Consider the following 56,874-nt stretch of genomic DNA (forward strand, 5'->3'; position numbering starts at 1 on the left):
CATTCTTGTTGACGAACACGATGCCGCTCAGCACCCGCTGGTCATCCACGCGCGGCTTACCATGGCTCTTGGGAAAGAACGGTCGCAGCCGCTCCATCTGCTCATCCGTCAGCCAAAACAGGTCGCTCATTCCAGTCTCCTTGCGGAGCCTGAATCAGATCGCGATGCTCACATCAATAGGTCCTGACCCTAGAACCCTTCCGGCAGATCGATGTCGCCCACCACCTGCTGATAGCAGCGCACCGCATAGCGATCGGTCATCCCCGCGATAAAATCCGCGACATGCCGACTCCGCGCCGGTTCTTCATTCGGCAATCGTTCGCGCCATTCCTCGGGCAGCTGCGCCGGGTCGGCGCGATAGGCGGCGAACAGGCCTTGCACGATGCCGTGCGCCGCATCCGCCGCCGCCAGCTGGCGTGGGTGGTGGTAGAGATTGGCGTACATGAACCGCTTCAGGTCGCGCTCCTCGACCCGCATCGCGTCGGAGAAGCCGACCAGCGCACGGCCCGCCGCACGAACATCGGCGACATCCCCCACCCCGCTATCCGCGATTCGGCGGCGGGTTTCGGCGACCAGGTCGTTGACCATCACCCCGATCTGCGACCGGATGAGTTCACTCGCCAGCCTTTTGGGTGCGACGTCGGGGAATTGCGCCCGCGCCGCGTCCCATCCGCGCGCCACCAACGGCACGCCGAGCAGCTGGTCGAGCGTCAGCAGCCCGGCGCGCAAGCCGTCATCGATATCGTGATTGTCATAGGCGATATCGTCCGCCAGCGCGGCGACCTGCGCCTCCAGCGAGGCATGGCTTTCCAGATCGAGCGGAAATCCCGCATCGGCCTCTCGCAACGCCCAGCCGGGATGGCGGACCGGTCCGTTATGTTTGGCCAGCCCCTCCAGCGTTTCCCAGGTCAGGTTCAGCCCATCCCATCGCGGATAGGGGCGTTCGATCTCGGTCAGGGTGCGCAGCGTATGGCCGTTATGATCGAACCCGCCATGATCGGCCAGCGCCGCCTTCAGCGCATCCTCACCCGCATGGCCGAACGGCGGATGGCCGATGTCGTGCGCCAGGCATAACGCCTCGGTCAGGTCCTCGTTCAGCCCCAATGTCCGCGCGATCGTTCGCCCGATCTGCGCCACCTCCAGGCTGTGGGTCAGGCGGACACGGAAATGATCGCCATCGGGCGCCATGAAAACCTGGGTCTTGTGCCGCAGGCGCCGAAAGCTGATCGAATGGATGATCCGATCGCGGTCACGCTGGAACGCGTCGCGCGGACCCCGTTCCAGCCCTTGCGCCTCGCCATGGCGACGCCCCCGGCTCTGGTCGGGATAGGATGCCCAGGGGGCGAAAAGGCTCATCGACACAAGCTTATTTCGAATCGAGCCGCGTCACCGCCTGCCCTGCCTCGCTGGTGACCGGGAAAGCCGATACGCCCTTTTTCGCCAATTGATTGACGAAGGCGCGCGCTTCCTCATCGGTCTTGAACGGGCCGGTCAGCACGCGGTGGGTGGCGCGCAGCGGGGTCTTGTAACCTTGTCGTCCCGCAAAAACGGCGGGTGCCTTCGCCCTGGTCGCGGCCCAAGCCTTTGGCAGATCATCCTCGTTTGCACCGCCCGCAACCTGTACCCAGATGCGTTCGGGGTTGGACCGGGCGCGGCGCTTCTCCTCCGCCTCGGCCTTGTCGGCGAGCGCCTTCTTGGCCGCTTCGGCCTTTTTGGCGGCAAGTGCTTTCCTGTCCGCGGCCGCCTTGGCCGCAGCAGCCTTCCGCTCGGCAGCGGTCGGCGTATGCGGGGCCGAGTCGATGGTCTCGGCGGCTTTTTTGCGCGCATCCTCGTCACGCTCGGCCTTGGCACGCGCTTCGGCCAGGACGCGCTGGGTGCCGCTGTTCGCGGGCGTATTGGCGGCGAGCGCGACCGGGCGTTCGGGTCCATCAACGCCCAGTTCGGACGCCGGAATGGAGAGATTGGCGACGATCCGCGCCAGCACCGAATCCTCACGCACGGCGCGCGCGGCGGCCAGCGAGGGGCGGCGCGTGGCGGTTCGCGTAGGACGCGGAGCCGGCGTAACGCTTCTTTCCGGCGGGGCGGACGCGAGGGCAACCGGTGCCGGCGTGGCGGGGGCCGTGTCCGCCGTGCGAACCGGAGCAGGAGCCAGTGCAGGAGCTGGGGCCGGGGTCGCAGGAAGCGGCTGAACCATGGCGGTGGCGCTGCTCGGTGCCGGGACCGGCGTCGGCTGCACGGCCGGTAGCGGCTCGATGGGCTGACGCGGCGGCGTATTCGCGGCGATGGCAACCGGCGCACGGCTTTCGGCGGGGCTCACCGCGCCGAAATTGCCGGACGAGGTCGGGCTGGCGCCTGGCAGAGGCTGGACCGTTGGAATCGGCGTGGCCGCCGCGACGACGCGTTGCTCGGGCGGGGTCGCCGGGATCGCTTGCGCCGGGACGGGCACCGCAGTCGGAACGGGCGTCATCGGCTGCGGAACCGCCGCCGCAAGGGCAGCGCCACGATTGTCGCGCGACGATCGTCCACCGCGCCGCCGTTCTTCGCGCCTCGTCACCGGGGCCGCCGCGACCGGCGTCGTCACCCTTGCCGACGCCAGCGCGACCGGGGCCTCGGGGGCCAGCGCGGGCAGATTGGGCGCCAGTCGCGCATCGGCCAGACGCTCGGGCGTGGCGCGCGTCTCGCCGAAATGGACCGCAAAGGCGCGGTCCACCGCAGGCAGGGTCGGCAGGCGCTGGAAAAAGGGTTGCAGCCCCTGCGCCAGTTGCGGGGGCATCATCGTGCTCGCGATCCGTGTCGCTTCTGGCAGGTCGCCAGCCATGGCGAGGATGAACGCCCGCGCGCGCCATGCCGCACGGTCCGTCTTGCGCAGCAGCGGATCGAGCTGTTCCAGCGCCTGCTCGCGCTGTCCCGAGATACCCAGCGACAAGGCGTAGCGGCGGATCACCTCGTCGCTCGCGCCATTGGCCAGTGCCAGCCGATAATCGCGCTGCGCCCGCGCCTGATCGCCGATCAGGTCATAGGCCAAACCACGATCGGCGGCAAAACGGGCCGCGGGCAGGCCTGCCGCCTCGGCCTGCGTGAAATAGCGAAGCGCCTCGCCCGGGCGTTCGGATCGCACCAGGATCGACGCCATGCCCGCCTTGATCCGCGGATCGCGCGCGTCGACCTTTTCCGCTCGAGCCAGAAGCGACGCCGCACCGGACAGGTCGTCCAGCTTGATCGACAGATCGGCCGCCTCGACCAGCGCATCGACGTTCCGGGGATTTTGCGCCACGCGGCGCATCACGTCCCCCAGGCGATCGGCATCGGTGGTGCCGGGAAGCGGCTGTACCACTTCCTGTGCGGACAATGGCACCGGCGAAACCGCGAGCGCCAGGACGAGCGCCAACGAGGCGCGGGGAAGAAATGCGAACGTCATGAGACCATGTTCCATAAAGCGCGTTTCGGCGCGCGCGGCAATGCCCATCGCACAGCTTGCGCGCCCGAGTGCACCGGGCGGTCGACCAACAGGCGGAGCGAAGCTTGGCGGTTGGCGGACCTGGCATTGGGGCCAAGCCGATGGCGGTGTGGGGACCGTGCGGCTGGGGACATGCCTCCGCCAGGATTTTACCCTACGACCTCCCCTTGCGAGGATCGTTGCAAAACGCGCTACGCAATCGCCGGATGGGCCAGCATCGGGTTGGAGAAGCGCTGCCAGCTTGTGTCGATCGGTGCGTGACGGGCCTTCGGCCTATGCCGGGGTAATGCAGGACGAACCGATGCCCGCAACGCTCTCCTGCGAGGGAGGGAACGGGAGGCCGCTCCGCCGGAATGTCGATACGGCGCAGGGATACCATCCCCCCCAAAAGCACGAAGGGCCCGCGCAACCCTATGGCGCAGGCCCTTCGCTGTTATGCCCGGTCCGCCCTTCCGAACGGATCGGGCGACACCTTACTGGTTGTTCTGGCGATGCAGGAAGCGCGGAATGTCGAGCGACGAGTCCGATCCGCCCTGGCCATTCTCATCGCGTTGCGCGCCACGGGCGGCGTTCGACATACGCTCGAACAAGGTGCCGCCCAGCTTCACGCGAGGCGCGGGCTGCGCCGGAACCTCGCCCGCTTCGCTGCCCGGAGCCAGCCAGCGACGACGCGCCTCTTCGCTGCCGGGGGCGGGCTCGACTGCCGCCTGGGTCGGTGCGGGCTGTGCCGGGGCAGCGGCGCTGGGGACGATCGTGTCGGTCCCCAGAACCAGTTCGTCGTCCTGGGACGGAGCGACGGGCGCAGGCTTGGGAGCGGAACTGCCGAGCGTCGACGCCGCCGGGGCGACGGGCGGCACCGGAGCCGGGGCGGGCGTCGGCGCGGCAGCCGCCGGCTGCGCGACCGGAGCAGGTGCCGGCGTCGGGGCGGAAGACGTCGTGGCCGCCGGCTCGCTCGGACGATAGCTGGGGGTTTCGTCGGCCTTGCGCGCCATGCCGCCCATGCTGAAGCTGCTGCGCTGCGCCTCGGTCGGCGCCGCCGCACCCGGCTTCACATCGGCGTCGATGCCGGTGGCGACTACCGACACGCGGATGCGGCCTTCCAGTTCGGGATTGAAGGCCGAACCCCAGATGATGTTCGCATCCGGATCGACCAGCTCGCGAATGTGGTTCGCCGCCTCGTCCACCTCCAGCAGGCGCATGTCGTCGCCGCCGGTGATCGAGATGATGACGCCCTTGGCCCCCTGCATCGACACGCCGTCGAGCAACGGGTTGGCGATCGCCTTCTGCGCCGCCTCGATCGCGCGATTGTCGCCGGTGGCTTCACCGGTGCCCATCATCGCCTTGCCCATCTCCTGCATCACCGAGCGGACGTCGGCGAAGTCGAGGTTGATGAGGCCCGGCATGACCATCAGGTCGGTGATGCCGCGCACGCCCTGCTGCAGCACCTCGTCCGCCATCGAGAACGCTTCCTTGAAGGTCGTGTTCGCATTGGCGATCAGGAAGAGATTCTGGTTGGGGATGACGATCAGCGTATCGACGTACTTCTGCAGCTCCTCGATGCCGCCGTCCGCCGACTTGGCGCGACGATTGCCCTCGAAGGCGAAGGGCTTGGTCACCACGCCCACGGTCAGGATGCCCATGTCGCGCGCCGCCTTGGCGATGACCGGGGCCGCGCCGGTGCCGGTGCCGCCGCCCATGCCCGCCGCGATGAAGCACATATGGCTTCCCTCAAGCAGCTTCGACAGATCCTCGATCGTCTCCTCGGCGGCCGCACGACCGATTTCGGGGCGGCTGCCCGCGCCCAGGCCCTGGGTGATCTTGGCACCCAGCTGGATACGCTGCGGCGCGATCGACTGCTTCAACGCCTGCGCGTCGGTGTTGGCGACGAGGAAATCCACGCCCTGCACCTCGGCGCGCATCATGTTCGCGATCGCGTTGCCGCCGGCACCGCCGACACCGATCACCGCGATGCGCGGCGTCAGTTCGTCGACCTCGGGTGCGATGAATTCGATGCTCATCCCAATATTACTCCGCCGTTCCTGGTCGATACGCTAAGACCAGGCCCCTGAATGATCGTTAGTGCACCAGAGGACTGCCCGGTGCCAACATAAAACCGTCCAACTTGGAAGGCTTTTCCTTAATAATTTGCCTTAGCCGCCTGAATCAGCCGCCGAAACAGCCCCATACCACTCGGCCGGTGAACGGTCTGGTTGGTGGGAGCGATGCTGCGCAGGTCGATCGGGTCGGTCGCGGCGTAGAATGCCAGTCCAGCGAGCGTCGCGAAAGCCGGTCCGCCATGCGCATCGGGCAGGCCGGACAATCCGCGCGGTCGCCCGATCCGAACCGAACGGCCCAGCGCCTGTTGCGCATAATCGGCAATGCCCTTCAACTCCGCGCCGCCCCCGGTCAGCACCACCTGGCGGCCCACCGGCCCTTCGAACTTCAGATGCTGGAGCGCCTTGCGAATCTCGCCCATCTGATGCTCCAGCCGCTGGCGGATCACGCCGATCAGCTGCGCCTTGGTGATCTGCATCGTATCGCCGCCGTCCTCGGCGGAGATCGGCGTCACCTGGATCATATCGTGATTGTCGCGCGGGGAGGCGTTGGCCGAGCCGTGGAAGCACTTCATCCGCTCGGCCATCTGGCGCCGCGTGCCGAAGGCGGAAGCGACATCGTCGGTAATATCCGCCGCCCCCATGGGCAGCGAACACAGCCCGACCAGCATTCCCCCGGCGAACAGCGAGACGTTGGTGATCCCCGCCCCCATCTCGACCAGCGCGACGCCCAATTCACGCTCTTCATCGGACAGACAGGCCAGACCCGTCGCGACCGGCGCTGCGATGATCGACTTCACCTCCAGATGCGCCGAGCGGACGCACAGATCGAGGTTGCGCACCGGCGATCCGTCGGCGGCAACGACATGGATATGCACGCCCAGCCGGTCGGCGTGGAGGCCCAGCGGCTTCTTCACGCCGGTCAGCCCGTCGAGCGTATAGAGCGCGGGCTGCGCGTGCAGCACCATCCGCCCCTGCGGATCGATCGAGTTGCGCCCGGCAGCCAGCAGCGCGTCGATATCGCCCTGTTCGACCTGATGGCCGCCCAGCTCGAACTCGACCTCCGCGACGTCGGACACCAGGCCCCCGGCCGAGAAGCCGACCCAGACATTCTCGATGTTCAGCCCGGCGATCCGTTCGGCCTGTTCGACCGCTTCGCGCACCGCGGCTTCGGTCGCGCCCATATCGGCGATATAGCCACGCTTGACGCCCCGGCTCTCGCGCTGACCGGTGCCCAGCACGATCAGTTCGCCGCCATCCCCCTTGCGGGCGATCAGCGCGGATACCTTGGACGATCCGATGTCCAGGGCGGTGATCAGCCCTTCGGGCGCAATTTTCGCCATGGTCCCGTTACCCCTGTGATTCCCCCGTGCCGGACGCACCTTCGGCGTCGCCCTCCGGCACGGTGCCTCCCTTGGCCGATCCCCCGGCCTGCGCCGGTTCGGCCAGTGCATGGTTCTGATTCAAACCGGGCTTTCGCGCAACCAGCTTCGTGGGGTCGCGCATGTCGAACCGCAGCCAGCCCCGGCCGAGCAGCGGCCGCGATCCGTCCATCGCCGCGAAGCGCATGAGCGCCGCCCCCGCCCCGTCCTCAGGAAGCGCCAGCGTCTCGCCGCTGTCGAAGGTAAGGTCCCAACGGCGGTTGCCGATCCAGGTCGCGGCCTTCACGCGCGGCTTCAGAGCAGGTGCGGCGGACAGCAATGCCTGATAGGCCGGTTCCTGCAAATTGGCGCCCGGCCCGATGACCAGCGGCAGGTCGGGCATCGCTTCTGGCTGGACCGGCTCCAGCAGCACACCGCCTGCGTCGATCAGCGTCAGCTGGCCGTTATCCTGCCACACCGCCGCCGGGCTGCGCTCCTCGATGTCGACGAGCAGCGTGTCGGGCAAGCGGCGCGAGACATGCGCGTCCTTGATCCAGCCATAGCGAAGCAGCTTGGCGCGGACATCTTCCAAGTTGACCAGCGGCATCGCCCGGCTCTGCTGGTCGAGCGCGACGGCATAGACGGTCATCCGGTCCATGCGTTTCAGGCCGGTGACCTCGATCTGCTGGACGCGGAACCCGGCATGGCCCGCCTGCTCGGCGATCGCGGTGCCGATCATGCCCGGCACGCCGATATAGGTCGCCACCGCCAGAGCCGCCGCGCCCGCACCGCCCAGGATCGACCAGGTGACCGCCTTCTTGATCGTCTCCTCGCTGACCGGCAGGCGACCGAGCAGCCGCTGCGCCAGCGTCTCGCGACGCACCGGCTGACGCCGACGCGGCACGGGACGGCGGGGCGATGGCCCGCGCTTGATCGTACGGCTCATCCCGCCTGGTCCTTGTACCAGGCCACCGCCTCATCGACGATCGCCTGGACCAGCGTGTCGTAATCCATGCCGACATGGCGGCCCTGCTCGGGCACCAGGCTGAGCTGCGTCATGCCCGGCTGGGTGTTCACTTCCAGCAGGAACAGCCCGTCGACCCCGCGTTCATCGTCCCAGCGGAAATCGGAACGCGACGCACCCCGGCAACCCAGGATACGGTGCGCCTCCAGCGCCAGCGACTTGCACGCCTCGGCGATCTCGTCCGGAATCTGCGCGGGGCAGACATGCTCGGTCAGGCCATCGGTATATTTGGCGTCGAAATCATACCAGCCATTCTTGGGCTTCAGCTCGGTCACGCCCAGAGCACGGCCGCCCAGAACGGCGGTCGTCAGTTCACGGCCGCGGATATAGGGCTCGGCCAGCAATTCCTCGAACTCGCCCCACGGACCTGCCGCATCGCGCGCGATCGGGCTGCCATGGTTGCTGGTGTCGGTGACGATCGCGACGCCGACCGACGAGCCTTCATTGACCGGCTTTAGCACATAGGGCCGCGGCAGCGGATCACCGGCGAACAAATCCTCCGACTTCACGATCCGGCCGCCGGGCATGGGAATGCCGTGCGGGACCAGCGCCTGCTTGGTCAGTACCTTGTCGATCGCGATGACCGAGGTGGCGAGACCTGAATGGGTGTATGGAATGCCCATCAGGTCGAGCATCCCCTGCACCGTGCCGTCCTCGCCGGGCGAGCCGTGGAGCGCGTTGAAGACGATGTCAGGCTGAGCCTCGACCAGTTTCGCCGCGACGTCGCGGTCCATGTCGATCCGGGTGACGCGGTGGCCGTTCCGCTCCAGCGCATCGGCGACGCCCGCGCCCGACATCAGCGACACCGGCCGCTCCGCCGACCAGCCGCCCATCAGAACCGCGATATGGAGATGATCGGTCACTTCGCGATTCCCACTCTTTGAATTTCCCATTCGAGCGTCACGCCCGACTGCGCCTTGACCTTGGCTCGGACGTCCTCGCCCAGCGCCTCGATCTCCGCCGCCGTGGCATTGCCGAGGTTGAGCAGGAAGTTGCAGTGTTTCTCCGACACCTGCGCATCGCCCAGCGTCAGCCCGCGACACCCCGCCGCATCGACCAGCGCCCAGGCCTTGTGCCCCTCCGGATTCTTGAAGGTCGATCCGCCGGTCTTCGACCGCAGAGGCTGCGACGCTTCGCGCGCAGCGGCGATGCGGTCCATCTCGGCCTGAATGGCTTGCGGTTCGGCCGCGTGCCCCCGGAACGTCGCCTCGACCACCACCGTGCCGTCGGTCAGGTTGGAGTGGCGATAGGTATAGCCCAGGTCGGCGGCGCCCAGCGTCTCGACCGTGCCGTCCCGGCGGACGACGGTGGCGGAGACCAGCACATCGGCCACCTCGCGCCCATAGGCCCCGCCGTTCATCCGCACGAAGCCGCCGACCGTGCCGGGGATCGAACGCAGGAATTCCAGCCCGCCAATGCCCGCATCGCGGGCGTTGGACGAGACGAGGATGCCCGATGTGCCTCCGCCGCAGGTGACGAGGTGCCCCTCCTCCGCCCGCGCATAGGAAAAGGGCTTGCCCAGCCGCACCACCACGCCCGGCACGCCGCCGTCACGCACGATCAAGTTGGAGCCGAGGCCCAGGGCCATCACCGGCACATCCGATGCCAGCTCGCGCAGAAAGGCCGACACGTCTTCGACGCTCTTCGGCTCCAGTAGATATTCGGCCGGTCCGCCCGCCTTGAACCACACCAGCGGCGCCAAGGGTGCGCTGGGGGTCAATCGGCCGGCGGTGTCGGGCAGGGTCATCGACGCGCCTCGACCGCTGCCGCGAGGCCCGCCGCCCATTTGGTGATGTCGCCTGCCCCCAGGCAGACGATCATATCGTCCGCACGGATCGAACCTGCCAGTTCTTCGGCCAGTGCATCGGCATCAGCGACGGTCGCGGTCGAGCGATGCCCGCGCCGCTTCAGCCCCTCGACCAGCGCCTGCGCATCGACGCCCTCGATCGGCTGCTCGCCCGCCGCATAGACTGGGGTTACCAGCACGCGGTCGGCGTCGTTGAAGGCGGTCTGGAACTCCTCCATCAAATTGCCGAGCCGGGTGAAGCGGTGCGGCTGCACCACCGCGATCACGCGACCCCGCGCGCCTTCCCGCGCGGCGGCCAGCACCGCACGAATCTCGACCGGGTGATGGCCGTAATCGTCGATCACGATCGCCGTGCCGCCGTCCACCGCGATCTCGCCGACCTTGGTGAAGCGGCGCTTCACGCCACCGAACTGGCCGAAGCCCTGCTGAATGGTCGCGTCCTCGATGCCCAGTTCCAGCGCGACGCCGATCGCCGCCAGCGCATTCTGGACATTGTGCCGGCCGGGCATGGGCAGCTCGATCCCCTCGATCGAGCGGCTGGAGCCATCGCGGTTGCGGATGATCGCCTCGAACCGGTTACCGCCGGGGATGGGCGTGACGTTGACGCCACGCACGTCCGCCTGGGCTGAGAAACCATAGGTCACGACACGCCGGTCGCGGACGCGCGGCAGGATGTTCTGGACCTCCGGGTGGTCGAGGCACAGCAGGGCCGCGCCGTAGAAGGGCACATTCTCGACGAACTCGACGAACGCGTCCTTCACCCGGTCGAACGAGCCATAATGGTCGAGATGCTCGGGATCAATATTGGTCACCACCGCGATCGTGCCGTCCAGCCGCAGGAAGCTGCCGTCGCTCTCGTCGGCCTCGACCACCATCCAGTCGCTGGCGCCCAGACGCGCGTTCGAGCCATAGCTGTTGATGATGCCGCCATTGATGACGGTCGGGTCCACCCCACCCGCATCCAGCAGCGCGGCGACCATCGAGGTCGTCGTCGTCTTGCCATGCGTCCCCGCCACCGCGACGGTGGACTTCAGCCGCATCAGCTCGGCCAGCATCTCGGCGCGGCGCACCACGGGGATGCGGCGTTCCAGCGCGGCTTCGACTTCGGGGTTGGAGCGGGTGATCGCGGTCGAGGTGACGACGACGGCCGCATCGCCCAAATTATCGGCCGCGTGCCCGATCGCGACCGCAATGCCCTTATCGCGCAGCCCCTGCACGACATAGCCCTCGGCCACGTCGGAGCCCTGCACGCGGTAGCCGAGATTCTTCATCACTTCGGCAATGCCCGACATGCCGATGCCGCCGATACCGACGAAATGGATCGTGCCGATGTCCGTCGCGACGCCCTTCATGCGCCCATCCCCGCCAAATTCCCTGTCCTTTGCGATTTGCCCACCGGCAAGACCATGCGCGGTGCGTCGAGGCTTTCGACCAGATCGGCGAGATCGCTCGCCGCTTGCGGTCGGCCACAGCCGCGCGCGCGACCCGCCGCATTCTCCAGCGCCGCCGGGTCGAGGCCCAGCTTCTGCATCTGCTTGGCCAGTTCGACCGGCGTGAAATCTTTCTGCGCGATGGTGCGCGCACCGCCCGCCTTGGTCATCTCGCGTGCGTTCACCGTCTGGTGATCGTCGGTCGCACTCGGCAGGGGCACTAGGATCGCTGGCCGCCCCGCCACGGTCAGCTCGGCCAGCGTCGAGGCCCCTGCCCGCGCGATGACCAGATGCGCCCAGGCCAGTTGCTCGGGCAGGTCGGGCAGATAGGTAGCGAGTTCGGCCGGAATCTCATGCTCGGCATATTTCGCGCGGACTTCGTCGATATCCTCGATCCGCGCCTGATGCGTCACCTGCAACCGCCGCCGGAATGTGACGGGAAGCATGGCGAGGCCATCGGGCACCACCTTGGACAGGATGCTCGCCCCCTGGCTGCCGCCGGTGACGAGGACGCGGAAGATGCCGTCCTCCTCCAGCAGCGGATAGGGCCGCGACCGCAGTGCGAGCACTTGATCGCGCACCGGATTGCCGACCAGCCGGGTCTTGTCCGAATGCTTGGCGCTCAGCCGCTGCGTATCCTCATAGGACAGCGCGATCGCATCGACCTTGCCCGCGACCAGCCGGTTGACCCGCCCCAGCACCGCATTCTGCTCATGGATCGCGGTCGGGATCCCCTCAGCGAACGCCGCGAGAAGGGCCGGCATTGCGGGGTAGCCGCCAAAGCCGATCACCGCCGCCGGGCGGAAAGTCTTGTACAGCTCGCGCGCCATCGCGCGGCCGCGCCACATCTCGCGCAGCGCTTTGCCCCAGCCGACGGGACCGCCGGCGAAGCGCCCGGCGGGCAGGACATGGGTTTGAATATCCTCGAACAGCCCCGGGAAGCGCACGCCGCGCGCGTCCGACACCAGCGCCACTCGGTGGCCGCGCCGGGTCAGTTCGGCCGCCAGCGCGGCGGCGGGCACCATATGGCCGCCGGTACCCCCGGCGGCGAGGACGAAGTGACGGCTCATTGCCCGCTCCACCTGACAACATAGGGGCTGCGCGTCAGGAACGGGTTGCGCCGGGTGAATGCCAGCAACAACCCCATCCCGATCGACAGCGCGATCATCGACGAGCCGCCATAGCTGATGAACGGCAGGGTCATCCCCTTGGACGGGGCCAGCCCCGTGTTCACCGCCATCGAAATCAGCGCCTGCGCACCGAACTGCACCGCCAGCCCGGAGGCGGCGTAGAGCTTGAACTCGTCCTGTTCGTCAAGCAGCTTCACGAACACCCGCACCACGATCGCCAGGAAGACGAGCGCGATGATCGAACAGGCGATCAGGCCGAACTCCTCGCCGATCACCGAAAAGATATAGTCGGTATGCGCCTCCGGCAGGCCGAACTTGGCCGAGCCCCCGCCCGGCCCCGTGCCGGTCCAGCCGCCCGCCGTCAGCGTGTTGTGCGCGGCATTGACCTGAAAATGGTCGGCCGCCCCCTCGCCATCGACATCGGGAAACAGGAAGGCGTTGATGCGGCTGCGCGCGACGCCATAGAACATATAGGCGGTGACCAGCCCGATCGGTGCCAGCGATCCGATCGCCAGCATTACCTTGAGCGGCGTGCCCGCGATCATCAACAGCGCGACCCAGACCAGGCAGAAGACGATCGTCTGGCCGAAATCGGGTTGCAGCATCAACAGCCCGGCGACCATCCCGGTCATCCCCATGGTGATGAGGGTCGCAGGCAGATCGCGCTCCTTGGCCTTGAGCGACAGGATCCATGCCGTCGTGACGATGAACATCGGCTTCAGGAATTCGGAAGGCTGGAACTGTGCGATGCCGAAGCCGATCCAGCGCCGCGCGCCGTTGATCTCGACGCCGATAAAGGGCGTGACCGCCAAGATCGCAATCAGGATGCCCGTCCCCAGCACCGCCATTCGTCGCGCGGTAACGACGGGCAGCATCGAGACGCCGAACAGCACGGGCAGCGAAACGCCGACCCACATCACCTGTCGCCAGAAATAGTAAAGCGGCGCGAATTTCCGGTGCTCGCCCGAATAGCGCATCGCGGTCGCGGGACTGGCGGCAGCGACCGCGATCAGGCCGATCGCGATCAGGAACAGGGTGAGCAGCAGGAGCACCCGGTCGATGTCCCAGAACCAGGTGCCCAGCGGCGACCGGTCGCCGCGGCCGCCGCGGCCCTTGATCGATCCGATCAAGCCGGGGCGCGGGGCGGTCTTGGCAACACGGTCCTTCACGCCAAAGCCTCCACCGCCGCGCGGAACGCGTCCCCGCGCGCTTCATAATCGCGGAACTGGTCGAAACTGGCGCAGGCAGGCGACAACAGCACCGTCTCGCCCGGCAGCGCCGCCGCCGCCGCATGGGCGACCGCCGCTTCCAGCGTACCGGACTGCTCGACCACCGGCACCTTGTCCTTCAACAGGTCGAAGAACAACGGCGCCGCCTCGCCGATGGTATAGGCCGCGACGACATGATCCAGATGGGCGGCGCAGGCGTCGAGATCATCGCCCTTGCGCTTGCCGCCGACGATCCAGTGAACGCGCGGAAAGGCCGCCAGCGCGGGCGCGGTGGATTCGGGATTGGTCGCCTTGGAGTCGTTGACGAAGGCCACGCCGTTGCGCGTCGCAACATGCTGCATCCGGTGCGGCAGGCTGGCATAGGTGCGCAGCCCCGCCTCGATCACATCCTCGGCGATGCCCAGGGCACGCGCGACCGCGATGGCGGCTCGCGCATTCTGGGCATTGTGCGGACCTTGCAGCGCGGGCCAGCGGCTCTGGTCGATGACGCCCGGCGCGATGGTGACGAGATCGTCGGTCCGTCCGGCAAGCCCTTGCGCGATGCTGGCCGAAGCCTCGTCGCCCGTGCCGACCACCGCGACATGCCCCGCCGACTGCATCGTGAACAGCCGCGCCTTGGACGCTGCGTAACCCGCAAAACTGTCATAGCGGTCGAGATGATCGGGCGTGATGTTGAGCAGCACCGCCACGTCGCAATCCAGGCTCCGGGTCAGGTCGATCTGATAGCTGGACAGCTCCAGCACATAGACGCTGCCTTGCGGCAGAGGCTCCTGCCCCAGGATCGGCAGGCCGATATTGCCGCCCATCAGGGTCGGTACGCCCGCCGTCTTCAGGATGTGATGGACCAGCGCGGTGGTGGTCGATTTACCGTTGGTGCCGGTGATGCCGACGACCTTGTGTGGCGGCAGATCGTGCCGAGCCTGGGCGAAGAGTTCGATGTCGCCGATTATCCGCACCCCCGCCGCACGCGCCGCAGCGGCCAGCGGATGGGTGTTGAGCGGCACGCCCGGGGATACGACCAGCGCATCGAAGCCTGACAGGTCGTCCAGCGGAGCAATGCTCAGCCGGTCATGGGCGGTAAAGGCCTCGCGCTTGGCGGGATCGCTGTCCCAGGCCACGACGCTCGCCCCGCCTTCCAGCAATGCCGAAACGGTCGCGGCGCCGGAGCGCGCCAGCCCCAGCACCGCGAAAGTCTTGCCCGCCCAGTCGTGCGAAACGATCATCGCAGCTTCAACGTCGACAGGCCCGCCAGCGCCAGCACGAAGGCGATGATCCAGAAACGGATCACGACCGTCGGCTCCGACCAGCCAAGCTGTTCGAAGTGATGGTGGATCGGTGCCATGCGGAACACGCGCTTGCCGGTCCGCTTATAGAAGAAGACCTGGATGATGACCGACATCGCCTCGACCACGAACAGGCCGCCGATGATGCCCAGCACGATTTCGTGATGCGCGACCACCGCGATGGTGCCGAGCGCGCCGCCCAGCGCCAGGCTGCCCGTGTCGCCCATGAACACCGCCGCCGGGGGCGCATTGAACCACAGGAAGGCGAGGCCTGCGCCGACCACCGCACCGCAAAAGATCGCCAGCTCGCCCGCGCCCGGCACATGCGGGATGCCCAGATAATCGGCGAACTTCACGTTACCCGCCAGATAGACGATGACCATGAAGGCGACGCTGGCGATGATGACCGGCATGGTCGCAAGCCCGTCCAGCCCGTCGGTCAGGTTCACCGCATTGCCGAACGCCACGATCGTGAAGGCGGCGAACAGCGGATAGACATAGCCGAGGTCGATATACATGCGCGAGGTGAAGGGCAGATAGAGGTGCGGCCCGTTCTGCCCCATGATGATCCATGCGGCGATCCCGGCGATGGCGAATTCCAGCAGCAGCCGCGTCCGCCCGGACACGCCCGCAGTCGAGGCTTTGCGCACCTTGTCATAATCGTCGAGGAACCCGATCGCCCCGAACCCCAGCGTCACGAACAGGCACGCCCAGACGAAGGGATTGAAGACGTTCATCCAGATCAGGATGGACAGCGTCATGCTGGTCAGGATCATCAGCCCGCCCATGGTGGGCGTGCCACGCTTGGCGAGGTGCGTCTGGGGCCCGTCCGCGCGGATCGGCTGCCCCTTGCCCTGGCGGACGCGCAGCCAGCCGATGAAGCGCGGCCCGATGATCAGGCCGATGAACAGCGCGGTCGCGACCGTCGCGCCGGTCCGGAACGACTGGTAACGGATGAGGTTGAGAAGCCCCGGAAACCCGAGATGCTCCGCGATCCAGTACAGCATCTAACTCACGCCCCGCCCGTTCGGATTTCGTCGCGCAGGGCGGCTACGACACGCGCCAACCCCACCCCGTTCGATCCCTTGATCAGCACCACGTCATCGGGTGCGACAATCGTGGCCAGCGCCTCGCGCGCGGCCTTCGCATCGGCCACATGGACGAAATCGACCCGCCCCTCAAGCGCAGCCGCCAGCGGCGTCATCGATTCACCGACCAGCAGCGCCTTTTCGACGCGCGCGGCCAGGATCGGCTCGGCCAAGCCCGCATGATAGTCGGCGGAATCCTCACCCAGCTCGCGCATTTCGCCCAGCACCGCGACATGGCGGCCTGGCTCCTCGGCCAGCACCGCCAGCGTTGCGCGCATGGAGGCGGGATTGGCATTGTAGCTTTCGTCGATGATGAGCGCGCCATTGCCCGCACGGAACCGCGCGCCGCGTCCGGGCAGGCCGCCCAGTTCGGCCAGCGCCAGCCCGGCAAGCCCCAGATCGCCGCCCGCCGCATCCACCGCCGCCAACACGGCCAGCGCGTTGGACACCCAATGGCGTCCCGGCTGCGACAGGGTGAAGTTCAACTCCCGTTCGCCCAGCCGCGCGGTGACGAAGCTGCCACCGGTCGGCCCGCGCATCGCCTCGACCGCGCGGACATCAGCCTCCGGCGTGAAGCCGAAGGTCACGATCCGCTCGGCATAGGGCCTGGCCGCCGCGATCAGCCGCTCGCGATGCGGGCTGTCATAGGGGATGATCGCGGTGCCGCCGGGCTCCAGCCCCCGAAAGATTTCGCCCTTGGCATCGGCGATGGCCGATTCATCGGGGAAGAATTCGGTATGCGCGGGGGCGATGGCGGTGACGATCGCGATATGCGGGCGGACCATCGCGGTGAGCGCGGTCAGTTCCCCCGCATGGTTCATCCCCATCTCGAACACGCCCGCGCGCATCTCGCGCGGCATCCGCGCCAGGCTTAGGGGCACGCCGGTATGGTTGTTGTAGCTCTTGACCGAGCGGTGCACCGCCCCGCGCCAGCCACGCTCCAGCGCGGCATAGAGCGCTTCCTTGGCGCTGGTCTTGCCGACCGATCCGGTGACGCCGATGATCGTCGCCGGCGTTCGCGCGCGCGACGCACGTCCCAGATCCTCCAATGCATGGAAACTGTCGGCGACGCGCACATGCGGGTGGTCGGTATCGGCGCTGACCAGCGCGCCCGTCGCCCCTTGCGCAAAAGCCTGATCGAGGAAGCGGTGGCCGTCGGTCGCCTCCCCCGACATCGCGACGAACAGGTCGCCCGGCCCCACTTCGCGGCTGTCGAAGGCGACGCCGGACACGGCGAAGCCATCCGAAGCGGTGCCGCCGGTCGCCTGCGCGATCTCCTGCGCGGTCCAAAGGCTCACTTGCCCTCCCCCTTCGAAGAGGCGCCATAATGGAGCGACAGCTTGGGGCGGACCCGCGCGGGCGTCTCCGACGGCGCGGTATCGCTGGTCTGGGCGGGGGGCGTCTTCGTCGTCGGCTTGGCCGTCATGCCGCGCACTCCCGCGCAACCGCCACATCGTCGAAGGGCAGGACGAGGTCGCCGATGATCTGCCCCTGCTCATGCCCCTTGCCCGCGATCAGGACGATGTCCTGCTCGCCCGCCTCGGTGATGGCGGCGGCGATGGCGTCGCGTCGGTCGCCGATCTCGATCGCACCGGTCGCGCCGCGCATGACCTGGGCACGGATGGCGGCGGGATCTTCTGTGCGGGGATTGTCATCGGTGACGATGACCCGGTCCGCGTGCATCGACGCGACCTGCCCCATCACCTCGCGCTTGCCCGGATCGCGGTCGCCGCCCGCACCCAGCACCACGATCAGCCGCCCGCCCGCATGGGGCTTGAGCGCGGCGATCGCAGCCTCGATCGCGTCGGGGGTATGCGCATAGTCGACATAGATGGGCGCGCCGCTCTTGGCGATGGCCGCCCGCTCCAGCCGCCCGCGCACCGGCTGCAACCGAGCGAGATCGGCGATGGTCTTCGCCACGTCGCCCCCGGTCGCGATGACCAACCCGGCGGAAACCAGGGCATTGGCCGCCTGATAGGCGCCGATCAGCGGCAACTGGACCTTGTGCACCGTCCCCTGCTCGTCCTCGATCACCAGACCCTGCCCCAGCAGCGTGGGATGCCGCTCGACCAGCTTCAGCGTCGAGCCCCGCTCGCCGACCGTGACCAGCCTGTTGCCGCGCGCCCGCGCCAGGTCGATGACCCGACCGCTCTGCACGTCATCGGCCCAGACGACCGCCGTCCCCTCGGGCGACAGCACTTCGGAGAACAGTCGCATCTTCGCGGTCAGATAGGCGCCCATATCGCCATGATAGTCGAGATGGTCGCGCGACAAATTGGTGAAGGCCGCCGCCGATACCGTCAGCCCTTCGGTGCGATATTGGGTCAGGCCATGGCTCGACGCCTCGAATGCCAGATGGGTCACCCCCTCGCGCGCCAGCCCGGCGACGTTCGACAGGAAGGTGACAACATCGGGCGTGGTCAGTCCGGTATAGGTCCGCTCATCCGCCGTGGTGACGCCCAGCGTCCCGATCGAGGCGGCGTGATGCCCCGCCATCCGCCAGAGCTGACGCGTCATCTCGACGGTCGAGGTCTTGCCGTTGGTCCCGGTCACCGCCACCGCCGTCGCCGGGAAGGGCGCGAAGAACGCCGCCGCCAGCCGGGCAAAGGCCGCACGCGGCTCGTCCGAGGCGATGTGGATCGCCCCCTCCACCGTCGCGCCGGGCCGCGCGACCACAGCCACCGCGCCGCTGCGCACCGCATCGGCGATGAAGTCCTCGCCATTCACCCGCGCACCCTGAAAGGCGCCGAAGATGGTGCCCGGCGCGACCTTGCGATGGTCGATCGCAAAACCGGAGACGAGGGCGTCGCCGCCCTCGCCCGTGATGCCATGGTCCAGTTGATTCAGCTTCATGCGGCCAGCCTCATCGCCCATCCGTCGGCGGCGCCTTGGGATCCTGCCACAGCGTGGGCAGAATGTCGGACACGTCCACATCCTTGTTGGCGTCGGGCACCACGCCCAGCATCGAGCCCACCCGAGCGATCGTCCGCCCGACCACCGGGGCGGCGTTCCAGGCTGCGGTCTTCCACCCGAACGTCTCCTTCGTACCCTTTGGCGAGTCGAGCATCGCCAGCACCACATAGCGCGGCGCATCCATGGGGAACGCCGCGGCAAAGGTAGCCACGTTGCGCGACCGATCATAGCCACCCGCGACCGCCGCCTCCGCGGTACCCGTCTTGCCTCCGACGCGATAGCCGGGCGCATCGCCCTTGCGACCCGTGCCGCGCATCACGATCAGACGCAACATCTGGCGCATCTTGTAGCTGGTCGCCTCGCTCAGCACCCGGCGTCCCGCGGCGCCGTGGCCAGCTTCGACCTTCAACAACGTCGCAGGCCGCCAGATGCCACCATTGACCAGCGCGGCATAGGCCGAGGCCAGGTGGAGCGGCGTCACCGCGATGCCATGGCCATAGGCCGTCGTCATCGTCGTGGTCCGCGCCCAATAGGTCGGCAGCAGCGGACGCCCCTTTTCGCGCAGTTCAATATCGGGCTTGGTATCGAAGCCCAACTTCCTGAACATCGCCTGCATCCTCTGCGGCCCGATCTCGTCGGCGACGCGCGCAGTGGCGATGTTGGACGAATAGATCAGCGTCTCAGCCATGTTCAGCCAACGCTTCGGATCGCCCGCCTCGTCATGGATGGTATAGCCGCCGACCTTGAGCGGATGGGTAGCGTCGAAGCGCCGCTGCATCGAGGTGACGACGCCATTCTCCATCGCGGTCGCCATGGTGATCGGCTTGAAGGTCGACCCCAGTTCGAACACGCTCTGCGTCGTGATGTTGCGCAGTTCGTCGGTGCCCGCCATGCCGACCCGGTTGGGGTTGAAGGTGGGCAGCGAGACCATCGCGATCACCTCGCCGGTGTGCACGTCCAGGATGATGCCGCCGCCGCCGCGCGCCGCGAAGGTGTTCATCGCGCGACCGAGTTCGCTCTCCAGCGCGGCCTGCGCGCGGGTGTCGATCGACAGGGCGACCGGCTTGCCCGCCTGTGTCGGGTTGAGCAGCCGCTCGTCGAGAACGCGCTCCATGCCGCTCATGCCGTGCCCATCGGTCGACAGGAAGCCCAGCGCATGCGCAGCGAGCGTGGATTGCGGATAGAGCCGCTGCGTCTCGCGGTCGAAGACCAAGCCCGGCTCGCCGATGGCATTGACCTGCTCGACCAGGGTCGGGCTGGCGCGGCGTTGCAGATAGACGAAATTGGCCTTGCGGGTCAGCTGGTTGTAGAACCAGGCCTGGTCCCCGCGATCGGGCATCAGCGCGGCGAGGCGCGCGGCGATGTCCATCGGATCGCCGATCAGCTTCTTGGGATGGACCGCGATGGTCCAGCTATCGATCGTGCGCGCGAGCGGCGCGCCGTTGCGATCGACGATGTCGCCGCGCGCGGCCAGCGTCGCGGTCCGCGCCGCCGCATCCGCCGGGCCGGCGAACACCGCCAGCAGCATCAGCCGCCCGATCACGACGACCACCGCCGCGCCGAACAGCATCATCAACATCATCAATCGCATATGCGTCGTCGCGACCAGCGCATGGCGCTGGCCGGCGGTACGCTGCGTTCCGGTGGGACGCGCGACGAGAACGCTCAATGCCGCCGCCGCGATTCGGACTTGGCCCCCTTCAGAATGTCGCCAAGCGTCGTGTCGGACAGAAGCTGACGGTCGAGCATGGCGACCGCCTGCGGACGCACCTTGGCCACGGCGGCGGCGGTGCGCACGGTCGCGATCGGGGCGGGCTTACCGGCCTTGGCCGCATCGCCGCGCGCTACGATGCGTTCGGCCACGGCCTTCACGACCTGCGGCTTGGGCAGATCGACCTTCGCCAACTGCACGACGGGGGCGGGTGCGGAGGGCTTGGTCGCAGCGGGGACGGCGGCCATCGCATCCGGCTGGGCGACCGGAACGGGCTGCGAGGGGACGAGCAAGGCGGTCTGGACGGCACCCGATTCCGGCCCGCGCGTCACGTCGAGCGAGGCGAGTTGCGCCTCGTCACCCACGAACTGCCCGGCGACCGGCGCGGTCAGCGCCAGCGTATCGCCGTTCCACTTTTCAAGCTGGACCAGATTGGCGCGCGTGTCGAACTCAGTCTCCAGCGCACGGATGTCACGCTCGGCGGTGCGGATACGGACGTTGACGTCGTCGAGCTTCTTGCGCTCCGCCGCCACCTGCAGGGACACCAGGTAAAAGCCCAGGACGACTGCCACGCAGCTCCCGAACCACCCGATCCCCTTCAACCGATACGCCGCCGTCATACGCCCAACTCCTGACCCAACTCGCCCCCCGGCGCCCGCCCCTGCCCCGCCGACCAGGCGGGGAATTCCGTTCGTGTCGCAAACCGCAACGTCGCGGACCGCGCGCGCGGATTGCGGGCCAGTTCGGCCTCGCCCGCGCGGATCGCCTTGCCGACGTTCGTGAAGCTCGGCGCACGCGTGGCCGCCTGCTCCGGCAGGTGGCGCGATCCGCCCGGCATCTGCCCGGCCCGCTCGCGGAAGAAGCGCTTGACCATGCGATCTTCCAAGCTGTGAAACGTCACCACCACCAGCCGCCCGCCCGGCTTCAACGCGCGCTCCGCCGCCGCCAGCCCATCGGCCAGTTCGTCCAGTTCGCGATTCACATGGATGCGGATCGCCTGGAAGGTCCGGGTCGCCGGGTCCTTCTTGTCATGCGGGCGATAGCCCAGCGCGCGGCGCACCACGGCGGCCAGTTCGCCGGTTCGGGTCAGCGGACGCGCGGCGACGATCGCCTGCGCCACCCGACGCGAGCGCGGCTCTTCGCCATAATGATACAGCACGTCGGCGATGGCGGCCTCATCGGCGGTGTTCAGAAAGTCCGCCGCCGATTCGCCTTCCTGCGCCATGCGCATGTCGAGCGGCCCGTCCCCCTGGAACGAAAAGCCGCGCTCGGCCTGATCGAGCTGCATCGAGGATACGCCGATGTCGAGCACGACACCGTCCACTGGCTCGGCCAATTCCTGATCCAGCCCCGAAAATTCGCGGTGGACCAGGGTCAGCATGGGCTCAGCCTTGACCAGCGCCTGGCCATTGGCGATCGCATCGGGATCGCGATCGAAGGCGATGACCTTTGCCCCGTTGGCGAGCATCGCACGCGTATAGCCGCCCGCGCCGAACGTGCCGTCGACATGCGTCTCGCCGGGCAGGATGGCGAGCGCGTCGAGGACTTCGTCGAGCAAGACGGGGATGTGCGGAGCGTCGTTGACGGCGGGGCTCACAGCGCGATCCCCTTTTCATGGCAATGGAAGCGCGCGGCCGAGATCATCTTCGGCGGCAGGCCCGGCGTGTCGACCAGCGTCTTGGGATCCCAGATTTCGATATAGTCGAACGTACCCCAGAAAAAGGCATGGCCCGCAATCCCGGCATGGAAACGGGGAAAGCCCGGCATGATGAAACGGCCCGACCCGTCAAAGGGCACCGCCTCGCCATTCGCCAGGTCGCGCTTGATATTATAGTCGATGCGCCCGTCCGGCCCACGCGACATCTCGGTCCGCGCGTCCAGTTCCTTCTTCAGCACGGCAACATAACCCGGATCATAAGCGATCAGACAACGCTCGGTTTCATGGACCGCGATGATGATGGTTCCGCCATCTTTTCCATCAGGGCGCGGCGCATTTTGAGCCAGCGTGGAGCGGAGCGCATTAGGGATGGCGACGCGGCCCTTGTCGTCGACAAGGCCAATGCCACTTCCCTGATACAAACCCCTTTCGGACACGCCAACCTCGCACATGGCGCGCATGCCCCACCGTTTCGGAACCCGACCCGAGCCGCATTCCGACCATTTCTGGATAACAGTGAGCCTGCCCCTCTGTTGGAAATGGGTCTACCTATAGCAGAACCGGGAGGCAACGGGATTTTTGGGGATAACCGGGGAAACTCCTCCCAAAACAAGGAATATGCGACGAACGGCTGGGCGATGAACGGGATGGGACGATCGAGGAAGTAACGGCAGAGTGGCCTGAATCAGCCTTTCAGGCACGATTTCCCCGATTTTCCCCACGCATTTCCGTGCCGATAAAAAAGACACACCGAGTGGCGGGAATTAACCGCGAAAGCGGAGTCGATCGGCGCAAATTGGGCGCGTCGGACAAGCGACTCCGACGAATAGGATTCGCGATTCCCATCGGCGCCCACTCGGGACCGCTGGCCAACGTCGGATGCGTCGATCAGCGTCCGGCGTCGGCGGAAGCCTGCGCGTTGACGGGTGCGGGGGCGACGCCGAGTTCGGCCAAGGGCTCGTTGCTCGGCGCATTGCCGTTGGTCATCGCCATATCGGCGACCATGTTGGACTGGGCCGCGCCGGCGGCGGCCACGGGCGGCTCGTCGCGATTGAGCGAACCCAGAATGGTGCTGGCGACCGCGATCAGCAGGATAACCGAAGCCAGGCCGATCATACCGACTTTCACGCGTTGCATGATATGATGATGGTCGGGTGATTTCATGTATGCGATGTTATTACCCTGTCCCCGGCATGCTGTCGACCTTCGGAAAAGGGCCTTTATTTACAGCCCCTTGTCCGCTCGCCACGCCGGATTGTGCAGCGTGGAGAGGTAGCGGAACCCCGTATCGCACAAAATGGTTGCGATACGCTTACCCGGTCCCAGCGTGCGCGCCAGCGCGACTGCGCCGGCCACGTTGATACCCGATGACAGCCCCAGGCACAGCCCCTCTTCGGTCAAAAGCCGCTGCACCCAGTGCCAGCCATCGGCGTCGGAAATGCGGAATTGGGTATCGACCGGCGCCCCTTCCAGATTGGCGGTGATCCGCCCCTGACCGATCCCCTCGGCGACCGACGACCCCTCGGACTTCAATTCGCCATGGGCATAATAATCGTACAGAGCCGCGCCATGCGGGTCGCTCAGTGCGATCGTCACCGATTCGTCATGCGCCTTCAGGCCCAGGCCAACACCGGCAAGGGTGCCACCCGTCCCCGCCGCGCAGGTGAAGCCGTCGATCCGGCCTTCCATCTGGTTCCAGATTTCCTCGGCGGTCCCGACGATATGCGCGCGGCGATTGGCGATATTGTCGAATTGGTTGGCCCAGATCGCATTGTCCGTCTCTTCCGCGATGCGGCGCGAGGTGTGGACGAAGTGACAGGGGCTCGAATAGGGCGCGGCGGGCACCAGCACCAGTTCGGCCCCCAGCGCGCGCAGCGTGTCCATCTTCTCGCGGCTCTGCGTCTCAGGCATCACGATGATGGTGCGATAGCCCTTGGCATTGGCGACCAGCGCCAGGCCGATACCGGTATTGCCCGCCGTCCCCTCGACAATGGTGCCGCCCGGCAGCAACTGCCCCCGTGCCTCGGCATCCTCGACGATGAACAGGGCGGCGCGATCCTTCACGCTGGCGCCGGGATTGGCAAATTCGCACTTGCCGTAAATGTCGCAGCCGGTGGCCTCGCTCGGCCCCTTAAGGCGAACGAGGGGGGTGTTGCCGATCAGGGCCAATGTGTCGGGGGTCACGTGCATATCCGCTAGATGGCCCCTGCCCCGCGACACGGCAAGCAAAGCCTTGCTTGGGGCCCCGCAAGCGCGAGGCATATCGAGGGCGAATGCTGGACATTCGGCACGGCGATGCATGTCGTGCTTGACGCCGGGTTGCTGCATTTGCGAAGTAGTTTCCCGCTATGAAAAGCCTCCTCCCCGTCTTCATCGCCGTACCGCTGCTCGCTTTGGCGGCATGCGACTCCAAGCCCAGCCAGCCCGAGGTCGTCGATACCAATCCCGACCCGATGGCCAACATCCTCGCCAACCGCGCGCCGGTGGAACTGCCCCCCGCGATCAAGGCGGACAAGAGCTTCCGCTGCAAGGACAACAGCCTCGTCTTCGTCACCTTCTTCCAGGGCGACAAGCAGGCCAATGTCCGCCTGAAGGAAGGCGAGACGCCGGTGGTGCTGAAGGCACCCGCAGCCGGCGAACCGCTGACCGCCGAGGGCGGCTGGAAGATGACGGGTGACGAAAAGGCGATCACCCTGACCACGCCGAAAAAGGCGGCGCAGACCTGCCACATCTGATCCTGCCGTCGGTCCGCCGACGATAGGGACTTGATCGAAAGCCGGCCGGCGGAGATACCTCCGTCGGCCTTTTTCGTGGGGTGGCGTCAGGGAGGGCGGAAGAATAGTGGCCGCGATCGCGATCTACAGCCTGAAAGGCGGCGTGGGTAAGACCAGCATGGCCGTCAATCTGGCGTGGTGTGCGGCCATGCTGGCGGCACGACGGACCCTGTTATGGGATCTCGATCCGCAAGCCGCCTCCACCTGGCTGCTCGGCGGGGCCGCACCCGGTGACCGGGCCCAAGCGATCTTCAGCCAGGATGTCGCGGTCGATCGCCTGATCCGCCCCACCGCCATCCCCCGACTATCGATGATCGGAGCGGACGATTCGCTGCGTGGGCTGGACCTGCTGTTTCACCGGATCGACAAGAGGAAGCGGCTCGGCAAGCTGATCGAGCGCCTGGACGGCTTCGACCGCGTGTTGCTCGACTGCCCGCCGGGGTTGACCGAAACCACCGAACAGATGCTGCGCGCGGTCGACCTGATCGTGGTGCCTGTCGTCCCCTCAGCCCTGGCCACCCGCGCGCTGGAAGTGGTGGATGGGCATGTCCGGGGGCGGGTGCCGTTGATGCCGGTTCATGTCATGGCGGATCGTCGCCGCAGGCTGCACGCTGACGCGCTGGCGGCGCATCCCGACTGGCCCGTCATTCCGATGGCCAGCGCGGTCGAGGCGATGGGCCAGCACCGCGCGCCACTGGGCAGCTTCGCCTCGCGCAGCACTGCCGCCAAGGCCTATGCCCAGTTGTGGCAGGCGATCGAACGGCGTCTGGCGACGCTATGAGCCGTCATGAGGGATCCGGCGCGACCGAGCGGCTGACCCCCCATCTGGTGCTGGGCGCCTATGCCGTCGGAGTGTTCCCGATGGCGGACACCCGCGATACCGAGCATGTCTATTGGGTGGAGCCGCGCAAGCGTGCCATTCTGCCGCTCGACGGCTTTCACCTGTCCCGCTCGCTGCGCAAGACAGTGGCGAACGACCGTTTTCGGGTGACGGCCGATACGGCGTTCGAATCGATCATCCGCCTTTGCGCCGAAAGCGTGCCCGACCGGCCCGAGACCTGGATCAACTACGCCATCGAGCGGGTGTTCATCGATCTGTTCGACATGGGCTTCGCGCACTCGATCGAATGCTGGGACGGGGACGAACTGGTCGGGGGGCTTTACGGCCTGAGCCTGGGGCGCGCCTTTTTCGGGGAGTCGATGGTCAGCCGCCGGACCGATGCCTCCAAGGTCGCGCTGGTCTGGCTGATCGCGCGGCTGCGCGCCGGGGGATACAGTCTGCTCGATTGCCAGTTCCAGACGCCGCATCTGTCGACCATGGGCGCGGTCGAGATCGGGCGCGACGATTATGTCGCGCTATTGTCCGATGCATTGGCCGGTGTCGTCGCGCCGGGGGCCTCCGCATCGGGCGTGTCGGCGCCAGGTGACTTCGCCGCGCTCGGCCGCTTGGGGGCCGCGACGGGGGCGGCCGATGAAACGGTATCGGGCCCGGTCTCCGGCCAGGACATCGTGCAGCTCTTGGCCCAGACGTCATAGACCGGGTGCTGGACGACGTTGAGCGCCGGACGTTCCTTGTAGAGCCATCCCGAAAAGACACGCTGCCAACGCTGATTCGCGCCACGTATGTCAAGCTGGACGAAGGCGCCGGTCAGCTGCTCGGTTTCCCAGGGCGCGGTCTTTTCGCACGCCCGCAGGCGAACGACGACGTCACCGACCCGAAGTGCCTGGCCGGGTTTCAGCGTCAGGTCGCGGGAGACGCCGTTGCGCTTGTTCAGCAGGCCGATCACCGCGACCCGTTGCGCCATCGGCGTGCCGCCGGTCGGAAGCGCCGCCTGACCGGCATCGACCGATTCGATTCCCGACCCGCCGGGGCGGTCGGGCAGGATCTGGCTGACCGCCGATTCGTCGGCGGAGGGCGCGCCCTTATGGGTCAGCGACTGATAGCCGAACCAGCCCCCGACACCCAGTGCGGCGGCCAGCACAGCGCCGGCCAGCCAGCGAGCCTTCTTCACCCCTCGGGCGTCCAGGCTTCATAGTCGCCGGTCGCGGCGGCGCGCTGGCCGCCCTTTTCCAGCGCCCCGGACGGGCGATAGGCCATGGCGGTGCCGGTCATGTTGGGCATGGCGGGCTTCTGCCACGCGCGACGCGGAGGCAGCGCGCGATCGGGCACGTCCTCGACCTGATGATGCAGCCAGCTGAACCATTCCGCGGGGACGCGGCTGGCATCGTTGGGGCCGTTATAGATCACCCAACGGCGCGGACGACCGGCGGTATCGCTGCCGCCCTCATAATAGACATTGCCGTGCGCATCCTCGCCCACCTGCGCCTTGCCGCGCAGACCGAACCAGGTGCCGATGGTGGCGCCGTTCCACCAGGTGAAGGGATTGAGGTTGATGCCCATGACGCGCCGTGTAGCCCGGCTATCGCCGCCCTTCAACCGCGTTCGCACGCCGAGCATCGGATGGACATGGGACGGGGCGGTCAGAAATGGCCGGGAATCGCAGCGCACGTCCTCCCCGCCGGGGCAGGGCCATCACAGCCATGGTGAAGTGGTGTGCCGCAAGAGCTTATTATCCCGAAGCCGCTCCGCCGGGGTTTGCTCCCTCCCCTGGCCTCCACCGCCACCCCGGCGTCGGCCGGGATAGTATCGTGAATCTCGCAATGGTTTTGAGGAGAGGGAATGAAGCGCACCGCGTCAGCGCGGCCAGGAAACCGAATCGCCTTCCGAAATCCCCAGTTCCGCCGCGCGACCACCGACCAGTTCGAGCACCGCCGCCACCGGCTCCCCCGAAGGGATTTTTCCTTCGCTGAACGGCGGGGTATTCTCCGCGATCCGCGCGATCGTCCCGTCGGCGCGGATGAATAGGATGTCGAGCGACGTCGGCGTGTTCTTCATCCAGAATTCCGCCACGCGCGGCCCCCCGCCCTCGGGTGGATAGGGCGCGAACAACATACCGCCATCGGGCTTCAGGTCGGTGCGATACATCAGCCCCTGCGCCTGCTCGGCCGTGGTCCGCGCCGGTTCGACCAGAAAGACGTGCTTGCCCTGCCCGGTGGTCACGGTGACGGGAATGGTCGCCACCTTCTGCCCGGCCTGTGTCGAGGAGGCATCGTCCTTGGAGCAGCCAGCCAGCCCGGTCCCCGCCAGCATCAGGGCGAGCGCCGCCGCATGCCCCGTCCACGTCATCCGCTTCACTCCACGCTTCTTTCGGTCACGGCGACCGCCAATGGCCCCTTCGGCCCCTCGACGATGCGTGCGAGCAGCGGCTGGCCCGGCTGGACATCGATGATGCCACCACGCCGCAGCGTTTCCATATGCACGAATATATCCGCCCCGTCGCGGCCTCGCAGCAAAAAGCCATAGCCTTTCAGGCGATTGAACCATTTGACCGCGACAGATTCGGGCTCTCCCGCTCCGGCCACCAGCGCGACGGGGTCGATCCGGTCGGTAGCACGCGGACGCTTGGCAACCTCGGGAACGGCATGGGTCAGGTCGATCGAGACGACCTGGCGCGCCTGATAGCCTCTGCCGCCACGCACCGCCACGAGTTCGACCCGTGCGCCCTCGGGCAGGCTCCGGCGGCCATGTGGCTGCAAGACGGTGAAGTGCACCAGCACGTCGCCGTAAAGCGGATCGTCCGCCACGACGAAGCCGAAACCCCGCGTCACGTCGAACCATTTGACGACCCCCGCCAGCCCTACGGCCGTATCCGCCGTCTCGCCGTCGATGCCGCCCCCGTTGATTGGCGTTTCATCCAGCATCATCGCACCCTTGAAACTATTGCTAGCATCATTGTTCGCGCCTGCAATGCAATGCTGTCACATTCACTGGTCCGCAGTGGGACGATCGCGGCGCAATAGTCCCGCCGATGCGCGCGATACGATTGGGATATAAGGACTAATCATCGTCGATCGTCTCGCCTGGGGCGGCGGAAACGATCCGACGGGACAGGGTCGATCCATGGCCGGCGCGCATCATCGCGGCGAACTGCTTCTCCCGAACCGCCCGGTCCGCCTCGCCGTCGCCATAAGGACCGATTCGCTTGCGCCGGGCAAAGGCCAGCGCCGCATCGCGCGCGGCCTCCGCCATTTGCGGCGCGATCGCCTCATGATCCTCCGCCCCGACACGTGCCGCCTGAAGGGCCTGGCGCACCCGCCGCGCCCCCAACCCCCGCCGCGCGAGCGAGGCCGCCTTCGCCTCCGCATAGGCACGATCGTCGATATAGCCGAGCGCGACCATCCGCGCCGCCAGCTCTCGTGGTGCAGGCGATTCCGTGTCCGACCAGCCACGTTCCCGCAGCTTTCGCGTCAGATAATCGACCAGCTTGCCCTCGGTCGTCGCAAATCGCTCGACATAGCGCAGGGCAAGGTGCTCCAGGGATCGGGGATCCAGAGGCTTTGGCGGGCGACGTTCGGCGGACACGCCTTGTTTGTGCCACAGTGACACCGGATTTAGAACGCGGGAAGCCGCTATCCGCGGCGGAAAAGATTCATTCGTCCCCGCCGACTGCGGTGCGGGGGCGCAAAAGCATAAGGAACGAAGGCAAGGCCATGACGATCGAGCACCATCAGGACGACGCGCGCGCCATCATCGCGACGCCGACCGAGGATGCGCGCCCCCGCCGCTTCGCCGACTTCGACACGCTGGGCGAGGCGCTGGACTATGCCGCCTCGGGCTCGCGCGGCCTGAATTTCCACGACGCGCGTGGGGTCCTGAACCGCCCCTATCCCTTTGCCGAACTGCGCGAGGACGCGCTGACCTGCGCCCGTCGCCTGATCGCCAGCGGCGTGAAGCCCGAGGACCGGATCGCACTGGTCGCCGAGACGGGGGCGGAGTTCGCCGCTCTCTTCTTCGGCGTGATCTATGCGGGTGCCTGGCCGGTGCCGTTGCCGCTGCCCACGTCGTTCGGCGGGCGCGACAGCTATATCGAGCAGTTGCGCGTCCAGTTGGCGAGCTGCGACCCCAAGATGCTGATCTTCCCGCCCGAACTGGCACAGATGGCGGGGGCCGCCGCCGAAGCCGCGGGAGTCGAGGGGATCGATTGGGATAGTTTCGCCCAGCGCGAAGCGCCGGAGGCCATGCTTCCGAAGGCCAATCCCGAGGCGATCGCCTATCTGCAATATTCCAGCGGCTCGACCCGTTTCCCGCATGGCGTGGCCATCACCCACCGCGCGCTGCTGAACAATCTGGCCGCGCACAGCCATGGCATGAAGATTCAGGAAAGCGACCGCTGCGTCTCGTGGCTGCCCTGGTATCATGACATGGGCCTGGTCGGCTGCTTCCTGTCGCCGATCGCCAACCAGGTATCGACCGACTATCTCAAGACCGAGGATTTCGCGCGCCGCCCGCTCGCCTGGCTCGACATGATCAGCCGCAATCCGGGCACGTCGGTCAGCTATTCGCCAACCTTCGGCTATGACATTTGTGCGCGCCGCATCTCGTCGCAGACCAAGGCGTCGGACCGTTTCGACCTGTCGCGCTGGCGGATTGCGGGCAATGGCGCGGACATGATCCGTCCCGACGTCATGCAGAGCTTCGTCGATGCCTTTGCCGATGCGGGGTTCCAGGCGACCGCGTTCCTGCCCTCCTACGGCCTGGCCGAGGCGACGCTGGCCGTGTCGATCATGCCGCCGGGTGAGGGCATTCGCGTCGAGCTGGTCGAGGAAACCCAGCTTTCGGGCGGCGCGCGTGGCACCGACCGGCCGCAGCGCTTCCGCGCCATCGTCAATTGCGGCAAGCCCGCCCGCGACATGGTGATCGAAATCCGCGAGGAGGACGGCACCCCCCTGCCCGACGGCGCGATCGGCAAGGTCTGGTGCAAGGGGCCGTCGGTGATGGTCGGCTATTTCCGCGATCAGGAGGCGACCGATGCCTGTCTGGTCGATGGCTGGCTCGATACCGGCGACATGGGCTATATGTCCAAGGGCTATATCTACATCGTCGGTCGCGCCAAGGACATGATCATCGTCAACGGCCGCAACCACTGGCCGCAGGACATCGAATGGGCGGTCGAGCAGCTGCCGGGCTTCAAGGCGGGCGACATCGCCGCCTTCGCGATCACCACGCCGGGCGGTGAGGAAACCCCTGCCGTGCTGGTCCAGTGCCGCAGCTCGGACGACGAGGAACGTCTGCGCCTGCGCGACGAGATTCGCGAGCGGGTGCGCGCGGTGACGGGCATGAACTGCGTGATCGAACTGATCCCGCCGCGTACCCTGCCCCGCACCAGCTCGGGCAAGTTGAGCCGTGCCAAGGCGCGCAACCTGTATCTGGCAGGCGAGATCAAGCCGTACGACGTCGCGGCCTGATTTTCCTATCAGGAGGTTTCGGAGGGCTCGGTCGAAAGACCGGGCCCTTTTTCTTTGTCCAGCGCTCCCCCGTCCGTTCAGCTTTAGCGAAGTCGGAGGCCAAGGGCAGCACTCTCCATTCCGCCACCCCGACGAAAGCCGGGGCCCAGTCGGGGTGAACGGAGCGTAAGGCGTGGGGCGCGTCTCAATCCTTCAACGGATCATGGCCCCAATTCATCAGAGAGTAGCGCCAGGGCGAATGCTCGGCATCCTTGTCCGGGCCCCCCTGCTTCAGATGCCGGTGCACATAGCCGACGACCTTCTTCATATGGGCATAATCGTCGTCCGTCAGGTCCGCCTTCTTCTTGTGCTTGATCGCGATGATCTTGCGGCCCGACTCATGACCGACGCTTTCGTCCGATCCGCCTTTTTTCTGGCCGACCTCTTTCGATTCGTCGGTGTCCAGAAACTTTTCCAGTTCGGCGGGGGCCATGTTTACGGCCTCCTTGAAATCCGCATAAATCTGCTCGTGATCTTCGGCCATGCGCGGCTCCTTTCGGCGGGGTCAACGCCGCCGGCCGAGTATCGGGCTCACAACATTCCTTCATAGCTTTGCGGCGGCACCGGCAGGGTCGCACGCGCGATTCCGCCCACGACCAGCACGACCGCCAGCGCCGCCATCGTGGCGCGCACGATCGGCCGGTCGCCGCGCCACGGCTTGGCAAGGATCATGCCCAGCGCACAGGCCACCACCGCCCAAAGGTGATAGCGGAAGTCCGACGCCACGCTGATGACCAGGAAGCTCGACTCCAGCCCCAGCGTCGATCCGAACAGCGCCCCCGCCAGCCCATCGCCCCGCGTCACCGCCAACCCGCCCGCCGCGACGATCATCCAGACGATCGGCCACATGATCGGCAGATCGACGAAGCTGGATGCCATATGCTGCCACGCCACCGCCACCTTGCCCGGCTGACCCAGATGATAGCCATTGGGCTCGGCGCCCTCGGGCGGAGCGGCATTGGGCCAGCGGGATGGCACCCAAAGCCGCCATGTGGAATTGACGTGCGCCAGCCTCTGCGCGGTATAAGCGAGCGGGTGGTGCAGGATCGCCGGGACCAGCCGCGCATAGAGCCGACCGGGCGGCATGGTGTCGAACCGATTCAACCGATCGCCGCAGCGCGAGGGCTCGCCCAGCGAATCCCAGAAAAAGGCGCGGACGCACTGCTTCGCGCGCATCTCGGCAACCTCCTGCGACGAGAAGCCCAACCGCAGGTCATAGGGCACCCGCACCGCGATTCCCGCAAGGTCGTAAAGCGCCTGCGAACGCGCCACGCCGCTGGGCGCGGCCCCGAGAACCCGTTGGTTGACCAACGGAGACAGCGCCAATGCAGCCAGCGTCAACCCGGTGACGATCGCGATCCGGCTGCGCCAACGCTCCGCGGTCAGCAATGCGACGAGCGGGGCGGCGGCAAAGATCGCATTGGCCCGGACCAGCGTGGCATAGACGAGGAAAAGACTGGCGGCCGCCCATCCCCAGCGCGGCACCGTACGCCCGCGCAAGCGCCACCAGCCGATCATGCCTGTCGCCGCCAGCAGGGCGCCGGTCATCTGCGCGTCCTTCAGGATGGCGACCTGCCAGCCCAGCCAGGGCGGCACCAGACCGATCGCCAGCACACCCAGCGCCGCGCGCGGCCGCCGGTCGGCGATCGCCGTCGCGATACCCGCCAGCCCCAGCCACCACCCCGCAAGTTGCAGGACTAGCATCGGGGTCGCGCCCCATTCCAGGAACAGCGACCAGAGCCGCGCCATGATCGGGGGATGCCAGTCGTCATAGTCACCGGTCAGCGCCTGCGCATATTGGCCCACGCTGTCATATTCGACATAGCCGGGCGCGAAGACGATCACGCTGAGCCCGAACAGGATCAGGGCGGCGACGACGATGCGCAGGCGATGGGTATGGGCTCGGGTCATGGCTCGCGCGCGGAATGATGGCGAAGTTGCGCGATGCGGCCAAAGCCGATCGTTTCGCAAGCGAATTGCGACCGGGCGGCGGGGATTCGCCTTATCGCGTATCCGTTCCTAAAATGCGGCGGGGAGCAACAGAGGGGGGGAACGGCCATGGCGAGCGTACTGATGATCATCGACATGCAAAGCGAGATGCAGCGACGGATCGACGCGGGTCGTCCGCATGTAAATCCCGATGCGCCCGCCCGGATCGGCGCGCTTGCGGCCGCTTTCCGAAGGTCCGGGCGCCCCGTCATCCATATCCGGCATGGTGACACCGATCCCGCCTCGCCATTGCATCCGGACAGTCCCGGCTATCCGGTGATGCCCTGCGCCGCCGAAATGCCCGGCGAGCCGGTGTTCGTGAAGACGAGTTCGTCGGCCTTCGCGACGACGAGGCTCGAGCGGCATCTGCGCGACCATGGCGTGTCGCATATCCACATCGTTGGGGCCGTGGCAGGGTTCTGCGTCAACTCGACCGTCCGGGCGGCGTCCGATCTGGGGTTCGCCGTGACGGTGGTACGCGATGCGGTGATCGGTTTCGACCTGCCATCCGCCGGTCTGGACGCCCAGACCATCTTCGACGTGACCATGGGATTGCTGGCGGCGGACTTCGCGGAGGTCGTGGGGAGTGAAGCGGTCTTGGTGGGATTGGGGTGAAGGCCAAAGGGAAACCGCAGAGAAAAAGGGGCCCGCCGCGGCGAGCCCCTCTCCCAAAACCGAATAGGCAAAATCAGATGTGCAGCGCGCGCCCATAGGCGGCCAGCACCGACTCGTGCATCGATTCCGAGATGGTGGGGTGCGCGAACACCGTTTCCATCAGCTCGGCCTCGGTCGTCTCCAGCTGGCGGGCGACGACATAGCCCTGGATCATCTCGGTCACTTCCGCGCCGACCATGTGGGCGCCCAGCAGCTCGCCGGTCTTGGCGTCGAACACCGTCTTCACGAAGCCCTCGGCCTCGCCCAGCGCGATCGCCTTGCCGTTGCCGATGAAGGGGAATTTGCCGACCTTCACTTCGTAACCGGCTTCCTTGGCCTTCGCTTCGGTCAGGCCGACGCTGGCGACCTGCGGACGCGAATAGGTGCAGCCCGGGATGTTGCCCTTGTCCATCGCGTGCGGGTGGACGTCCTTGTTGCCCAGCGCCTGGGCGATGGCCTCTGCCGCGATTACGCCCTCATGGCTCGCCTTGTGCGCCAGCCACGGAGCGCCCGTCACGTCGCCGATCGCCCAGATGCCGTCGACATTGGTGCGGCCATAGCCGTCGGTCTTGATGTGACCGCGATCGGTTGTGATGCCCAGCTTTTCCAGACCGATATTCTCGGTGTTGGGGACGATGCCGATGGCGACGATCGCATGGCTGAACTCGGCGGTCTCGACCTTGCCGTCCGGGCCCTTCATCGCGGCCTTCACGCCGGACGCGGTCGCCTCAAGCTTCTCAAGGCCGGTCTTGGTCTTGATGGTCATGCCGAACTTGGTCAGCTGCTTGGTCATGAACTCGCTGACTTCGGCGTCCTCGACCGGCATGATCCGGTCGAGCATCTCGACGATGGTCACTTCCGCGCCCATGTCGTTGTAGAAGCTGGCGAACTCGACACCGATCGCACCCGATCCGATGACCAGCAGCTTGGTCGGCATGGCGGGCGGCACCATCGCGTGGCGATAGGTCCAGATGCGCTCGCCATCCGCCTTGGCGAAGGGCAGGTCGCGCGCGCGCGCGCCGGTCGCGACGATGATGTGCTTGGCGGTCAGTTCGGTGGTCTTGTCGCCCTGGACGACCGACAGCTTGCCCTTGGCCGTAATCGTGCCGACGCCCTCATGGACCGCGACCTTGTTCTTCTTCATCAGGCCCTTGACGCCCGCGTTCAGCTGGCCCGCCACCTTGCGGCTGCGATCGACCACCTTGTCCAGGCTGAACGAGGGCTTTTCGACCGACAGGCCGTACTGCGCGGCATGGGTCATATAGTGATAGACCTCGGCCGAGCGCAGCAGCGCCTTGGTCGGGATACAGCCCCAGTTGAGACAGATACCGCCCAGCCGCTCGCGCTCGACGATCGCGACCTTCAGGCCAAGCTGGCTCGCGCGGATCGCCGCGACATAGCCGCCGGGGCCGGAGCCGAGGACGATAAGGTCGTAAGTGTCAGCCACTTTGCTCTTCCTTCTGAACGCGCGCCTTGACGGTGCGCGGGGGTTCGCCCCCCGAGAAATTGGGATTTAGTCTTGCGCGGAAGCCAGCGGCGGAACGCTGCGCGGCTTGCGGTCCTTGTCGGTCGCGACGAACACGAAGCGGGCCTGCGTCACCTTGGTCGCATCCTCGACGTGACGGGCGCGGCGCCAAGCCTCGACTTCGATCGTCATCGACGTGTTGCCGACCCGGACCAGCGTGGCATAGACCGACACCTCGTCGCCGACGAGCACAGGGGCGTGGAACTTCATCCCCTCCGCCGCGATCGTGACCGCCCGGCCGCCCGAATGGCGCGACGCCACCGAACCCGCCGCCAAGTCCATCTGCCCCATCAGCCAGCCGCCGAAAATGTCGCCATAGGGATTGGCGTCGGACGGCATGGCGGTGACGCGGATGGTGGGGTTCAGATCGGGCAGCGTGCTCATTGTTCGGCGTGTCTCCGTGCCATGCGATCCGCGATTCGCGCGCGGTGAAGTGGGCCGACGCCCATCGCCACCGTCGCGATCGCCGCGCCTACCCCGCACCACCATATCTCGGTGCGGGCCAGCGGATAGGCCCAGGCGGCGGCCCAGGTCATGACGAGCGCCGCCACCAGCCCCAGGCCGATATGGAACAACTCGATCAGAACCCGCATGGCCACCGCCTCCGGTCGATCAGGCCAGCATCGCCAGCGGACGCTCGACCAGTTCCTTGAACACCTTCATCAGCTCGGCGCCGTCGGCCCCGTCGATGGCGCGGTGGTCGAAGCTGCCGGTCGCCGACATGACGGTCGCCACGCCGAGTTGGTCGTCGACGATGTACGGACGCTTCTCGCCCGCGCCGATCGCCAGGATCATGCCCTGCGGCGGGTTGATGACCGCCTCAAACTGCTTGATGCCGAACATGCCCATGTTTGAGATCGAGGCCGTGCCACCCTGGAATTCATGCGGCTGCAGCTTGTTGTCGCGGGCGCGGGTGGCCAAGTCCTTCATCGTGGTCGAGATGGACGACAGCGAACGCGTATCCGCCTCCGACACGATCGGGGTAATCAGGCCCGCCGGGGTCGACACCGCGACCGAGATGTCGGCGCGCTTGAAGCTGATGAGCTGGTCCGGCGTGAACATGACGTTGCACTTCGGCACCGCCATCAGCGCAACGCCCAGCGCCTTGATGAGCATGTCGTTGACCGACAGCTTCACGCCGCGCGATTCGAGACCGGCGTTCAGTTCGCCGCGCAGCTTGAGCAGCGCGTCGAGGCGCACATCCACCGTCAGATAGATGTGCGGCACCTGCTGCTTCGATTCGGTCAGGCGACGCGCGATCGTCTTGCGCATGTTGGACAGCTTCGACGTCTCGTGCGGGATATCCGGCACCTGTGCGGGCTTCGGCGCGGCGACGGGGGCCGAGGCGGTTTCTGCCGGGGCCGAGGTCGACGCGGCGGGAGCGGCCGCCTTGGCCTGACCCGGCTGCGCATTCTCGACGTCCGCCTTCACGATGCGGCCGTTGGGGCCCGAGCCGGTCAGCGTGGACAGGTCGAGGCCCTTTTGCGAAGCGATGCGGCGCGCCAGAGGGCTGGCGATCGCGCGGCCATTTCCGGCCTTGCTGCCCGAATCGGCAGGCTTGCCATGATCCTCGGCCTGTTCGACCGTGCGTTCCACCGGCTTGGCTTCGCTGCCGGTCTTGTTGGGATCGGTGGGGTCGGTCGGCATCGGCTTGGCCGGAGCCGGGGTGTCCGACTTGGTGGGGGCCTGAACCGACGAAGCATCCTCGCCCTCTTCGGCCAGGATCGCGATGACGGTGCCGACCTTCACATTGTCGGAACCTTCGGTGACGAGGATCTTGGCGATCACGCCTTCGTCCACGGCCTCGAACTCCATCGTGGCCTTATCGGTTTCGATCTCGGCCATGATATCGCCGGACTTCACCGTATCCCCTTCCTTCACCAGCCATTTGGCCAGCGTGCCTTCCTCCATGGTCGGCGACAGCGCGGGCATCTTGATCTCGATCGACATGGAGGTCCTCTCGGGGCAAACCAATTCCGTAGCGGCCCGTCTCTTGCGCCCGAATTGCGCTCGGTCAAGTCATGGCCTTCGACGAAATTCTATGTAACGGCATCGGTTGGAGACAAATAGGGGGCCGTCATGCGTATCTATCTGGTCGTGATCGACGATAGTCCGGAGTCCAGAATAGCCCTGCGCTTCGCCGCGAGGCGCGCCGTAAAGACGGGCGGTGGCGTGGAAATCCTGACGCTTCTGCCCCCGCAGGAGTTCATCGCCTTTGGCGGCGTGCAGGCCACGATCGAGGATGAGGCGCGTCAACAGGCCGAAGCGCTGCTCGCCAGCGCGGCGGGCACCATTTTGGACGAATCGGGTCTGCGCCCCTCCATCACCGTGCGCGACGGCGATGGCCCCAAGGTGATCCGCGAGATCATCGCGGCCAATTCCGACATTGCGGCGCTGGTGCTGGGCGCAGCCGCGAGCGGCGCGCCGGGCAAGCTGGTCAGCCATTTTTCCGGTACCGACGCGGGTGCGCTGCCGGTGCCGGTGATGATCATTCCGGGGTCGCTGACGCCCGAGGCGATCGACCGGTTGAGTTGAGAATTATTCCTCCCCTGCAAGGGGAGGGGGACCAGCGAAGCTGGTGGAGGGGTGTCCCCGCTGATGGTGACACCCCTCCGTCAGTCCTGCGGACTGCCACCTCCCGTTGCAGGGGAGGAAAGCGCGCGGTTACTCCGCCGCCTTGGCCATATCCTCGAACTCGGCCGCCGCCAGGAACCGCTCGGCGTCCAGCGCCGCCATGCAGCCGGTGCCCGCCGCCGTCACCGCCTGGCGATAGACCTTGTCCGCCACATCGCCGCAGGCGAACACGCCGGGCACACTCGTCCGGGTCGAACCGGTCTCGACCGCGATATAGCCGTCCGAATCAAGTTCGAGGTGCCCGCGGAACAGCTCGGTCGCCGGATGATGGCCGATCGCGACGAAGCCGCCTTCGACGTCCAGGCGGCTATGCTCGCCCGTGACCGTGTCGAGCAGGTCGAGCGCGACGAGGCCCGCATTGCCGCCGCCGTCGACGAACTCGCGGACTTCCTTGTTCCACAGCACCTTGACGTTGGGATGCGCGAACAGCCGCTCCTGCAGGATGCGCTCGGCGCGCAGCGAATCGCGGCGGTGGATCAGCGTCACGTCGTCGCTATGGTTGGTCAGGTACAGCGCCTCCTCGACCGCGGTGTTGCCGCCGCCGATCACCGCGACCTTCTTGCCGCGATAGAAGAACCCGTCGCAGGTCGCGCAGGCCGACACGCCCTTGCCCTTCATCGCGTCCTCGCTATCCAAGCCCAGCCACTTGGCCTGCGCGCCGGTGGCGATGACCAGCACCTCGCCCTCATAGACATCGCCGCCATCGCCGATCAGGCGGAACGGGCGGCTGGTCAGGTCGACTTGAGTAATCGTGTCCCACATCATCCGCGCGCCGACATGCTCGGCCTGTTTCTGCATCTGCTCCATCAGCCAGGGGCCCTGGATGACGTCGGCGAAACCGGGATAATTCTCGACGTCCGTCGTGGTCGTCAGCTGCCCGCCGGGCTGGATGCCCTGCACCACGATCGGCTGCATCCCCGCGCGCGCGCCATAAATGGCGGCGGACAGCCCGGCGGGGCCGGAACCAAGGATGAGCATACGGGTGCTGTGGGTGGTCATGTCATATTCCTGTGAAGCGCGATTTGGCCCCTAGATAGTCACATGGGCGACAAAAATGAACTCCTTCTCATGCGGCCAATCGGCGCTTGCTTCGTTCGGCGTAATAAGTGGAGATGTGCCCGATGCGCGATGACGACGATGTGAAGATCACCGAATACACCGCCCCTGCCGGCGGCTGGGGCTCGATGAAAGGCATGGCGAAGGTCTTGCCCAAGGAAGGGCTCGGACCGGAGACGCTGGACACGCTGCGCCGTCAGAACAAGCCCGGCGGCGTGATGTGCGTCAGTTGCGCCTGGGGCAAGCCCGCCAAGCCGCATATTGCCGAATTCTGCGAGAACGGCGCCAAGGCGACCGCCTGGGAATTGAGTTCGCTGCGCGTCACGCCGGACTTCTTCGCCAAGCACAGCGTCACCGAATTGGAAGCATGGCCCGACCATGACCTCGAACAGGCGGGCCGCCTGACCCACCCGATGCGCTATGACCGCGCGACCGACAAATATGTCGCGGTCAGCTGGGAGGATGCCTTTGCCGCCATCGGGCGCAAGCTGAAGGCCTGCGATCCGACCAAGGTCGTGCTCTATGCCTCGGGCCGCGCCTCGCTCGAAACCTCGTTCATGTATTCGCTGTTCGCGCGGATGTGGGGACAGCAGAACCTGCCCGACAGCTCGAACATGTGCCACGAGACCACCTCGGTCGGCCTGAAGTCCGCCATCGGGTCGCCCGTCGCGACGATCCAGATGGAGGATTACGACAAATGCGACGCGATCTTCTCCTTCGGGCAGAATGTCGCGACCAACGCCCCCCGGATGCTCCACAATCTTCAGGCCTGCGCCAAGCGGGGGGTGGAGATCGTGACGTTCAACCCGCTGCGCGAACGCGGTTGGGAGCGGTTCGCCTCGCCGCAGAACCCGGTCCAGATGCTGACCGGCAGTTCGACCGACATCTCCAGCCAATATCATCAGGTGAAGGCGGGCGGCGACATCGCCGCACTGACCGGCATCTGCAAGCTGGTGATCGAAGAGGATGACCGGGCCATTGCCAAGGGCACCAAGCGCATCCTCGACCATCACTTCATCGAGCAGCATACCACGCGGTTTGAGGATTTCGCCAATTACTGCCGCAAGGCCGCGTGGAGCGACATCGTGCGCGACTCGGGCCTGACCCGCGATGCGCTGGAACAGTCGGCGCGCGTCTATATGCGGGCCGAGCGGGTGATCGCGGTGTACGGCATGGGCATCACCCAGCACCGCTATGGTATCGATGCGCTGCACATGATCGTCAACCTGCTCCTGCTGCGCGGCAATATCGGGCGCGAGGGCGCCGGGCCGGGTCCGGTGCGCGGGCACAGCAACGTGCAGGGCCAGCGCACGGTCGGCATCACCGAGAAGACCGAACTCGCCCCCGTCGAGCGGCTGAAGGAATTGTTCGAGTTCGAGCCGCCGACCGAGAACGGCTGGGACACGGTCGAGGCGTGCCGCCAGATCATCGCCGGAACCGCGGAAGGCTTCGTCCAGCTCGGCGGCAACTTCCTACGCGCGACACCCGAGCACGCCAAGATGAAGGCGGCGTGGAGCAAGCTGCCCATCACCGTGCATATCGCGACCAAGCTCAACAAGAGCCATCTGGTGCCGGGCGAGGAAAGCTACATCCTCCCCTGCATCGGGCGGCTGGAAACCGACATGCAGAAGGGCGGCCGACAGGCGGTCTCGATGGAGGATTCGTTCAGCCATATCTACGGCTCGGTCGGCAAGGCGACGCCCGCCGCCGATACCCTGTTGTCCGAGCCCGCCATCGTCGCCGGGATCGCCAAGGCGGTGCTGGAACCCAACCCGAACGTGCCATGGGACGAATGGGTCGGCGACTATGGCTTGGTCCGGACCGCGATCGAGAATGTCTATCCCGACAAGTTCGCCAACTTCAACGAACGGCTGTTCGAGCCCGGCGGCTTCTGGAAGGGCAATCCCGCATCGCATCGCAAATGGGAAACCGAAAGCGGCAAGGCCGAATTCAACGTGCCGCGCGCGATGGACGCGTCGGGCATCACCCCCGCCGAGGGACGGATGCGGTTGATCACTCTGCGCTCCAACGACCAGTTCAACACGACCATCTATGGCTATGACGATCGCTTCCGGGGGATCAGCGGCACGCGGATGGTGGCGATGATGAACAAGGCCGACATCGCCAAACTCGGTCTGGCGGACGGCCAGACGATCGCGCTGGAAGGCGATGCCGATGACGGCGAGCATCGCGTGGTCGAGGGGCTGCGGGTGGTCGAATACAACATCCCCGAAGGGTGCATCGGCGGATATTATCCCGAGCTCAACTATCTGATCCCGCTGGAGCATCACGCGCTGGAAAGCCATGTGCCCGCCGGCAAGTCGGTGCCCGTGAAGGTCCGCGTTCCGGCATGAGCATATTGGGAGCTGTACTGGCCGGGGGGCGATCGTCGCGCTTCGGATCGAACAAGGCGGTCGCGTTGCTCGGCGACCGTCCCTTGGTGGCGCATGCCCGCGCCACCCTCGTCCCCTATTGCGCACGGGTCGTGCAGGTGGGTGGCGAAGATGGCGTGCCCGACATGCCCGAGCCGGGCCTGGGACCGCTGGGCGGAATCGCCGGGGCGCTGGACTATGCCGCCGCCAATGGCTTTCGCTGTGTGCTGACCATCGGATGCGACATGCCGCGCCTGCCGGAGGGGTTGATCGAGGCGATCCTGCGGCGCGAGCCCAGCTATTGCCAGGATGCGCCGGTGTTGGGGCTATGGCCCGCCGCACTGGGCGCGCACCTGATGGCGCATCTCTCGCTGGGGCGGGACCGATCGGTACGCGGCTGGACCCGCGCGATCGGGGCCATCCCGATCGCCTCGCCCGAGCCGATCGCCAATGTGAACACCCCTGCCGATCTCGCCGCACTGTGAGCGTCGATGCCGAGCCGACTCGTCCGCTGACGTTGCTGCGCCTGCCGCCGGAGGGTCCGGTCGGGCCGGTCGCGCGCGAGGTCGCGGTCGAATGCCCGGTCGCGATCGAAATCGACGGGTTCGGCTATGCCGTGATGATGATGACGCCCGCGCGGCTGGAGGATTTCGCCACGGGGTTCCTGCTGACCGAAAGGCTGATCGACGCACCGAACGACATCCTCGCCATCGAACCCTTCGCCGCCGAAGCCGGGTGGATCGTCCGCGTCTCACTCGCCGGTCACCTGCGCGGCCGGATGCAGGACCGGGTGCGCCACCGGACCAGCGATACGAGTTGCGGGCTATGTGGTCTGTCGGGCCTGGAACAGATTGCGCGCCCCGTCACCCGACGCCCCCCCGCCCCCCGGGTCCGTCCTGCCGCACTGTTCGCCACGCTGGCGGACGTGCGCACGAATCAGCCGCTCAATGCCCGGACGGGTGCGGTACATGCGGCCATGGCTTGCGACTCGGCAGGACGGATGCTGGCGGCGGCGGAGGATGTCGGGCGGCACAATGCGCTCGACAAGCTGATCGGGCGGCTGGCGGTCGAACCAGAATTGCCTGCCGACTTCATCCTCGTCACCTCGCGCATCAGCTATGAAATGGTGGACAAGGCGCTGGTGGCGGGGGTCGGCCTGCTGGTCGGCATTTCCGCCCCGACCAGCCTGGCGATCGATCATGCCCGTGCGCATGGCCTGACCCTGATCGCGCTCGCCCGTGCCGATGCGATGCTGATCGCGCACGATCCTCATCATCTGTTCGACTGAGGCTTATCCGACAACGAGGCGAGCCGTTTCGGGCCAGATCAGCGGATGCTCGGGCACAACCTCGCACCGGTCGTGCAGGATGCGATCGCGCCCCGCCCGTTTGGCGCGATAGGCCAGTTGGTCGGCGCGCGCGATCAGGCCCTCCAGCGTCTCACCCTCGATATAGCGGACCACGCCACCGCTGACGGTCAGCGCGGGCATGCCCCGCTCCGCAAAGGGTTCCAGCGCGGCACGAATCGCCCGGCACAACCGGGTGGCGCGGTTGTTGATCGACTCGGGCGTGCTTTCGCCATCGGGGACGAGCAGCGCGAATTCCTCGCCGCCCATGCGGATGGTCAACACGTCGCGCGTCGCCAGCCCCTCCAGCAAACGGGCAAAGGCCACCAGCACCGCATCGCCGGTCGCATGACCATATCGGTCGTTGATGCTCTTGAAATGATCCAGGTCGAGCACGACCGCATAAAGGCCACGCCCCTGCCGCGCCGCATCGACCAGCAGGCGCGGGCCGATCCGGTAAAGTCCCCGGCGATTGGTCAGCCCGGTCAGCGGATCGGTCTCCGCATCGAGGATCGTCTCCTCCAGCGCCTTCTGAATGACCAACAGCATCAGGAACAGCCCCGCCGCGACCAGAAGGACCCCGGTCGAAACCTGCGACGCCACCGCATATAAGGTGCTGGCATAGGCCTTGGCCGAAGCCCCCGACCCCAGCAACACCGCCATGAACGGCTTGATCAGAAAATGCCCGCAGATGACGGCGAAGATGCCCATCAACATGGTACGGATCGGCCCCTTCTGTCCGATCTCCCGCACGGCCAGCAACACCACGATGGCAGCGGTGGCAAAGGGCAGCTGAAACAGGAATTCATAGGGCATGGTACCGCGCATACCGCCCAGGATCGCCAGTCTCAGCGCGATCCCCGCAAGCCAGAGGATCAGGGCGAAGCGCCAGCGCAGACGTCGTCCGGCAAAGGCCTGCACCCCCACCGACATCAGGAGGATACCGCCCAGGAATACCGCATAGCCGATCAGGGAAAAGAGCAGGATATGATCGGTGTATCGGATCAACAGTTCGCAGATCGGGGTCAGGAAGCCCAGGAAATAGCTCGCCATGAACCAGGCCGCCGCACGCTGGCGCGAATAGGACACCGCCACCACGCCATAGGTTATGACGAAGAGCGCTGCCATACAGCTATTGGCTATCAGTGCGTAAACTGCAGCGTTCACGGCGTTGAAACCGAAGCCCCCTCTGAAATCCTAAGAAAATTTCTATCCTTCAGAAACGAAGGAGCGGTTAAATTACACCGATTTCGTGACGTTAGGTCGCAGCCGATGCAAGGCTCATGCTACACCAACCTGGATCAAGATTCCACGCTGCCGTAAGCGGCATGTCGCGAAGACATGAGAATATTGTCATAAATTCGCGATGCACTGCGGTATGTTGGGACCGTAGGTCGGTTTGTCGATCAATTCGCCCGACCTGCCGCAGGCGGTGTCTTGCCAAAGCGGTGATGCCATTGCGATTCGCGATCGAAACCGCAGCCCATGGCTGCACTAGGAAGAGCCCCGACTAGGTTATCGACGCACGACCGCTCGTCCGGCAGCCCGTCCACGCGACACGATCAAGCCGGCGATTGCAGCCGCTTGGAAACCATCGATTTCGATTGGGAAATACACCGGGTGGTAGCGAAGGAGGGACTTGAACCCCCGACACGCGGATTATGATTCCGCTGCTCTAACCAGCTGAGCTACTTCGCCATGCTAGGCGTTCCACCCGGTGGAGGCGCGCCTATAGACAGGGGTTTTCGGGGCGTCAAGCGAACAAATGACGCGACATCATTTCCCATGGGCCGCCCCGATACCACCATGCACCCAGCCCGATCAGTTCGACCGCGCGGGGCCGGAAATCGCGCTCCATCTGCTGGAGCAGCAGCTTGGCCGTAGCGGGCGTGACCTTGTTCTGGATGGTGACATGCGCGCGCCAGCCGCCTGCGTCCTGCGGCGTCAACAGCCCTGCAAAAGCCTCGACCAACTCACGACGTATCGCGACCAGCCCCGGCGATTCGATACGGATCGCCACCCCCCGGCCCAGCGACATCAGGCCGCCCGCCCGCGCCTCAGGCGCGCGCAACCCGCGTGTCAGCCCGTTCAACCGATGCTTCAATTCCTGTTCGATTGAGGGGGGCAGATGGTGGAACAGGGTGCAATGCGCGTCGAGGACGTTGCGTTCGGGCGGGAAATGCTGGCGGCGCAGCCCGTCGAACCAGCCCTGATCGGCACGCCCGAACAGGGCGGTAACGATGATCGGGGCGGGCGGGCTACTCAAATCTCCACCTGACTGCCCAGTTCGACCACGCGGTTGGTCGGCAGGCGGAAGAACTCCATCGCACTCTCGGCGTTGCGCAGCATCCAGGAGAAAAGCTTTTCGCGCCACACCGACATGCCCGGCCGCTCAGCGGCGAGCAGCGTCTGGCGCGACAGGAAGAAGCTGGTGTCCATCATCTTGAAACTGCCCCCCGCCATCGCGACCCGCTTCAGCGCGGCGGGCACGTCCGCCTCTTCCATGAAGCCGAACCGCAGGACGAGGCGGTGGAAGCCATGCCCCAGATCGTCCAGCTTGGCGCGGTCGTCCTCGGGCCAATAGGGCTGGCTGATGATCTTGACGGTCAGCAGGATGATCCGCTCGTGCAGCACCTTGTTGTGCTTGAGGTTATGGAGCAGCGCGTGGGGAACCCCCTCCGGCGAAGAGGTCATGAAGATCGCCGTGCCCGGCACCCGGCTCGCAGCGCCCGCCGCCGAGTCGATGAAGATGTGGATCGGCATCGTCCCCTCGCGCAGACGCTGGATCATCAGCTTTCGCCCGGTCGACCAGGTGGTGAGGAAGGTGAAGATGATGAAGCCGACCAGCAGCGGGAACCATCCCCCGGAGGGCACCTTGGTCAGATTGGCCAGGAAATAGGCACCATCGACCAGGAAGAACAGGCCGAGTAGCGGTACGGCCGCGAAGAGCGGCCATTTCCACAGGCGCGTCAGCGCGACACCCAGCAGGCAGGTGTCGATCAGCATCGCCCCCGTCACCGCGATGCCGTAGGCCGAGGTCAGGTTGGACGACGAGCGGAAGAACAGCACCAGCAGGATCACCATCACCATCAGCATCCAGTTGATGAGTGGGATGTAGATCTGACCGGCGGTGGCGGCGGAGGTATGCTCGATCCGAAGCCGGGGCATGAACCCCAGCTGGATCGCCTGTTGCGTGACGGAGAAGGCGCCGGTGATGACCGCCTGGCTGGCGATGACCGCCGCGGCCGTGGCGAGGAGGACGAGGGGCAACTGCAACCCTTCGGGGGCCAGCATATAGAAGGGGCTTTCCAGCGCCGCAGCGCCTTCGCGAAACAGCAGCGCGCCCTGCCCCATATAGTTGAGCATCAACGCGGGCAGGACGAAGACCAGCCAGGACAGCCCGATCGGCCGCCGCCCGAAATGCCCCATATCGGCGTAGAGCGCCTCGGCCCCGGTCACCGCGAGCACCACCGATCCCAGTGCCAGGAATCCGCGCAACGGATCGATGAAGAAGAACTGGATCGCGTAGTGCGGCGACAGGGCCCAGAGCACGCCCGGCGTCTGGATGAAGCTCATCACGCCCAGCACCGCGATCGAAGCGAAATAAACCAGCATGACCGGCCCGAAGAACAGGCCCACCCGTTCGGTCCCCGAGCGCTGGATCTTGAACAGCACGATCAGGATGGTGATCGCGATCGGCAGGACGAAGCCGCCAAAGGCCGGGGCCGCGACCGCCAGTCCCTCGACCGCGCCCAGCACGGTGACGGCGGGCGTGATCATGCTGTCGCCGTAGAAAAGCGCCGTGGCGAAGACGCCTAGCAGCACGATCCCGCGCGACCAGCGCCGCGTCTTGGTCTGCCCCGACACCAAGGCGAGCAGCGCCAGGCTGCCCCCCTCGCCCTTATTGTCGGCGCGCATGATGATCGCGACATATTTGACCGACACCACGATCATCATCGACCAGAAGATCAGGCTGATGACGCCCAGGATATGCGCGGCGTCGAGCGGCAGCGGGTGGTGCGGATTGGCGAAGGTCTCGCGAAAGGCATAGAGCGGGCTGGTGCCGATGTCGCCGAACACGACGCCGATGGCCCCCAGCGCGAGCCGCGCCATGCCCTGCGGATGATGCGTTTGATGCTCGTCCGGCGCGACCATGGGGTTCGCGGTCGTGGCGGTGCCGGTCGGGGCGACGCTCATCGTGCGATCGTACCGACGATGGAGAGGATCATCGGCAACATCGGTGGCAACCCTTCGATCATCGCGCGCCCCTAGCATGCCCCCAAAAGGGCAGCAACGCGGACCCCCGGCGCTTGTTGCATCGACGCATGATTTCGACCTGACAGCGATGCGGCAATGCAACAGTGAATCGGAGGAACGCGGCGATGGGGCAGGAAAGGCTCGGACCATGGGATCGGTCGGCGCCACGTCACATTCCCCATCCGAAACGGTTCACCTCCCGCCCCCGATCGGCTAGGGCAGGACCATGGTTAGTCGTCCCGCCGTTCAGGCCGCTTCGGAAATCCCGCCCCCCATCGTCACCATCGACGATGTACGCATCGCCCATGCGCGGATTTCGGACCGTATCATTCGGACGCCGACCCTGATCAGCCGGACCCTGTCGCAACTGACGGGCGCGACCGTCTATCTCAAGTTCGAAAACCTTCAGTTCACCGCCGCCTATAAGGAACGCGGCGCGCTCAACACGCTGCTGCAACTGTCCGACGAAGCGCGGGCCAAGGGCGTGATCGCCGCCTCGGCGGGCAATCATGCGCAGGGCCTTGCCTATCATGCCAACCGGCTGGGCATCCCCGCCACCATCGTGATGCCGCGCACCACGCCCATCGTGAAGGTCGTCCAGACCGAGGGGCATGGCGCGACCGTGGTGCTGGAGGGCGATACGTTCGATGCCGCCTATGCCCATGCGCGCGAACTGGAGACACAGCGCGGCTTCACCTTCATCCATCCGTTCGACGATGCGCGCGTGATCGCGGGTCAGGGCACCGTCGCGCTAGAAATGCTGGAGGATGCGCCCGACATCGACACGCTGATCGTGCCGATCGGCGGCGGCGGGCTGATCTCGGGCATGGCGACCGTCGCGTCCGCCATGCCCCGCCCGGTCGAGGTGGTCGGCGTGCAGGCCGAGCTCTTCCCCTCGATGTACAACAAGCTGAACGGCACCGACCTGCCCTGCGCCGGCGACACGCTGGCCGAGGGCATCGCGGTCAAGGTGCCTGGGGGGCTGACGTCGCAACTCGTCGCGCAGCTGGTTCGCGAGATCGTGCTGGTCGACGAACGCCATCTGGAAGAAGCCGTCAGCGCGCTGTTGCAGATCGAAAAGACCGTGGTCGAGGGTGCGGGCGCGGCGGGTCTGGCCGCGCTCATGTCCCACCCGGAGCGGTTCCGCGGCAAGACGGTCGGCATCGTTTTGTGCGGCGGCAATATCGACACGCGGCTGCTCGCCAATGTGTTGCTGCGCGATCTGGCCCGCTCGGGTCGCCTCGCCCGGCTGCGCATCCGGTTGCAGGACCAGCCGGGCGCGCTGTTCAACGTCGCGCGGATCTTCGACCGCGAGCGGGTGAACATCATCGAGGTCTATCACCAACGCGTCTTCACCACCCTGCCCGCCAAGGGGCTGATCACCGACATCGAGTGCGAGACGCGCGACGCGCTGCACCTGCACCGGCTGATCGAGGCACTGCGCGCCGGGGGCTATGAAACGACTCAGGTCGAACTGGCCTGAGCCATTTAGTTTTTCGCCGAATCGTCCCGTTTCCGAACGATGCTTCCCCATCGCTTCGGACGGGAAGATCGTTAATAAGGAGGGATCGTCCTCCCCTTGAAGGAACTGCCCGGCGGTGACCGCGCCCTTTCGTTTTCCGCGCTTCTTCGTCACCAGCCCGTCTCCCTGCCCCTATCTGCCGGGGCGTGACGAGCGGAAGGTGTTCACCGAACTGAACGGCGAACATGCGGGCGAGTTGAACGAGGCGCTGAGCCGAATCGGATTCCGCCGGAGCCAGGGGGTCGCCTATCGCCCCTCCTGCGCGGGCTGCACCGCCTGCATCTCGGTGCGGGTCGTCGCCGATGGCTTCCGTCCCAATGCGAGCCAGCGCAAGCTGCTGCGCCGTCATGCCGATCTGGAGGTCACCGCCTGCCAGCCCTGGGCGACCGCCGAGCAGTTCCAGCTGCTGCGCCGCTATCTGGGCGAGCGGCATCCGGGTGGCGGGATGACCGCGATGGACGAAAGTGACTATGCCGACATGGTCGAACTTTCCCCGGTCCAGTCCGTACTGGTCGAGTATCGCGAGCCGACGGGACCCGAGGGGCAGCGTGGCCGGCTGGTCGGTGCGTGCCTGACCGATCGGCAGGGCGATGGCCTGTCGATGATCTACAGTTTCTTCGAGACCCAGGATGAGAACCGCCCCGGCATGGGCAACTTCATCATCATGGACCATATCCTCCGCGCACGCGCGGGCGGCCTGCCTTATGTCTATCTGGGCTATTGGGTGAAGGGTTCGCCGCGCATGGCGTACAAGACCCGGTATCAACCGCTCGAAGCGCTGGGCCCGCGCGGTTGGGCGATGTTCAACGGCGAACAGCCTGCGCCCGCCGCACCGCCGCCCGTCGAGGCATTGGGTTAGGGCTGGACGGGATTTCTCCTCGCTCGGAGGCGCGTCTGCATCAGCGCGAATCTAGGCCGATCGTCAATCACAAGACCGTCGCCCCGGGCCAAGGCGATAGGCAATCGGCGGACGGATTGATGCCGCCAAGCGGGGCACCCGGAACGGGATGCCCCGCTTGCACCAGCCTATTGCGTCTCGCCGGTCGCGGTTACGGCAGCCCAGGGTCCGCCCGCCACCGCCGCCGCGCCGGTGGCGTCGAGCGCCACGGCGACGCGGACATGGCGGTCCTGTGGGCTAAGTCCCGTGCACGGATCGAAGCCGATCCAGCCCAGATCGGGGACATGCGCCTCCGCCCAGCAATGGGGTTTGCCCTGCTCCGCCCCATTCAGGGCGGCATAGCCCGAGACATAGCGTGCCGGGATGTTCAGCGAACGCGCCGCCACGCAGAAGATATGCGCCAGATCGCACGGCGTCGCGCGTTCTTGTGCAAAAGCGTGCGCCAGGTCGGGGCCCGCCGGTTTCGCCTCGAAATCCACGGCGAAACGGTGCCGCAGCGCATGGTTCAGGGCATGGAGCGCGGCAAGCGGCCCCTCCGCCCCTCGCGTCGCTTCCGCCGCGAAACCCGCAATCGCCGGATCGGCGGGCGTAGCCTGGGTCGCGCGGAGGAAAAGCGGCGGCGGCAATGTCTCGGCCGCGCCGTGGATCAGGCCATGCGCATCGCTGGTCAGTACCTCGCCCGCGGCGGTGATCGTCACGACCTCGGGCGCGTCCTCGATATACAGCATGGTGACGGCATTGCCGAACCCGTCATGGCTTCGCCGCAACCGCGCGTCGCAATCGACGTCGATCCGCCAATGCGCGACCGTCTGGTCGTCGTGATTTTCGGGGGTGAGGCGCAACATCTGCACCATCGTCCCCAGCGGCGAGCGGGGACGGCACAGGAGCTGATGCTCGACGGCGATGCGCATCAGACGAACTTGAACTGACGGCCGATGGCGGCGTGCAGTTGCGCATTCTCCTGAATAAAGGCTTCCAGATATTGATGGAGCCCCCCGGCGATCACGTCCCCCGATCGCGTCTTGGTCATTCGGTTTGCACGTACCCTGGCCATACGATCCGCTTCCCCATGCTGCCCCGTTCGCCGGGCAAGTTGCCCCAGCACGTCCACCGTTTCCTCGACCGATGCCGCCAGACTGCGCGGCAATTCGGTGCGCGCGATCAGCAGGTCGATCACATTGGCGGGCTTCAGCCCGTCGGAATAGAGCCAGCGATAGGCGGTGACGGCGGACACGGTCTGGAGGATCGTCGTCCACTGGTCGCGATCGACGACGCCGCCGATCCGCTCGCCTGCCGGCAGCAGGATATGGTATTTCACGTCGAGCAGCCGCGCGGTGTTGTCCGCCCGCTCGACCGCCTGACCAAGCCTGATGAACCAGGTCGTCTGGTTGCGCAGCATCCGGTGGACCGCGCCTTCGAAACCGCGCGTCTCGTTCTTCACCGCCTCGACCAGGCTGAGCACGGCGGTCGGGTCCTCGGCCGCCGGTCGTGCCTCGAAATGCAGCCAGGCGCGATTGATCGCGCTCCACGCCTCGCGGGTCAGCGCGGTGCGGACCGCCCGCGCATTCGTCCGCGCCATGTCGACGCAGCGGACGATCGAGCCGGGATGGCAGCTTTCGACCGTCAGGAACCGGGCGACCTCCCGCCGCCGCATCTCGCGCCCGCCCTCGGCGAAGGCGCTCGCGGTATCGGTGACCGCGAGCGCCGATCCCCAGGCCGCCAGCCCCGCCGAACGCGGCGACAGAACGTCGAGGCGAACGGTCGCCTCGACCAGCCGGGCGATAAAGTCCGCCCGTTCGAAATAACGCCCCAGCCAGTAGAGCGAGGATGCAGTCCGCGAAAGCATCAGCGCACCCCCTGGCTTTGGATTTGCGACTGCTGGCCCTGCACCTGTATCCATTTGTCGGGTTCGGGCGCCAACAGGACGAAGCTGTCCTTGGTGCCGCCGCCCTGGCTGGAGTTGACGACCAGCGACCCCTCGCGAAGCGCGACGCGGGTCAGGCCGCCCGGTGTCACCTCCACGCCGTTGCGCCCGGTCAGGACGAAGGGGCGGAAATCGACATGGCGCGGTGCGACGCCGCTTTCGACCAAGGTCGGTACGGTGGACAGCGCCAGAGTGGGCTGCGCGATATAGCGGTGCGGCTCCGCGATCAGCGCGGCGCGGAAATGCTCGATCTGCACCTTGGTCGCGGTCGGACCAACCAGCATCCCATAGCCGCCCGATCCATCGACCAGCTTGACCACCAGCTCGCTCAAATGGTCGAGGACATAGGCCAGTGCCTCGGGCTCGCGACACCGCCAGGTCTCGACATTCTTCAGCTTGGGCTCGCCGCCGGAATAATAGCGGACGATGTCGGGCATATAGCTGTAGATCGCCTTGTCGTCGGCGATGCCGTTGCCGGGCGCATTAAGGATGGCGACATTGCCCGCCGCATAAGCCGCGATCAGCCCCGGCACGCCCAGCATCGAATCAGGACGGAAGACCAGCGGGTCGAGGAAATCGTCATCGACCCGGCGATAGATGACATCGACCTTCACCCGCCCCGCGATGGTGCGCATCCAGACGATGTCATCATCGACGATCAGATCGGCCGCCTCGACCAGTTCGATCCCCATCGAATCGGCCAGGAAGCTGTGTTCGTAATAGGCCGAGTTATAATGGCCGGGCGTCAGTACGACACAGGTCGGCTCGGCGACACCGTGCGGCGCGACCGACTTCATCGTGGCGAGCAGCCGGTCGGGATAGCTGTCCACCGCCGCCACCCGGAACTGCCGGAACAGTTCGGGGCAAAGACGCAGCATCGCCTCACGGTTCTCCAGCATATAGCTGACGCCCGAGGGGGTGCGCGCATTATCCTCCAGCACGAAGAAATCGTCCGGTCCGGTTCGCACCAGATCGATGCCGCAAATATGCGCCCAGACCCCGTGCGGCGGTCGCATGCCCGCGATTTCGGGGCGGAATTGCGGATTGCCGAAGATCAGATCGGGCGGAAGCACCCCGTCGCGCAGGATCTTCCGCTCGCCATAAATATCGTCGAGGAACGCGTTGATCGCCTCGACCCGCTGGACCAGCCCCTCGGACAGCCGCGCCCATTCGTCGGGCAGGAACACGCGCGGGACGATGTCGAACGGAATGATCCGCTCGGCCGCGTCGCTTTCGCCATAGACGGCGAAGGTGATGCCCAGTTGCCGGAAAGTCGCCTCGGCCGCCTGTTGCCGGCGGCGAAGTTCACTATCGGGGGTGTGATCGAGCCAGCGCTGAAGTGCATTGAGTTCCGGGCGCGGCGCGACAGCACCGGAAGCCCCCATGATTTCGTCGAACGCGGCGATTGTCCCCATCCGGTCGTTACGCTCCCCCTAGTGATCGGGTTCCATGCTGCACCGCAGGAGGGGGGTGCGCAAGGGGAGATTTCCCGCTCCGCCCCGGCACGGTGGAGGACCTACGCTCCCAGTTTCTCCAACATGGACGGGGTCAGCACCTGCGGCAGGACCTGGGGCTCTTTCGCACCCGGCGCGTAATAGAGGTAAAGCGGCACCCCGGCCCGGTTATGCCGTTCGATAAAGCGTCCCAGAACCGGGTCCCCGTCGGTCCAGTCGCCGACCAGCACCGCCACCTTGTTGCGGTCGAACGCCTCGCGCACCGATGCCCGCTCGATCGCGGCGGCCTCGTTCACCTTGCAGCTCAGGCACCAATCGGCGGTGAAATAGGCGAAGACGGGGCGGTTCTGGCGACGCAGGCTGTCCAGCTTGGCCTCGGTAAAGCCGGTGTCGGCCGTCGGTTTGGCGATGGCGGCGGCGGGCTTGACCGTCACCACGATCGCCACCGCCAGCACCAGCGCCGCCACCGCGGGCCAGCCCGCGCGGCCCTTGCCGCCATGCTGGCGCAGTCCCGTCCACCAGAAGCCGAGCGAGGCCAGCAACGCGGCGGCGAGGCCCAGCGTCATGCCGGTCACCCCCGCCTCCTGCCCCAATATCCAGGCGAGCGCGAGCGCGGTCAGGAACATTGGCACCGACAGGATATGGCGCAGCCGCACCATCCACATGCCCGGCTTGGGAAGCCGCCGCCGCAGCGCAGGGACAAAGCCAATCGCGATGAAGGGCAACGCGATTCCGATCCCCAGCCCCGCGAAGACCGCCAGCGCGGCGGCGGCGGGCAGGACCAGCGCCGCGCCCAAGGCGCCTGCCATGAACGGCCCCGAACAGGGCGTAGCGACGAACGCCGCCAGTGCCCCGGTGGCGAACGATCCCATCGCCCCCGATCGCCCCGCAAAGGCGGGCGTGGGCAACTCGAACAGCCCCGCCAGATTGAACGCGATCCCCGCAACCAACAGCAGCAATATGCCGATCACGCGCGGGTCCTGTAGCTGGAAGGCCCAGCCCGCGCTTTGCCCCCCGGCCCGCAGAGCCAGCAGCACCACGCCCAGCCCGACACAGACCAGCACCACGCCCGCCGTATAGGCCAGCGCCTCGGCCCGCGCATGCCGCTCGTCGCCGCCGCCACGCGCCAGGCTCAGCGCCTTGAGGCTCAGGATCGGGAAGACGCAGGGCATGATGTTGAGTAGCAATCCGCCCAGCACGGCACCCAGAAACGCCAGAGTGACCGCGCCGAACCCGTGATCGCCCCCCGCGCCCTCGCCGCTAGAAGCGATCGCACCCGGTTTGGCGGCAAAGGCGAGGCCCTGCCCCTCCCCGATCGACAGCACGCCCGATACCGGTCCGGGGGTCGGCACGGCGGCGGCGGGGATGGCGAGGATCAACCGGTCGCCCTTGCGTTCCATCCCTTGCGCCGCGGCATGGTCGATCACACCGCTGCGGTCGGGGAAGAAATAGGCTTGGTTCACTGCGACCGAGGCGGGCAGCGGCACCGCGATCCGCACCGTCTTGCCCTTGGTCTCGATCACGCCGTCGCCACCCAGCGGCTTGGGCAGCGCAGCGCGCCAGCGGTCGAACTCGCCACGCGTCGCGGCGTCGACCGCGCCCTCGCCGACGGTCAGCCGGGTCGACAGCGTCTGGCTTTCGGGGACGCAGATGGTGTCGGTACAGACCAGATAGTCGAGCTTGACCGTCACGGGCAGCGGCGTTCCCTTCGCCAGCCCCGCCGGGACCTTCAGGTCCGCCAGCAGCGTGAAGGGCCGCTCATAGACATAGTTCATCAGCCCGGCGATCTTCAGCCGCCCCGGCACCGGGTAGCGCAATTCGCCCGCGGTCACGCCCTTGGGCAGGGTCCAGTGCGCCTCGGTCGGCAGGCCCGCATCGCCGCCATTCTTCCAATAGCCGTGCCAGCCCTTCTCGGGCGTCGCGACGATGGCCAGGGTGGTCTGCCCCCCCGCCGCCGGGGTCGCGCTTTCGGCGACGAGGCGCATCGGCAGATGGATCGCCCCCGGCGCGGCCGGCGGCCCGCTCTCCGCGATGCCGGGGGTCATCGCCACCGACATGAAGAGAGCCGTCATCAGGATGTAAAACCAACCGCGCATCGACCTTGCCCTAACCCGCTTTCGCGTTCCATAGCGCCCCCGTCCCCGCTTTGCATCAAGGTTGCCCATGAAGTCCCTGACTGCCGCGCTTCTCGCCTCCGCCGCGCTGTTCGCCGCGCCCGCCCTCGCGCAGACGGCAAGCCCCGAACCCGGCGGCGCCCCCGCGCCCGTCGCCTCGCCCCCCGCGACGCCGCAACCGCCCTTTCCCACCACGCCGCCCAAGCTGATCGTGGCAATCTCGGTGGATCAATTCTCGGCCGACCTGTTCCAGCAATATCGCAACCACTTCACCGGCGGCATGGCGCGCCTGCTGACCGGCGCGGTCTTTCCCTCGGGCTATCAAAGCCATGCCGCGACCGAGACCTGCCCCGGCCACTCGACCATCTTGACCGGCTATCGCCCCGCGCATACCGGCATCATCGCCAACAACTGGGTCGACCAGTCGGTCGGGCGTGCGGACAAGATCGTCTATTGCTCGGAAGACGAGCGCGTCGCGGGCAACGATCACAACAACTATACCGTGTCGGACATGCATCTGAAGGTGCCGACGCTGGGCGAGCGGATGAAGACCGCCGATCCCCGCGTCCGCACCGTCTCCGTCGCGGGCAAGGACCGTGCGGCCGTGATGATGGGCGGGCACAAGATGGACGAGATCTGGTGGTGGGATGGCAAGACCTATGTCTCCTATGCCGGTCGTGTCGTGCCGCCGGTCGTGGAGCGCACGCGCAAGGCCGTTGCCGACCTGATCGCCCGGCCGCAGGCGGCCCTGCCGCTGCCCGGATTTTGCAAGTCGCTCGACCGACCGATCACCGTGGGCGGCCAGACGCTGGGCACCGGCCGGTTCCAGCGCGCGGCGGGCGACCTGAAGGCGTTCCGCGTATCTCCGGCGGCCGACGCGGCGGTGCTGGCGATGGCGGCGGGCTTCGTCCAGGACATGAAGCTGGGCCAGGGGCCGCAGACCGACATGCTGTCGGTCGGCCTGTCGGCGACCGACTATATCGGCCATGCGCTGGGCACCCAGGGGGCCGAGATGTGCATCCAAATGGAGGAACTCGACCGCTCGCTGGCGGGATTCTTCGACGTGCTCGATGCGACCGGCGTCGACTATGAGGTGATGCTGACCGCCGACCACGGCGCGCACGACATGACCGAGCGGCAGCAGATCCGCGCCATGCCGATGGAAAGCCATGTCGCGCCGGAGGCCAAGACCAAGGCGATGGCCGCCATCATCGCGCAAGGTCTGGGCCTGTCCAACACACCGCCGATCATGATGAGCGCGGAGGGCGACATCTATATCAACCGCGATCTGCCACCCGCCACGCGCGCGAAGGTGCTGGCCGAGGCGAAGCGGCGTTACGAAGCGTTGCCGCAGGTCGCCGCCGCGCTGACCCGCGACGAGATCGCGGCGACCCCCTGGCCGACGACGCCGCCCGAAACCTGGACGCTGAAGGAAAAGGCGCGCTCCTCCTACGATCCGACACGTTCGGGCGACCTGCTGATCCTGCTCAAGCCGCGCGTCACCACGATCGAGGAACCCGCCCCCGGCTATGTCGAGACTCATGGTTCGCCCTGGGACTATGATCGCCGCGTGCCGATCCTGTTCTGGCGCAAGGGGATGAGCGGGTTCGAACAACCGCTGTCGGTCGAGACGGTCGACATTGCCCCGACACTGGCGGCGACGATCGGACTGCCGATCCCTGGCGTGGACGGGCGCTGCCTGGACCTTGATCCGGGTGCGGCGGATACGTGTAAGAAATAAGCTTGTTCCTCCCCTGCAAGGGGAGGGGGACCGCCGCGAAGCGGTGGTGGAGGGGTGTCCCCACTGGCTGCGACACCCCTCCGTCAGCCCTCCGGGCTGCCACCTCCCCTTACAGGGGAGGAATGT

General features: G+C 66.7%; 52 protein-coding genes, 1 tRNA gene and 2 pseudogenes (1 of these 55 only partly in view). 12 read left to right on the forward strand and 43 right to left on the reverse strand.

What is annotated here, in order from left to right:
- From NZL82_RS06975 to NZL82_RS07080, 22 genes and pseudogenes are all read right to left on the reverse strand, one after another.
- Positions 1 to 130 (reverse strand): annotated as a pseudogene (locus tag NZL82_RS06975) (IS5/IS1182 family transposase); the annotation flags it as partial.
- Between the two features lie 59 nt (positions 131 to 189).
- On the reverse strand, positions 190 to 1,356 hold the full coding sequence (locus NZL82_RS06980) for a deoxyguanosinetriphosphate triphosphohydrolase (protein WP_261269056.1): 1,167 nt from the start codon (positions 1,354 to 1,356) through the stop codon (positions 190 to 192).
- 10 nt (positions 1,357 to 1,366) lie between these two features.
- Positions 1,367 to 3,418 (reverse strand): SPOR domain-containing protein, encoded by a 2,052-nt coding sequence (locus NZL82_RS06985; RefSeq protein ID WP_261269057.1) that lies wholly within the window; start codon positions 3,416 to 3,418, stop codon positions 1,367 to 1,369.
- A 512-nt stretch (positions 3,419 to 3,930) separates the two neighbouring features.
- The gene (ftsZ, locus tag NZL82_RS06990; protein ID WP_261269058.1) at positions 3,931 to 5,475 is read right to left on the reverse strand and encodes a cell division protein FtsZ; all 1,545 of its coding nucleotides are present in this window, start codon (positions 5,473 to 5,475) and stop codon (positions 3,931 to 3,933) included.
- A gap of 119 nt (positions 5,476 to 5,594) precedes the next feature.
- Entirely contained in the window at positions 5,595 to 6,854 is a 1,260-nt protein-coding gene (ftsA, locus tag NZL82_RS06995; RefSeq protein ID WP_261269059.1) for a cell division protein FtsA, read from the reverse strand.
- A gap of 7 nt (positions 6,855 to 6,861) precedes the next feature.
- Entirely contained in the window at positions 6,862 to 7,818 is a 957-nt protein-coding gene (locus NZL82_RS07000; RefSeq protein WP_261269060.1) for a cell division protein FtsQ/DivIB, read from the reverse strand.
- Positions 7,815 to 8,759 (reverse strand): D-alanine--D-alanine ligase, encoded by a 945-nt coding sequence (locus tag NZL82_RS07005; protein ID WP_261269061.1) that lies wholly within the window; start codon positions 8,757 to 8,759, stop codon positions 7,815 to 7,817. The genes NZL82_RS07000 and NZL82_RS07005 overlap by 4 nt, the downstream gene beginning before the upstream one ends.
- Complete coding sequence (gene murB / locus NZL82_RS07010) at positions 8,756 to 9,643, reverse strand: UDP-N-acetylmuramate dehydrogenase (protein WP_261269062.1); 888 nt, start codon at positions 9,641 to 9,643, stop codon at positions 8,756 to 8,758. Before murB ends, NZL82_RS07005 begins: the two co-directional genes overlap by 4 nt.
- Entirely contained in the window at positions 9,640 to 11,055 is a 1,416-nt protein-coding gene (gene murC / locus NZL82_RS07015) for a UDP-N-acetylmuramate--L-alanine ligase (RefSeq protein ID WP_261269063.1), read from the reverse strand. The genes murB and murC overlap by 4 nt, the downstream gene beginning before the upstream one ends.
- Positions 11,052 to 12,203, reverse strand: coding sequence for an undecaprenyldiphospho-muramoylpentapeptide beta-N-acetylglucosaminyltransferase (murG, locus tag NZL82_RS07020; RefSeq protein ID WP_261269064.1), 1,152 nt, complete (start codon positions 12,201 to 12,203; stop codon positions 11,052 to 11,054). Before murG ends, murC begins: the two co-directional genes overlap by 4 nt.
- Positions 12,200 to 13,432: an FtsW/RodA/SpoVE family cell cycle protein gene (locus NZL82_RS07025; protein ID WP_261269065.1), complete on the reverse strand. Its 1,233-nt coding sequence runs from the start codon at positions 13,430 to 13,432 to the stop codon at positions 12,200 to 12,202. The genes murG and NZL82_RS07025 overlap by 4 nt, the downstream gene beginning before the upstream one ends.
- The gene (gene murD / locus NZL82_RS07030) at positions 13,429 to 14,715 is read right to left on the reverse strand and encodes a UDP-N-acetylmuramoyl-L-alanine--D-glutamate ligase (RefSeq protein WP_261269066.1); all 1,287 of its coding nucleotides are present in this window, start codon (positions 14,713 to 14,715) and stop codon (positions 13,429 to 13,431) included. Before murD ends, NZL82_RS07025 begins: the two co-directional genes overlap by 4 nt.
- Positions 14,712 to 15,782, reverse strand: coding sequence for a phospho-N-acetylmuramoyl-pentapeptide-transferase (gene mraY / locus NZL82_RS07035; protein WP_261269067.1), 1,071 nt, complete (start codon positions 15,780 to 15,782; stop codon positions 14,712 to 14,714). The genes murD and mraY overlap by 4 nt, the downstream gene beginning before the upstream one ends.
- 5 nt (positions 15,783 to 15,787) lie before the next feature.
- Positions 15,788 to 17,161 (reverse strand): UDP-N-acetylmuramoyl-tripeptide--D-alanyl-D-alanine ligase, encoded by a 1,374-nt coding sequence (gene murF, locus NZL82_RS07040; protein ID WP_261269068.1) that lies wholly within the window; start codon positions 17,159 to 17,161, stop codon positions 15,788 to 15,790.
- A complete protein-coding gene (locus tag NZL82_RS07045; protein ID WP_261269069.1) occupies positions 17,158 to 17,289 on the reverse strand; it encodes a hypothetical protein in 132 nt (43 codons plus the stop codon). Before NZL82_RS07045 ends, murF begins: the two co-directional genes overlap by 4 nt.
- A complete protein-coding gene (locus NZL82_RS07050; RefSeq protein ID WP_261269070.1) occupies positions 17,286 to 18,716 on the reverse strand; it encodes a UDP-N-acetylmuramoyl-L-alanyl-D-glutamate--2,6-diaminopimelate ligase in 1,431 nt (476 codons plus the stop codon). Before NZL82_RS07050 ends, NZL82_RS07045 begins: the two co-directional genes overlap by 4 nt.
- A gap of 10 nt (positions 18,717 to 18,726) precedes the next feature.
- The gene (locus NZL82_RS07055) at positions 18,727 to 20,445 is read right to left on the reverse strand and encodes a penicillin-binding protein 2 (protein ID WP_261269071.1); all 1,719 of its coding nucleotides are present in this window, start codon (positions 20,443 to 20,445) and stop codon (positions 18,727 to 18,729) included.
- Positions 20,442 to 21,107, reverse strand: a complete 666-nt coding sequence (locus NZL82_RS07060) for a hypothetical protein (protein WP_261269072.1) — start codon at positions 21,105 to 21,107, stop codon at positions 20,442 to 20,444. Before NZL82_RS07060 ends, NZL82_RS07055 begins: the two co-directional genes overlap by 4 nt.
- Positions 21,104 to 22,084, reverse strand: coding sequence for a 16S rRNA (cytosine(1402)-N(4))-methyltransferase RsmH (gene rsmH / locus NZL82_RS07065; protein WP_261269073.1), 981 nt, complete (start codon positions 22,082 to 22,084; stop codon positions 21,104 to 21,106). The genes NZL82_RS07060 and rsmH overlap by 4 nt, the downstream gene beginning before the upstream one ends.
- The gene (locus NZL82_RS07070; protein ID WP_405051352.1) at positions 22,081 to 22,596 is read right to left on the reverse strand and encodes a division/cell wall cluster transcriptional repressor MraZ; all 516 of its coding nucleotides are present in this window, start codon (positions 22,594 to 22,596) and stop codon (positions 22,081 to 22,083) included. The genes rsmH and NZL82_RS07070 overlap by 4 nt, the downstream gene beginning before the upstream one ends.
- A 436-nt stretch (positions 22,597 to 23,032) precedes the next feature.
- Positions 23,033 to 23,281 (reverse strand): hypothetical protein, encoded by a 249-nt coding sequence (locus NZL82_RS07075; RefSeq protein WP_261269075.1) that lies wholly within the window; start codon positions 23,279 to 23,281, stop codon positions 23,033 to 23,035.
- 87 nt (positions 23,282 to 23,368) lie between these two features.
- A complete protein-coding gene (locus NZL82_RS07080; RefSeq protein WP_261269076.1) occupies positions 23,369 to 24,334 on the reverse strand; it encodes a cysteine synthase A in 966 nt (321 codons plus the stop codon).
- A 158-nt stretch (positions 24,335 to 24,492) separates the two neighbouring features.
- Here NZL82_RS07080 and NZL82_RS07085 point away from each other — a divergent pair, with 158 nt between their 5' ends.
- From NZL82_RS07085 to aat, 3 genes are all read left to right on the forward strand, one after another.
- Positions 24,493 to 24,879: a hypothetical protein gene (locus tag NZL82_RS07085; RefSeq protein ID WP_261269077.1), complete on the forward strand. Its 387-nt coding sequence runs from the start codon at positions 24,493 to 24,495 to the stop codon at positions 24,877 to 24,879.
- 106 nt (positions 24,880 to 24,985) lie between these two features.
- Positions 24,986 to 25,699 (forward strand): ParA family protein, encoded by a 714-nt coding sequence (locus NZL82_RS07090; protein ID WP_261269078.1) that lies wholly within the window; start codon positions 24,986 to 24,988, stop codon positions 25,697 to 25,699.
- Positions 25,696 to 26,454, forward strand: a complete 759-nt coding sequence (gene aat, locus NZL82_RS07095) for a leucyl/phenylalanyl-tRNA--protein transferase (RefSeq protein WP_261269079.1) — start codon at positions 25,696 to 25,698, stop codon at positions 26,452 to 26,454. The genes NZL82_RS07090 and aat overlap by 4 nt, the downstream gene beginning before the upstream one ends.
- A 35-nt stretch (positions 26,455 to 26,489) precedes the next feature.
- Here the strand turns inward: aat and NZL82_RS07100 are convergent.
- The 5 genes and pseudogenes from NZL82_RS07100 to NZL82_RS07120 form a co-directional block, all read right to left on the reverse strand.
- Positions 26,490 to 26,723, reverse strand: a pseudogene (locus tag NZL82_RS07100) (DUF2155 domain-containing protein); the annotation flags it as partial.
- Positions 26,724 to 26,926: 203 nt separating this feature from the next.
- Positions 26,927 to 27,319, reverse strand: a complete 393-nt coding sequence (locus NZL82_RS07105) for an NADH:ubiquinone oxidoreductase subunit NDUFA12 (protein ID WP_261269080.1) — start codon at positions 27,317 to 27,319, stop codon at positions 26,927 to 26,929.
- 294 nt (positions 27,320 to 27,613) lie between these two features.
- Positions 27,614 to 28,105, reverse strand: coding sequence for a DUF192 domain-containing protein (locus NZL82_RS07110; protein ID WP_261269352.1), 492 nt, complete (start codon positions 28,103 to 28,105; stop codon positions 27,614 to 27,616).
- A gap of 5 nt (positions 28,106 to 28,110) precedes the next feature.
- A complete protein-coding gene (locus tag NZL82_RS07115) occupies positions 28,111 to 28,680 on the reverse strand; it encodes a cold-shock protein (RefSeq protein ID WP_261269081.1) in 570 nt (189 codons plus the stop codon).
- 136 nt (positions 28,681 to 28,816) lie between these two features.
- Positions 28,817 to 29,341 carry a regulatory protein RecX gene (locus NZL82_RS07120; protein WP_261269082.1) on the reverse strand — a complete coding sequence of 175 codons (525 nt, stop codon included), beginning with the start codon at positions 29,339 to 29,341 and terminating at the stop codon, positions 28,817 to 28,819.
- 128 nt (positions 29,342 to 29,469) lie between these two features.
- Between NZL82_RS07120 and NZL82_RS07125 the strand changes: the two genes are divergently transcribed.
- Complete coding sequence (locus NZL82_RS07125) at positions 29,470 to 31,224, forward strand: fatty acyl-AMP ligase (RefSeq protein WP_261269083.1); 1,755 nt, start codon at positions 29,470 to 29,472, stop codon at positions 31,222 to 31,224.
- A gap of 184 nt (positions 31,225 to 31,408) precedes the next feature.
- On the opposite strand, the gene NZL82_RS07130 is transcribed toward NZL82_RS07125, so the two are convergent.
- Together NZL82_RS07130 and NZL82_RS07135 are read right to left on the reverse strand one after the other, a co-directional pair.
- Positions 31,409 to 31,747: a DUF3140 domain-containing protein gene (locus NZL82_RS07130; protein ID WP_261269084.1), complete on the reverse strand. Its 339-nt coding sequence runs from the start codon at positions 31,745 to 31,747 to the stop codon at positions 31,409 to 31,411.
- A 47-nt stretch (positions 31,748 to 31,794) separates the two neighbouring features.
- Complete coding sequence (locus tag NZL82_RS07135; RefSeq protein ID WP_261269085.1) at positions 31,795 to 33,174, reverse strand: hypothetical protein; 1,380 nt, start codon at positions 33,172 to 33,174, stop codon at positions 31,795 to 31,797.
- Between the two features lie 147 nt (positions 33,175 to 33,321).
- Here NZL82_RS07135 and NZL82_RS07140 point away from each other — a divergent pair, with 147 nt between their 5' ends.
- The gene (locus tag NZL82_RS07140) at positions 33,322 to 33,867 is read left to right on the forward strand and encodes a cysteine hydrolase family protein (protein ID WP_261269086.1); all 546 of its coding nucleotides are present in this window, start codon (positions 33,322 to 33,324) and stop codon (positions 33,865 to 33,867) included.
- Positions 33,868 to 33,940: 73 nt separating this feature from the next.
- Here NZL82_RS07140 and lpdA read toward each other — a convergent pair whose 3' ends face one another.
- From lpdA to NZL82_RS07160, 4 genes are all read right to left on the reverse strand, one after another.
- Positions 33,941 to 35,353 (reverse strand): dihydrolipoyl dehydrogenase, encoded by a 1,413-nt coding sequence (gene lpdA / locus NZL82_RS07145; protein ID WP_261269087.1) that lies wholly within the window; start codon positions 35,351 to 35,353, stop codon positions 33,941 to 33,943.
- Positions 35,354 to 35,419: 66 nt separating this feature from the next.
- A complete protein-coding gene (locus NZL82_RS07150) occupies positions 35,420 to 35,815 on the reverse strand; it encodes an acyl-CoA thioesterase (protein ID WP_261269088.1) in 396 nt (131 codons plus the stop codon).
- Positions 35,812 to 36,024, reverse strand: coding sequence for a hypothetical protein (locus NZL82_RS07155; RefSeq protein ID WP_261269089.1), 213 nt, complete (start codon positions 36,022 to 36,024; stop codon positions 35,812 to 35,814). The genes NZL82_RS07150 and NZL82_RS07155 overlap by 4 nt, the downstream gene beginning before the upstream one ends.
- 19 nt (positions 36,025 to 36,043) lie before the next feature.
- On the reverse strand, positions 36,044 to 37,381 hold the full coding sequence (locus tag NZL82_RS07160) for a pyruvate dehydrogenase complex dihydrolipoamide acetyltransferase (RefSeq protein ID WP_261269090.1): 1,338 nt from the start codon (positions 37,379 to 37,381) through the stop codon (positions 36,044 to 36,046).
- Positions 37,382 to 37,510: 129 nt separating this feature from the next.
- Here NZL82_RS07160 and NZL82_RS07165 point away from each other — a divergent pair, with 129 nt between their 5' ends.
- The gene (locus NZL82_RS07165; protein WP_261269091.1) at positions 37,511 to 37,966 is read left to right on the forward strand and encodes a universal stress protein; all 456 of its coding nucleotides are present in this window, start codon (positions 37,511 to 37,513) and stop codon (positions 37,964 to 37,966) included.
- A gap of 129 nt (positions 37,967 to 38,095) precedes the next feature.
- On the opposite strand, the gene trxB is transcribed toward NZL82_RS07165, so the two are convergent.
- Entirely contained in the window at positions 38,096 to 39,064 is a 969-nt protein-coding gene (gene trxB / locus NZL82_RS07170; protein ID WP_261269092.1) for a thioredoxin-disulfide reductase, read from the reverse strand.
- Positions 39,065 to 39,186: 122 nt separating this feature from the next.
- Here trxB and NZL82_RS07175 point away from each other — a divergent pair, with 122 nt between their 5' ends.
- The 3 genes from NZL82_RS07175 to fdhD are packed head-to-tail and all read left to right on the forward strand — an operon-like array spanning position 39,187 to position 42,781.
- Complete coding sequence (locus NZL82_RS07175; RefSeq protein WP_261269093.1) at positions 39,187 to 41,475, forward strand: FdhF/YdeP family oxidoreductase; 2,289 nt, start codon at positions 39,187 to 39,189, stop codon at positions 41,473 to 41,475.
- Entirely contained in the window at positions 41,472 to 41,978 is a 507-nt protein-coding gene (locus NZL82_RS07180; protein WP_261269094.1) for a molybdenum cofactor guanylyltransferase, read from the forward strand. Before NZL82_RS07175 ends, NZL82_RS07180 begins: the two co-directional genes overlap by 4 nt.
- Positions 41,975 to 42,781 carry a formate dehydrogenase accessory sulfurtransferase FdhD gene (gene fdhD, locus NZL82_RS07185; protein WP_261269095.1) on the forward strand — a complete coding sequence of 269 codons (807 nt, stop codon included), beginning with the start codon at positions 41,975 to 41,977 and terminating at the stop codon, positions 42,779 to 42,781. Before NZL82_RS07180 ends, fdhD begins: the two co-directional genes overlap by 4 nt.
- Positions 42,782 to 42,784: 3 nt before the next feature.
- Here fdhD and NZL82_RS07190 read toward each other — a convergent pair whose 3' ends face one another.
- The 4 genes from NZL82_RS07190 to NZL82_RS07205 form a co-directional block, all read right to left on the reverse strand.
- Positions 42,785 to 43,966: a diguanylate cyclase gene (locus NZL82_RS07190; protein ID WP_261269096.1), complete on the reverse strand. Its 1,182-nt coding sequence runs from the start codon at positions 43,964 to 43,966 to the stop codon at positions 42,785 to 42,787.
- Positions 43,967 to 44,459: 493 nt separating this feature from the next.
- A tRNA-Met gene (locus NZL82_RS07195) sits at positions 44,460 to 44,536 on the reverse strand.
- Between the two features lie 55 nt (positions 44,537 to 44,591).
- Positions 44,592 to 45,104: a 2'-5' RNA ligase family protein gene (locus NZL82_RS07200; protein ID WP_261269097.1), complete on the reverse strand. Its 513-nt coding sequence runs from the start codon at positions 45,102 to 45,104 to the stop codon at positions 44,592 to 44,594.
- Positions 45,101 to 46,993 carry a potassium transporter Kup gene (locus NZL82_RS07205; RefSeq protein WP_261269353.1) on the reverse strand — a complete coding sequence of 631 codons (1,893 nt, stop codon included), beginning with the start codon at positions 46,991 to 46,993 and terminating at the stop codon, positions 45,101 to 45,103. The genes NZL82_RS07200 and NZL82_RS07205 overlap by 4 nt, the downstream gene beginning before the upstream one ends.
- Before the next feature lie 328 nt (positions 46,994 to 47,321).
- On the opposite strand from NZL82_RS07205, the gene NZL82_RS07210 reads away from it, so the two are divergent.
- Together NZL82_RS07210 and NZL82_RS07215 are read left to right on the forward strand one after the other, a co-directional pair.
- Complete coding sequence (locus NZL82_RS07210; RefSeq protein ID WP_261269098.1) at positions 47,322 to 48,578, forward strand: threonine ammonia-lyase; 1,257 nt, start codon at positions 47,322 to 47,324, stop codon at positions 48,576 to 48,578.
- 115 nt (positions 48,579 to 48,693) lie between these two features.
- On the forward strand, positions 48,694 to 49,476 hold the full coding sequence (locus tag NZL82_RS07215) for an arginyltransferase (RefSeq protein WP_261269099.1): 783 nt from the start codon (positions 48,694 to 48,696) through the stop codon (positions 49,474 to 49,476).
- Between the two features lie 167 nt (positions 49,477 to 49,643).
- Here the strand turns inward: NZL82_RS07215 and NZL82_RS07220 are convergent, their stop codons facing one another.
- The 4 genes from NZL82_RS07220 to NZL82_RS07235 form a co-directional block, all read right to left on the reverse strand.
- Complete coding sequence (locus NZL82_RS07220; protein ID WP_261269100.1) at positions 49,644 to 50,426, reverse strand: transglutaminase family protein; 783 nt, start codon at positions 50,424 to 50,426, stop codon at positions 49,644 to 49,646.
- Positions 50,426 to 51,361 (reverse strand): alpha-E domain-containing protein, encoded by a 936-nt coding sequence (locus tag NZL82_RS07225; protein WP_261269101.1) that lies wholly within the window; start codon positions 51,359 to 51,361, stop codon positions 50,426 to 50,428. Before NZL82_RS07225 ends, NZL82_RS07220 begins: the two co-directional genes overlap by 1 nt.
- Entirely contained in the window at positions 51,361 to 52,854 is a 1,494-nt protein-coding gene (locus tag NZL82_RS07230; protein ID WP_261269102.1) for a circularly permuted type 2 ATP-grasp protein, read from the reverse strand. The genes NZL82_RS07225 and NZL82_RS07230 overlap by 1 nt, the downstream gene beginning before the upstream one ends.
- 101 nt (positions 52,855 to 52,955) lie before the next feature.
- A complete protein-coding gene (locus tag NZL82_RS07235; RefSeq protein WP_261269103.1) occupies positions 52,956 to 54,989 on the reverse strand; it encodes a protein-disulfide reductase DsbD in 2,034 nt (677 codons plus the stop codon).
- A gap of 67 nt (positions 54,990 to 55,056) precedes the next feature.
- Here NZL82_RS07235 and NZL82_RS07240 point away from each other — a divergent pair, with 67 nt between their 5' ends.
- Positions 55,057 to 56,748: an alkaline phosphatase family protein gene (locus tag NZL82_RS07240; protein ID WP_261269104.1), complete on the forward strand. Its 1,692-nt coding sequence runs from the start codon at positions 55,057 to 55,059 to the stop codon at positions 56,746 to 56,748.
- 125 nt (positions 56,749 to 56,873) lie between these two features.
- On the opposite strand, the gene NZL82_RS07245 is transcribed toward NZL82_RS07240, so the two are convergent.
- Position 56,874, reverse strand: a 1-nt sliver of a protein-coding gene (locus NZL82_RS07245) for an urea carboxylase-associated family protein (protein WP_261269105.1). 596 nt of this gene lie beyond the right edge of the window; only 1 of the gene's 597 nt is visible here; its start codon lies beyond the right edge, outside the window; only part of the stop codon is in view: it crosses the right edge, with 1 base visible at position 56,874.

Source organism: Sphingomonas sp. LC-1 (assembly GCF_025371035.1).
Taxonomy (GTDB): Bacteria; Pseudomonadota; Alphaproteobacteria; order Sphingomonadales; family Sphingomonadaceae; genus Sphingomonas; species Sphingomonas sanguinis_E.

Excerpts from the sequence above, each read along its gene's own strand:
- murG (WP_261269064.1), bottom strand. The coding sequence starts at position 12,203 with ATGAGCCGTCACTTCGTCCTCGCCGCCGGGGGTACCGGCGGCCATATG.
- murB (WP_261269062.1), bottom strand. The coding sequence starts at position 9,643 with ATGACCCTGCCCGACACCGCCGGCCGATTGACCCCCAGCGCACCCTTG.
- NZL82_RS07150 (WP_261269088.1), bottom strand. The coding sequence starts at position 35,815 with ATGAGCACGCTGCCCGATCTGAACCCCACCATCCGCGTCACCGCCATG.
- trxB (WP_261269092.1), bottom strand. The coding sequence starts at position 39,064 with ATGACCACCCACAGCACCCGTATGCTCATCCTTGGTTCCGGCCCCGCC.
- NZL82_RS07220 (WP_261269100.1), bottom strand. The coding sequence starts at position 50,426 with ATGCGCATCGCCGTCGAGCATCAGCTCCTGTGCCGTCCCCGCTCGCCG.
- aat (WP_261269079.1), top strand. The coding sequence starts at position 25,696 with ATGAGCCGTCATGAGGGATCCGGCGCGACCGAGCGGCTGACCCCCCAT.
- NZL82_RS07050 (WP_261269070.1), bottom strand. The coding sequence starts at position 18,716 with ATGAAGCTGAATCAACTGGACCATGGCATCACGGGCGAGGGCGGCGAC.
- NZL82_RS07125 (WP_261269083.1), top strand. The coding sequence starts at position 29,470 with ATGACGATCGAGCACCATCAGGACGACGCGCGCGCCATCATCGCGACG.
- NZL82_RS07205 (WP_261269353.1), bottom strand. The coding sequence starts at position 46,993 with ATGGTCGCGCCGGACGAGCATCAAACGCATCATCCGCAGGGCATGGCG.
- mraY (WP_261269067.1), bottom strand. The coding sequence starts at position 15,782 with ATGCTGTACTGGATCGCGGAGCATCTCGGGTTTCCGGGGCTTCTCAAC.
- NZL82_RS07225 (WP_261269101.1), bottom strand. The coding sequence starts at position 51,361 with ATGCTTTCGCGGACTGCATCCTCGCTCTACTGGCTGGGGCGTTATTTC.
- NZL82_RS07160 (WP_261269090.1), bottom strand. The coding sequence starts at position 37,381 with ATGTCGATCGAGATCAAGATGCCCGCGCTGTCGCCGACCATGGAGGAA.
- NZL82_RS07070 (WP_405051352.1), bottom strand. The coding sequence starts at position 22,596 with ATGTGCGAGGTTGGCGTGTCCGAAAGGGGTTTGTATCAGGGAAGTGGC.
- NZL82_RS06985 (WP_261269057.1), bottom strand. The coding sequence starts at position 3,418 with ATGACGTTCGCATTTCTTCCCCGCGCCTCGTTGGCGCTCGTCCTGGCG.
- NZL82_RS07130 (WP_261269084.1), bottom strand. The coding sequence starts at position 31,747 with ATGGCCGAAGATCACGAGCAGATTTATGCGGATTTCAAGGAGGCCGTA.
- NZL82_RS07135 (WP_261269085.1), bottom strand. The coding sequence starts at position 33,174 with ATGACCCGAGCCCATACCCATCGCCTGCGCATCGTCGTCGCCGCCCTG.
- NZL82_RS06980 (WP_261269056.1), bottom strand. The coding sequence starts at position 1,356 with ATGAGCCTTTTCGCCCCCTGGGCATCCTATCCCGACCAGAGCCGGGGG.
- NZL82_RS07085 (WP_261269077.1), top strand. The coding sequence starts at position 24,493 with ATGAAAAGCCTCCTCCCCGTCTTCATCGCCGTACCGCTGCTCGCTTTG.
- NZL82_RS07165 (WP_261269091.1), top strand. The coding sequence starts at position 37,511 with ATGCGTATCTATCTGGTCGTGATCGACGATAGTCCGGAGTCCAGAATA.
- NZL82_RS07105 (WP_261269080.1), bottom strand. The coding sequence starts at position 27,319 with ATGGGCATCAACCTCAATCCCTTCACCTGGTGGAACGGCGCCACCATC.
- NZL82_RS07000 (WP_261269060.1), bottom strand. The coding sequence starts at position 7,818 with ATGAGCCGTACGATCAAGCGCGGGCCATCGCCCCGCCGTCCCGTGCCG.
- murC (WP_261269063.1), bottom strand. The coding sequence starts at position 11,055 with ATGAAGGGCGTCGCGACGGACATCGGCACGATCCATTTCGTCGGTATC.
- ftsA (WP_261269059.1), bottom strand. The coding sequence starts at position 6,854 with ATGGCGAAAATTGCGCCCGAAGGGCTGATCACCGCCCTGGACATCGGA.
- NZL82_RS07045 (WP_261269069.1), bottom strand. The coding sequence starts at position 17,289 with ATGACGGCCAAGCCGACGACGAAGACGCCCCCCGCCCAGACCAGCGAT.
- NZL82_RS07155 (WP_261269089.1), bottom strand. The coding sequence starts at position 36,024 with ATGCGGGTTCTGATCGAGTTGTTCCATATCGGCCTGGGGCTGGTGGCG.
- NZL82_RS07110 (WP_261269352.1), bottom strand. The coding sequence starts at position 28,105 with ATGACGTGGACGGGGCATGCGGCGGCGCTCGCCCTGATGCTGGCGGGG.
- NZL82_RS07210 (WP_261269098.1), top strand. The coding sequence starts at position 47,322 with ATGGTTAGTCGTCCCGCCGTTCAGGCCGCTTCGGAAATCCCGCCCCCC.
- NZL82_RS07240 (WP_261269104.1), top strand. The coding sequence starts at position 55,057 with ATGAAGTCCCTGACTGCCGCGCTTCTCGCCTCCGCCGCGCTGTTCGCC.
- NZL82_RS07235 (WP_261269103.1), bottom strand. The coding sequence starts at position 54,989 with ATGCGCGGTTGGTTTTACATCCTGATGACGGCTCTCTTCATGTCGGTG.
- NZL82_RS07230 (WP_261269102.1), bottom strand. The coding sequence starts at position 52,854 with ATGGGGACAATCGCCGCGTTCGACGAAATCATGGGGGCTTCCGGTGCT.
- NZL82_RS07115 (WP_261269081.1), bottom strand. The coding sequence starts at position 28,680 with ATGCTGGATGAAACGCCAATCAACGGGGGCGGCATCGACGGCGAGACG.
- ftsZ (WP_261269058.1), bottom strand. The coding sequence starts at position 5,475 with ATGAGCATCGAATTCATCGCACCCGAGGTCGACGAACTGACGCCGCGC.
- NZL82_RS07075 (WP_261269075.1), bottom strand. The coding sequence starts at position 23,281 with ATGCAACGCGTGAAAGTCGGTATGATCGGCCTGGCTTCGGTTATCCTG.
- NZL82_RS07140 (WP_261269086.1), top strand. The coding sequence starts at position 33,322 with ATGGCGAGCGTACTGATGATCATCGACATGCAAAGCGAGATGCAGCGA.
- NZL82_RS07060 (WP_261269072.1), bottom strand. The coding sequence starts at position 21,107 with ATGACGGCGGCGTATCGGTTGAAGGGGATCGGGTGGTTCGGGAGCTGC.
- NZL82_RS07080 (WP_261269076.1), bottom strand. The coding sequence starts at position 24,334 with ATGCACGTGACCCCCGACACATTGGCCCTGATCGGCAACACCCCCCTC.
- NZL82_RS07175 (WP_261269093.1), top strand. The coding sequence starts at position 39,187 with ATGCGCGATGACGACGATGTGAAGATCACCGAATACACCGCCCCTGCC.
- NZL82_RS07180 (WP_261269094.1), top strand. The coding sequence starts at position 41,472 with ATGAGCATATTGGGAGCTGTACTGGCCGGGGGGCGATCGTCGCGCTTC.
- murD (WP_261269066.1), bottom strand. The coding sequence starts at position 14,715 with ATGATCGTTTCGCACGACTGGGCGGGCAAGACTTTCGCGGTGCTGGGG.
- NZL82_RS07190 (WP_261269096.1), bottom strand. The coding sequence starts at position 43,966 with ATGGCAGCGCTCTTCGTCATAACCTATGGCGTGGTGGCGGTGTCCTAT.